General features: G+C 65.5%; 53 protein-coding genes and 1 pseudogene (1 of these 54 cut by a window edge). 20 read left to right on the forward strand and 34 right to left on the reverse strand.

Annotation, left to right across the window (positions count from 1 at the left end):
* The 23 genes from glmS to argC all read right to left on the reverse strand — a co-directional run.
* Positions 1-589: the beginning of a glutamine--fructose-6-phosphate transaminase (isomerizing) gene (gene glmS / locus GRB96_RS09420; protein ID WP_161431903.1), read on the reverse strand. Its footprint begins 1,247 nt before the window's first position; 589 of the gene's 1,836 nt are visible here — the first part of the coding sequence; its start codon is at positions 587-589; its stop codon lies beyond the left edge, outside the window.
* A gap of 14 nt (positions 590-603) precedes the next feature.
* Entirely contained in the window at positions 604-1,968 is a 1,365-nt protein-coding gene (gene glmU / locus GRB96_RS09425) for a bifunctional UDP-N-acetylglucosamine diphosphorylase/glucosamine-1-phosphate N-acetyltransferase GlmU (protein ID WP_161431904.1), read from the reverse strand.
* Between the two features lie 3 nt (positions 1,969-1,971).
* Positions 1,972-3,033, reverse strand: coding sequence for an FAD:protein FMN transferase (locus tag GRB96_RS09430; protein WP_161433069.1), 1,062 nt, complete (start codon positions 3,031-3,033; stop codon positions 1,972-1,974).
* 86 nt (positions 3,034-3,119) lie between these two features.
* Entirely contained in the window at positions 3,120-3,917 is a 798-nt protein-coding gene (locus GRB96_RS09435) for an undecaprenyl-diphosphate phosphatase (RefSeq protein WP_161431905.1), read from the reverse strand.
* A gap of 104 nt (positions 3,918-4,021) precedes the next feature.
* Positions 4,022-5,395 carry a magnesium transporter gene (mgtE, locus tag GRB96_RS09440; protein ID WP_161431906.1) on the reverse strand — a complete coding sequence of 458 codons (1,374 nt, stop codon included), beginning with the start codon at positions 5,393-5,395 and terminating at the stop codon, positions 4,022-4,024.
* A gap of 113 nt (positions 5,396-5,508) precedes the next feature.
* On the reverse strand, positions 5,509-5,934 hold the full coding sequence (locus tag GRB96_RS09445; RefSeq protein WP_161431907.1) for a F0F1 ATP synthase subunit epsilon: 426 nt from the start codon (positions 5,932-5,934) through the stop codon (positions 5,509-5,511).
* 25 nt (positions 5,935-5,959) lie between these two features.
* On the reverse strand, positions 5,960-7,336 hold the full coding sequence (atpD, locus tag GRB96_RS09450) for a F0F1 ATP synthase subunit beta (RefSeq protein WP_161431908.1): 1,377 nt from the start codon (positions 7,334-7,336) through the stop codon (positions 5,960-5,962).
* Between the two features lie 66 nt (positions 7,337-7,402).
* A complete protein-coding gene (atpG, locus tag GRB96_RS09455) occupies positions 7,403-8,284 on the reverse strand; it encodes a F0F1 ATP synthase subunit gamma (protein ID WP_161431909.1) in 882 nt (293 codons plus the stop codon).
* Positions 8,285-8,355: 71 nt separating this feature from the next.
* Positions 8,356-9,900 (reverse strand): F0F1 ATP synthase subunit alpha, encoded by a 1,545-nt coding sequence (gene atpA / locus GRB96_RS09460; protein WP_161431910.1) that lies wholly within the window; start codon positions 9,898-9,900, stop codon positions 8,356-8,358.
* 16 nt (positions 9,901-9,916) lie between these two features.
* Positions 9,917-10,453: a F0F1 ATP synthase subunit delta gene (locus GRB96_RS09465; RefSeq protein WP_161431911.1), complete on the reverse strand. Its 537-nt coding sequence runs from the start codon at positions 10,451-10,453 to the stop codon at positions 9,917-9,919.
* 11 nt (positions 10,454-10,464) lie between these two features.
* Positions 10,465-10,935: a F0F1 ATP synthase subunit B gene (locus tag GRB96_RS09470; protein WP_161431912.1), complete on the reverse strand. Its 471-nt coding sequence runs from the start codon at positions 10,933-10,935 to the stop codon at positions 10,465-10,467.
* Between the two features lie 76 nt (positions 10,936-11,011).
* The gene (gene atpE, locus GRB96_RS09475; protein WP_023006402.1) at positions 11,012-11,239 is read right to left on the reverse strand and encodes a F0F1 ATP synthase subunit C; all 228 of its coding nucleotides are present in this window, start codon (positions 11,237-11,239) and stop codon (positions 11,012-11,014) included.
* Positions 11,240-11,316: 77 nt separating this feature from the next.
* Positions 11,317-12,144 (reverse strand): F0F1 ATP synthase subunit A, encoded by an 828-nt coding sequence (gene atpB, locus GRB96_RS09480; protein ID WP_161431913.1) that lies wholly within the window; start codon positions 12,142-12,144, stop codon positions 11,317-11,319.
* Positions 12,145-12,151: 7 nt separating this feature from the next.
* Positions 12,152-12,553, reverse strand: coding sequence for an ATP synthase subunit I (locus GRB96_RS09485; protein WP_240894148.1), 402 nt, complete (start codon positions 12,551-12,553; stop codon positions 12,152-12,154).
* Positions 12,554-12,729: 176 nt separating this feature from the next.
* Positions 12,730-13,650, reverse strand: coding sequence for a ParB/RepB/Spo0J family partition protein (locus GRB96_RS09490; RefSeq protein WP_161431914.1), 921 nt, complete (start codon positions 13,648-13,650; stop codon positions 12,730-12,732).
* 36 nt (positions 13,651-13,686) lie between these two features.
* Positions 13,687-14,457 (reverse strand): ParA family protein, encoded by a 771-nt coding sequence (locus tag GRB96_RS09495; protein WP_161431915.1) that lies wholly within the window; start codon positions 14,455-14,457, stop codon positions 13,687-13,689.
* Between the two features lie 31 nt (positions 14,458-14,488).
* Positions 14,489-15,139 carry a 16S rRNA (guanine(527)-N(7))-methyltransferase RsmG gene (gene rsmG / locus GRB96_RS09500; RefSeq protein ID WP_161431916.1) on the reverse strand — a complete coding sequence of 217 codons (651 nt, stop codon included), beginning with the start codon at positions 15,137-15,139 and terminating at the stop codon, positions 14,489-14,491.
* The gene (gene mnmG, locus GRB96_RS09505) at positions 15,136-17,040 is read right to left on the reverse strand and encodes a tRNA uridine-5-carboxymethylaminomethyl(34) synthesis enzyme MnmG (RefSeq protein ID WP_161431917.1); all 1,905 of its coding nucleotides are present in this window, start codon (positions 17,038-17,040) and stop codon (positions 15,136-15,138) included. Before mnmG ends, rsmG begins: the two co-directional genes overlap by 4 nt.
* A gap of 543 nt (positions 17,041-17,583) precedes the next feature.
* Positions 17,584-18,351 (reverse strand): amino acid ABC transporter ATP-binding protein, encoded by a 768-nt coding sequence (locus GRB96_RS09510; RefSeq protein ID WP_161431918.1) that lies wholly within the window; start codon positions 18,349-18,351, stop codon positions 17,584-17,586.
* Between the two features lie 34 nt (positions 18,352-18,385).
* Positions 18,386-19,057: an amino acid ABC transporter permease gene (locus GRB96_RS09515; RefSeq protein WP_161431919.1), complete on the reverse strand. Its 672-nt coding sequence runs from the start codon at positions 19,055-19,057 to the stop codon at positions 18,386-18,388.
* 109 nt (positions 19,058-19,166) lie between these two features.
* Entirely contained in the window at positions 19,167-19,955 is a 789-nt protein-coding gene (locus GRB96_RS09520) for a transporter substrate-binding domain-containing protein (RefSeq protein ID WP_161431920.1), read from the reverse strand.
* 116 nt (positions 19,956-20,071) lie between these two features.
* Positions 20,072-20,425 (reverse strand): iron-sulfur cluster insertion protein ErpA, encoded by a 354-nt coding sequence (erpA, locus tag GRB96_RS09525; RefSeq protein WP_161431921.1) that lies wholly within the window; start codon positions 20,423-20,425, stop codon positions 20,072-20,074.
* Positions 20,426-20,514: 89 nt separating this feature from the next.
* Positions 20,515-21,549 carry an N-acetyl-gamma-glutamyl-phosphate reductase gene (argC, locus tag GRB96_RS09530; protein WP_161431922.1) on the reverse strand — a complete coding sequence of 345 codons (1,035 nt, stop codon included), beginning with the start codon at positions 21,547-21,549 and terminating at the stop codon, positions 20,515-20,517.
* A gap of 138 nt (positions 21,550-21,687) precedes the next feature.
* Here argC and GRB96_RS09535 point away from each other — a divergent pair, with 138 nt between their 5' ends.
* The 9 genes from GRB96_RS09535 (at position 21,688) to GRB96_RS09575 (ending at position 31,188) form a co-directional block, all read left to right on the forward strand.
* Positions 21,688-23,589, forward strand: a complete 1,902-nt coding sequence (locus GRB96_RS09535) for a chloride channel protein (RefSeq protein WP_205743627.1) — start codon at positions 21,688-21,690, stop codon at positions 23,587-23,589.
* A 38-nt stretch (positions 23,590-23,627) separates the two neighbouring features.
* A complete protein-coding gene (gene hemJ / locus GRB96_RS09540; RefSeq protein ID WP_161431923.1) occupies positions 23,628-24,059 on the forward strand; it encodes a protoporphyrinogen oxidase HemJ in 432 nt (143 codons plus the stop codon).
* Entirely contained in the window at positions 24,059-24,895 is an 837-nt protein-coding gene (thiD, locus tag GRB96_RS09545) for a bifunctional hydroxymethylpyrimidine kinase/phosphomethylpyrimidine kinase (protein ID WP_161431924.1), read from the forward strand. The genes hemJ and thiD overlap by 1 nt, the downstream gene beginning before the upstream one ends.
* Positions 24,896-25,050: 155 nt before the next feature.
* Complete coding sequence (hemL, locus tag GRB96_RS09550; RefSeq protein WP_161431925.1) at positions 25,051-26,343, forward strand: glutamate-1-semialdehyde 2,1-aminomutase; 1,293 nt, start codon at positions 25,051-25,053, stop codon at positions 26,341-26,343.
* 48 nt (positions 26,344-26,391) lie between these two features.
* Positions 26,392-27,651, forward strand: coding sequence for a P-loop nucleotide/nucleoside kinase family protein (locus GRB96_RS09555; protein WP_161431926.1), 1,260 nt, complete (start codon positions 26,392-26,394; stop codon positions 27,649-27,651).
* A 10-nt stretch (positions 27,652-27,661) separates the two neighbouring features.
* The gene (gene rdgB / locus GRB96_RS09560; RefSeq protein WP_161431927.1) at positions 27,662-28,276 is read left to right on the forward strand and encodes an RdgB/HAM1 family non-canonical purine NTP pyrophosphatase; all 615 of its coding nucleotides are present in this window, start codon (positions 27,662-27,664) and stop codon (positions 28,274-28,276) included.
* Positions 28,276-29,457: a radical SAM family heme chaperone HemW gene (gene hemW, locus GRB96_RS09565; RefSeq protein WP_161431928.1), complete on the forward strand. Its 1,182-nt coding sequence runs from the start codon at positions 28,276-28,278 to the stop codon at positions 29,455-29,457. The genes rdgB and hemW overlap by 1 nt, the downstream gene beginning before the upstream one ends.
* Before the next feature lie 100 nt (positions 29,458-29,557).
* A complete protein-coding gene (locus GRB96_RS09570) occupies positions 29,558-30,235 on the forward strand; it encodes a YiaD family glycine zipper/OmpA-like lipoprotein (protein WP_161431929.1) in 678 nt (225 codons plus the stop codon).
* 104 nt (positions 30,236-30,339) lie between these two features.
* Positions 30,340-31,188, forward strand: a complete 849-nt coding sequence (locus GRB96_RS09575) for a 23S rRNA (adenine(2030)-N(6))-methyltransferase RlmJ (protein WP_161431930.1) — start codon at positions 30,340-30,342, stop codon at positions 31,186-31,188.
* A gap of 6 nt (positions 31,189-31,194) precedes the next feature.
* Here GRB96_RS09575 and mnmE read toward each other — a convergent pair whose 3' ends face one another.
* The 4 genes from mnmE to rpmH all read right to left on the reverse strand — a co-directional run bounded on the left by mnmE (position 31,195) and on the right by rpmH (position 35,084).
* A complete protein-coding gene (mnmE, locus tag GRB96_RS09580) occupies positions 31,195-32,562 on the reverse strand; it encodes a tRNA uridine-5-carboxymethylaminomethyl(34) synthesis GTPase MnmE (protein WP_161431931.1) in 1,368 nt (455 codons plus the stop codon).
* Positions 32,563-32,665: 103 nt separating this feature from the next.
* A complete protein-coding gene (gene yidC, locus GRB96_RS09585; protein WP_161431932.1) occupies positions 32,666-34,354 on the reverse strand; it encodes a membrane protein insertase YidC in 1,689 nt (562 codons plus the stop codon).
* 204 nt (positions 34,355-34,558) lie between these two features.
* Positions 34,559-34,936, reverse strand: a complete 378-nt coding sequence (gene rnpA, locus GRB96_RS09590; RefSeq protein WP_161431933.1) for a ribonuclease P protein component — start codon at positions 34,934-34,936, stop codon at positions 34,559-34,561.
* 13 nt (positions 34,937-34,949) lie between these two features.
* Positions 34,950-35,084 (reverse strand): 50S ribosomal protein L34, encoded by a 135-nt coding sequence (rpmH, locus tag GRB96_RS09595; RefSeq protein ID WP_008959105.1) that lies wholly within the window; start codon positions 35,082-35,084, stop codon positions 34,950-34,952.
* 569 nt (positions 35,085-35,653) lie between these two features.
* On the opposite strand from rpmH, the gene dnaA reads away from it, so the two are divergent.
* The 4 genes from dnaA to gyrB all read left to right on the forward strand — a co-directional run bounded on the left by dnaA (position 35,654) and on the right by gyrB (position 41,929).
* Entirely contained in the window at positions 35,654-37,123 is a 1,470-nt protein-coding gene (dnaA, locus tag GRB96_RS09600; protein WP_161431934.1) for a chromosomal replication initiator protein DnaA, read from the forward strand.
* A gap of 106 nt (positions 37,124-37,229) precedes the next feature.
* Positions 37,230-38,333 (forward strand): DNA polymerase III subunit beta, encoded by a 1,104-nt coding sequence (dnaN, locus tag GRB96_RS09605; protein WP_161431935.1) that lies wholly within the window; start codon positions 37,230-37,232, stop codon positions 38,331-38,333.
* 48 nt (positions 38,334-38,381) lie between these two features.
* Entirely contained in the window at positions 38,382-39,497 is a 1,116-nt protein-coding gene (recF, locus tag GRB96_RS09610; RefSeq protein ID WP_161431936.1) for a DNA replication/repair protein RecF, read from the forward strand.
* Positions 39,498-39,508: 11 nt separating this feature from the next.
* Positions 39,509-41,929, forward strand: coding sequence for a DNA topoisomerase (ATP-hydrolyzing) subunit B (gene gyrB, locus GRB96_RS09615; protein ID WP_161433072.1), 2,421 nt, complete (start codon positions 39,509-39,511; stop codon positions 41,927-41,929).
* Between the two features lie 246 nt (positions 41,930-42,175).
* Here the strand turns inward: gyrB and GRB96_RS09620 are convergent.
* The 5 genes and pseudogenes from GRB96_RS09620 to lexA form a co-directional block, all read right to left on the reverse strand.
* Positions 42,176-42,628, reverse strand: a pseudogene (locus tag GRB96_RS09620) (ATP-binding cassette domain-containing protein); the annotation flags it as partial.
* Complete coding sequence (locus tag GRB96_RS09625) at positions 42,621-42,827, reverse strand: DUF6494 family protein (protein ID WP_161431938.1); 207 nt, start codon at positions 42,825-42,827, stop codon at positions 42,621-42,623. The gene GRB96_RS09625 and the pseudogene GRB96_RS09620, both read right to left, overlap by 8 nt.
* A gap of 332 nt (positions 42,828-43,159) precedes the next feature.
* Complete coding sequence (acnB, locus tag GRB96_RS09630; RefSeq protein ID WP_161431939.1) at positions 43,160-45,763, reverse strand: bifunctional aconitate hydratase 2/2-methylisocitrate dehydratase; 2,604 nt, start codon at positions 45,761-45,763, stop codon at positions 43,160-43,162.
* Positions 45,764-46,026: 263 nt separating this feature from the next.
* A complete protein-coding gene (gene dinB / locus GRB96_RS09635; RefSeq protein WP_161431940.1) occupies positions 46,027-47,100 on the reverse strand; it encodes a DNA polymerase IV in 1,074 nt (357 codons plus the stop codon).
* The gene (gene lexA, locus GRB96_RS09640) at positions 47,072-47,725 is read right to left on the reverse strand and encodes a transcriptional repressor LexA (RefSeq protein ID WP_161431941.1); all 654 of its coding nucleotides are present in this window, start codon (positions 47,723-47,725) and stop codon (positions 47,072-47,074) included. Before lexA ends, dinB begins: the two co-directional genes overlap by 29 nt.
* 317 nt (positions 47,726-48,042) lie before the next feature.
* Here lexA and GRB96_RS09645 point away from each other — a divergent pair, with 317 nt between their 5' ends.
* From GRB96_RS09645 to GRB96_RS09655, 3 genes are read left to right on the forward strand one after another with little or no spacing between them, the layout of a single operon-like run.
* Positions 48,043-48,702 carry a TetR/AcrR family transcriptional regulator gene (locus GRB96_RS09645; RefSeq protein WP_161431942.1) on the forward strand — a complete coding sequence of 220 codons (660 nt, stop codon included), beginning with the start codon at positions 48,043-48,045 and terminating at the stop codon, positions 48,700-48,702.
* Positions 48,703-48,704: 2 nt separating this feature from the next.
* On the forward strand, positions 48,705-49,763 hold the full coding sequence (gene nagZ, locus GRB96_RS09650) for a beta-N-acetylhexosaminidase (RefSeq protein WP_161431943.1): 1,059 nt from the start codon (positions 48,705-48,707) through the stop codon (positions 49,761-49,763).
* Between the two features lie 44 nt (positions 49,764-49,807).
* On the forward strand, positions 49,808-50,386 hold the full coding sequence (locus GRB96_RS09655; RefSeq protein ID WP_161431944.1) for a hypoxanthine-guanine phosphoribosyltransferase: 579 nt from the start codon (positions 49,808-49,810) through the stop codon (positions 50,384-50,386).
* 232 nt (positions 50,387-50,618) lie between these two features.
* Here GRB96_RS09655 and GRB96_RS09660 read toward each other — a convergent pair whose 3' ends face one another.
* Together GRB96_RS09660 and GRB96_RS09665 are read right to left on the reverse strand one after the other, a co-directional pair.
* Positions 50,619-52,310: an AMP-binding protein gene (locus GRB96_RS09660; protein ID WP_161431945.1), complete on the reverse strand. Its 1,692-nt coding sequence runs from the start codon at positions 52,308-52,310 to the stop codon at positions 50,619-50,621.
* A 79-nt stretch (positions 52,311-52,389) separates the two neighbouring features.
* Positions 52,390-52,842, reverse strand: coding sequence for a MerR family transcriptional regulator (locus tag GRB96_RS09665; RefSeq protein ID WP_161431946.1), 453 nt, complete (start codon positions 52,840-52,842; stop codon positions 52,390-52,392).
* 190 nt (positions 52,843-53,032) lie between these two features.
* On the opposite strand from GRB96_RS09665, the gene GRB96_RS09670 reads away from it, so the two are divergent.
* The 4 genes from GRB96_RS09670 (at position 53,033) to GRB96_RS09685 (ending at position 57,369) form a co-directional block, all read left to right on the forward strand.
* A complete protein-coding gene (locus tag GRB96_RS09670; protein WP_161431947.1) occupies positions 53,033-54,205 on the forward strand; it encodes an acyl-CoA dehydrogenase family protein in 1,173 nt (390 codons plus the stop codon).
* Between the two features lie 17 nt (positions 54,206-54,222).
* Entirely contained in the window at positions 54,223-55,377 is a 1,155-nt protein-coding gene (locus tag GRB96_RS09675; protein ID WP_161431948.1) for an enoyl-CoA hydratase/isomerase family protein, read from the forward strand.
* A 193-nt stretch (positions 55,378-55,570) separates the two neighbouring features.
* Entirely contained in the window at positions 55,571-56,467 is an 897-nt protein-coding gene (gene mmsB / locus GRB96_RS09680) for a 3-hydroxyisobutyrate dehydrogenase (RefSeq protein WP_161431949.1), read from the forward strand.
* 458 nt (positions 56,468-56,925) lie between these two features.
* Positions 56,926-57,369 carry an REP-associated tyrosine transposase gene (locus GRB96_RS09685; protein ID WP_161431950.1) on the forward strand — a complete coding sequence of 148 codons (444 nt, stop codon included), beginning with the start codon at positions 56,926-56,928 and terminating at the stop codon, positions 57,367-57,369.
* Positions 57,370-57,503 lie beyond the last annotated feature (134 nt).

Here is a 57,503-nt window from a genome sequence, read left to right on the forward strand (position 1 = left end):
CCAGCGGGTCGGAGCCCAGGAAGGCCTCGCCGATGCCCACGCCCACCACCAGGGGGCTGCCCTTGCGGGCGCCGATCACGACGTCGGGTTCCTCGGCATGGATCACCCCCAGCGCATAGGCCCCGTCCAGCCGAGCCAGCACCCGCTGCACCGCGGTGAGCAGGTCACCAGCCTGGCGGCTCTCGCGCTCCAGCAGGTGGGCGATCACCTCGGTATCGGTCTCGGAGGTAAACACATAGCCCTCGGCCTCGAGTTCGCGGCGCAGCACCTCATGGTTCTCGATAATGCCGTTGTGCACCACCGCCAGGCGCTCTCCGGATTGGTGGGGGTGCGCGTTCACCTCGCTGGGCCGCCCGTGGGTCGCCCAGCGGGTGTGGGCGATCCCGCTGTGCCCCGGCAGCGGCTCGGCGACCAGGCGCTCCTCGAGGGCTGCCACCTTGCCCATCGCACGACGCCGCTGCAGGCTGCCGTCGGCGGCGAGTACCGCCATGCCGGCGGAGTCATAGCCGCGATACTCCAGGCGCTTGAGACCCTCCAGGAGTATCCCTTCCACGTTGCGCTCGGCAACGGCTCCGACGATTCCACACATCGCTGTCTTTCTCCTCAGTCGTCCTGCTTGCGGGGTCGCGGCCAGTCGGCCTTGCTGACCTGGCGTGCCCGGGTCACCGCCAGGGCGTTGTCGGGCACGTCCTTGGCCACAGTGGAGCCGGCCCCCACCGTGGCTCCCCGGCCGATGCTCACCGGCGCCACCAGGGCACTGTTGGAGCCGATGAAGGCGTCGTCGCCGATCTCGGTACGATGCTTGTTGGCGCCGTCGTAGTTGCAGGTGATGGTGCCGGCACCGACATTGACGCCACGCCCCAGGCGGGCGTCGCCCACGTAGCTCAGGTGGTTGATCTTGCTGCCCTCGCCCACCTCGACGTTCTTGGTCTCGACGAAGTTGCCCACCTTGGCCCCCACCGCCAGGCGCGAACCGGGACGCAGGCGGGCGAAGGGCCCGATGGTAGCGCGCCCGGCGATCACCGCGCCCTCGATGACGCTGTGGGACTCGATCACGCTCTCGGCGCCGATATGGCTGTCGCGAATCACGCAGTGAGGGCCAATACGCACCCCTTCGCCGAGTTCCACATCCCCCTCGAAGACGCAGCCCACGTCGATCTCCACGTCATGGCCGCAGTGCAGGGACCCGCGAACGTCGAGCCGCGACGGGTCGGCCAGCGCCACGCCCTCGGTCATCAGCCGCTCGGCGATGGCCTGCTGATGGGCTCGCTCCAGGCGCGCCATCTGCGCCCGGTTGTTGACGCCCTCCACCTCGACCGGGTCGGCCGGCTGGGCGGTGACCACCCTGACCCCCTCGGCGGCGGCCATGGCGATGATATCGGTGAGATAGTACTCGCCCTGGGCATTGTCGGCGGAGAGCCGCGGCAGCCAGCGGCGCAGCTGGTTGGCGGTCATCGCCATGATGCCGGTATTGCACTCGCGTACCGCCCGCTCGCTCTCGCTGGCGTCCTTGTGCTCGACGATGGCCACCGCCTCTCCCTCGGCGTTGCGCAGGATGCGTCCATAGCCGCCGGGATCGTCGAGGGTCACGGTGAGCAGCCCCAGGTGATCGTCATCGACACCCTCCAGCAGCCGCTCGAGGGTCGCCCGATGGATCAGCGGCACGTCGCCGTAGAGCACCAGCACCCGGCCGTTGCCGAGCCCCTCCAGGGCCTGGGCCACGGCATGGCCGGTACCCTTCTGCTCGGCCTGCAGGGCGAAGTGCACGCGACAGTCGGCCAGCGCCTCACGAACCTTCTCGGCGCCATGGCCCACCACCACGTGGGTACGCTCGGCGTGCAGCCCCGCAGCGGTGTCGATCACATGGCGCACCATGGGCTTGCCGGCCAGGCGGTGCAGTACCTTGGGCAGGGTCGAGCGCATCCGGGTGCCCTGCCCGGCGGCCAGTATCACTACGTCAAGTGTCATCCATCACTCCTGATCCTGTTGTTCCTGTTGCCGCGAGCGACCGCCGGGCGCAGCCTCCAGCTCGAGCTCCTCCACCCGCGCGGCGCCGAACTGCTCGACGAAGGCGGGGGTGACCCGGGTGGTCCAGCCGTCATCCTCGCGTATGATCATCAGCGCACTCAGCTGGCGCTCCCGGGCCAGCGCCATGCCCGCCTCCTCGCCCAGCACCATCAGCGCCGTGGCCCAGGCATCCGCCCAGGCGTTGGAGGCGTGGAAGACGCTCACCGAGGCCAGCCGATGGGTGATCGGCCGCCCGGTGCGGGGGTCCAGGGTGTGGGAGTAGCGCCGCCCGTCCTCCTCGAAGTAGTTGCGATAGTCGCCGGAGGTGGCCACCGATACAGCGTGCAGCGGCAGCACGTGTCGGGCCTCCTGGCGGTCCGCCAGCGGCGCCTCGATGCCGATGCGCCAGGGCTCCGCATCGCCGTCGCGGTAGCCACGGGCGAGCAGGTCACCGCCGAGGTTCACCAGATAGTGCTCGATCCCTTCACTCGCCAGGAAGGCGGCCACCCGGTCGGTAGCGTGCCCCTTGGCCACCCCACCCAGGTCGATGGTCACCTCGCGTGTGCGCCTGGCCTCACGCTGCTGCTCGTCGAGCTCCAGGGCGTCCGTGCCGATCTGCGCCAGCCGCTCGGCCAGCTCGGCGTCGGCGGGGGTCTCCCTGGGGCGCGCCTCGGCGCCGAAGCTCCACAGGTTGACCAGTCCACCGATGGTCATGTCGAAGGCCCCGTCGCTGGCCTCGGCCACCGAGCGACCGATGGCCAGCACCTCGACCAGCGCGTCGGAGAGCGGCTGCCACTCCCCCGTCGGGGCCTGGTTGAACGCCGAGAGCTCGGAGTCATCACGATAGATCGACATGCTCGCATCCACCGCCTCGAGCTCGGCGAGGATGCCCTCCTCCAGGGCGTTGGCCTCGCCCTGGGTCAGGGAGTCGACGATGGTCACCTGGTAGAAACTGCCGAAGATGCTGCCCTCGAGGCGCACCGGCGAATCGAGCGGCCGGTCGCGCTCGGAGCAGGCCGCCAGCATCAGCACCGTGGATAACAGTAACCAGGGCAACAACGGCAAGGGGCGTCGAATCACGCGGTGACTCCTAGGGGATCAGCAGAACAGAGTTACCAGAATAGCCACAGCAGCCAGGCACCGAGAAGCAGCCGATAGATCACGAAGGGCTGCATGCCGACCCGCTTGATGAAGGCCAGGAAGAAGTGGATGCAGAGATAGGCGCTGATGCCCGAGAGCAGCGCCCCCACCGTCAGGGTGAACCAGTCCACCTGGGTCGCGTCGCGGATCAGCCCGAGGACCTCCATCCCGCCGGCCAGCACGATCACCGGGATCGACATCAGGAACGAGAAGCGCGCCGCCCCCTCGCGGCTCATGCCCAGCAGCAGCGCCGCGGTGATGGTGATGCCCGAGCGCGAGGTGCCGGGGATCAGCGCCAGCGCCTGGGCCAGCCCGATCAGCAGGGCATCGCGCAGGGTCAGCTGATACTCGTCGCGGCTGCCGCGATGGCGCAGGTCCGCGTAGGCCAGCAGCAGTCCGAAGGCGATCAGTCCGAAGGCGATGATCAGCGGCGAACGCATGCCCTCGGCGATGGCGTCATGGAAGGCCAGGCCCACCAGGCACACCGGGATCGTCGCCAGCACCACCCACCAGGCCAGGCGGGCATCGGGGTCCACACCGCGCCCCGCCAGGGATCCACCCCAGCTCACCGCCATGCGCACCAGCTCCTGGCGGAAGTAGAGCACCACCGCCGAGAGGCTGCCGATATGCAGCGCCACGTCGAAGGCCAGGCCCTGGTCGCCCCAGTCGGTCAGCGCCGGCACCAGGATGAGGTGGGCGGAACTGGAGATCGGCAGGAATTCGGTGAGTCCCTGGACGATGGAGAGTACGACGACCTGAAGCCAATCCATGGAGATGTCCTGTCAGCAGTGGCCAACGCCCGCAGGCGACATGCCGCGCAGAGGATACACGCCCGCCGCCACGCTGTCCGCCCCGCTTGCCATCGGGAGAGGCCTCATGCGGCGGAGAGAACCGCCGTGGCGATGCCGAAGTAGATCAGCACCCCAGAGGCGTCGATCAGCGTCGTCACCAGCGGCGCCGAGGCGGTGGCCGGATCCCAGCCCAGGCGGTCGAGCAGGAAGGGCAGGCACATGCCCAGCAGGCTGCCGAACAGCACGATGGTGACCATGCTCATGGCCACCACCAGGGCCAGCGCCTCGCCGCCGCGCATGATCCCGATGGGTGCCACCGCCAGGGCCATGGTCAGCCCCAGCGAGCCGGCCACCAGCAGCTCGCGTCCCAGCAACTTGCCCCAGTCCTTGATGCCCACGTCGCCGGTGGCCATGCCGCGTACCATCAGGGTGGCGGCCTGGGCGCCCGCGTTGCCGCCGCTGCCGATCAGCAGCGGCAGGAAGAACACCAGCGCCACCTGGGCGGCGATGGTCTCCTCGAAGTAGGCGATGCCCGCGCCGGAGAAGAGGTTGGCGAACACCAGCAGCACCAGCCAGATGACCCGCTTGCGATACAGGCTCCACAGCGGCACCCGGCTGACCCCGTCCTCCAGGGAGCCGATCGACATCCCCTTGTGGATATCCTCGGTGGCCTCGGACTCGACCACGTCCATGGCATCGTCATGGGTGACGATGCCCACCAACCGCCTGTCGGCATCCACTACCGGCAGCGCCAGCAGGTCGTAGCGGGCGACGATGCGCGCCACCGCCTCCTGGGCCTCGTCGACCGGGACGTGAATCACATCACGGATCATCAGCGCGTCGATGGGTTCTCCGGGGGGCGCCACCATCAGCTGGCGCAGCGACAGGGTGCCCGCCAGCCGTCCCTGGTCGTCGACGATATAGAGCTGGTAGACCGTCTCGGCATCGGGGGCCGTCTGACGCACCCGCATCATCGCCTGTGAGACCGTCATGCCGCTGGGGATGGCCACATAGTCCGCGGTCATGATCGCCCCGGCGGTGCCCTCCTCGTAGCTGGCCAGGCGCTTGAGCTCCTCGCGCTCGCGGCGCGCCATGCGTCGCAGCAACCGCTGGCGGCGCCCCTCATCGAGCAGGTTGAAGAGATCGGCACGCTCGTCGGACCCCATCTCCTCGAGGATAGTCAGCAGGCGCTCGTCGCTGAGCGCCTCGGCAAGCACCAGCTGAGCATCACCGGGCAGATGCCCGAGCACGCTGGCGCGACGCTCCAGTGGCAGGCGTCCCAACAGGGCAAGGGCCCGGGGCGGGTCGGCCTGTTCCTCGAGGATCGCCTCGAGAATCTCGGCGATATCCGCCGAACGCAACTCGGGCAGCAGGGCATCGAGCCGCTCGCCATCCTCCTCGTCGAGGGCCTGGCAGAGTGCAAGCCGGTGCATGTTCAGGCTCTCGCTGAGTGACATGGCATCCTCCACGGCGCCCCAGGGCCAGGCCACCGGGATGACAGAGACAAGAACGCCCCCGTACACGTCGTTGCCGACGCGCAGGGGGCGCGAGACTCACGCAGGGGCGATAATCAGCCCTTGCCGGCCTTCTTGCGCAGTTGCTGGATCGTGCGCAGCTGGGCCACGGCCTCGGCCAGCTCGGCCGATGCACGGGTGTAATCCAGCTCGGCGGACTTGTCGTTGAGGTTCTTCAGCGCATGCTGACGAGCCTCTTCGGCCGCCGCCTCATCGAGGTCATGGGCACGAGTCGCCGCGTCGGCCAGGATGGTCACCACGTCCGGCTGGACTTCCAGGAAGCCTCCCGAGACGTAGTAGTGCTCCTCCTCGCCATCGTGGATCACACGCACCGGGCCCGGCTTGAGCTCGGTGAGCAGCGGGGCGTGGCCGGGGAGGATCCCCAGCTCGCCCATGCGCCCGGTGGCGATGACCCGCTCGATCTGGCCGGAGAAGATCCCCTCCTCGGCGCTGACGATCTCGCATTTGAAGCTTTTCGTCATGACGACGTCTCCCAGGTAGACGGGATTACTTCATCTGGTTGGCTTTCTCGACGGCCTCGTCGATGGTGCCGACCATGTAGAAGGCCTGCTCCGGCAGCTCGTCGTACTCGCCGTCGAGGATGCCCTGGAAGCCGCGGATGGTGTCCTTGAGGGACACGTACTTGCCGGGCGACCCGGTGAACACCTCGGCCACGAAGAACGGCTGCGACAGGAAGCGCTGGATCTTGCGCGCCCGCGACACGGCCAGCTTGTCCTCGTCGGACAGCTCGTCCATGCCCAGGATCGCGATGATGTCCTTGAGCTCCTTGTAGCGCTGCAGCACGTTCTGCACACCGCGGGCGGTGTTGTAGTGCTCCTCGCCGACGACCAGCGGGTCGAGCTGACGCGAGGTGGAGTCCAGCGGATCGATGGCCGGATAGATACCCAGCTCGGCGATGGAGCGCGCCAGTACCACGGTGGCGTCCAGGTGCGAGAAGGTGGTCGCCGGCGACGGGTCGGTCAGGTCATCCGCGGGCACGTAGACGGCCTGCACGGAGGTGATCGAGCCGGTCTTGGTGGAGGTGATGCGCTCCTGGAGCACACCCATCTCCTCGGCCAGGGTCGGCTGGTAACCCACCGCGGAGGGCATCCGGCCCAGCAGGGCGGAGACCTCGGTACCGGCCAGGGTGTAGCGGTAGATGTTGTCGACGAACAGCAGCACGTCGCGGCCTTCATCGCGGAACTTCTCGGCGATGGTCAGGCCGGTCAGGGCCACACGCAGGCGGTTGCCGGGCGGCTCGTTCATCTGGCCGTAGACCAGCGACACCTTGTCGATGACGTTGGACTCGGTCATCTCGTGGTAGAAGTCGTTACCCTCACGGGTACGCTCACCCACGCCCGCAAACACCGAGTAGCCGCTGTGCTCGGTGGCGATGTTGCGGATCAGCTCCATCATGTTGACGGTCTTGCCCACACCGGCGCCGCCGAACAGGCCGACCTTGCCGCCCTTGGCGAACGGGCAGACCAGGTCGATGACCTTGATGCCGGTCTCGAGCAGCTCGTTGGAGGCCGCCTGGTCGGCGTAGCCCGGTGCCTTGCGGTGGATCGGCATGCGCTCTTCTTCGCCGATCTCGCCCGCCTCGTCGATGGGCTCGCCGAGCACGTTCATGATGCGGCCCAGCGTCGCCTTGCCCACCGGCACGGAGATGGCCGCGCCGGTGTTGGTGACGTCCATGCCACGCTTGAGGCCCTCGGTGGAGCCCATGGCGATGGTGCGCACCACGCCATCACCCAGCTGCTGCTGGGTCTCTAGCACGGTCTCGACATTCGAGACCTTCAGCGCGTCGTAGACCTTGGGAACATTGTCCCGCGGAAACTCTACGTCAATCACCGCGCCGATGATTTGTACGATACGTCCGCTCATCTTGGTTCCTCTCAAATACCTGAAAATGAAACCTGCATGCCGGGAGGGCCATGGCCTCCCTGGCGCTTATACGGCGGCGGCACCACCGACGATCTCGGAGATTTCCTGGGTAATGGCCGCCTGACGGGCCTTGTTGTACACCAGCTCCAGGTCGTCGATCAGATTGCCGGCGTTGTCGGTTGCACTCTTCATGGCGATCATCCGCGCGGCCTGCTCGCAGGCCCCGTTCTCGACCACCGCCTGGTACACCTGCGATTCGACGAATCGCACCAGCAGGCTGTCCAGCAGCGCCTTGGCATCCGGCTCATACAGGTAGTCCCAGCTACCGGGACGCTTGTCTTCTTCGTCGTTCGCTTCCGAGCCCATATCGGGCGACAGGGGCAACAGCTGACGGACCACCGGCTTCTGGGTCATGGTGTTGACGAACTCGTTGTACACCACGCACAGGCGGTCCAGCTTGCCCTCGTCGTAGGCATCCAGCATCACCTTCACGCTGCCGATCAGGTCCTCGACCTCGGGCGCCTCGCCCAGGCCACTCTTCGCGGCGACGAGGTTGCCCCCGTAGCTGCGGAAGAAGGTAGCGGCCTTGCTGCCCAGGGCACAGAAGTCGAGCTCGGCCCCCTGGTCACGCCACGTCCTGGCGTCCTTGACCACGGACTTGAACAGGTTGACGTTCAGGCCGCCACACAGGCCGCGGTCGGTGGAGACCACGATGTAACCGACGCGCTCGACCTCGCGCTCGACCATCCACGGGTGACGGTACTCCGGATTGGCATCGGCGACATGCGCGACCACGTTGCGGATCTGACGCGCATAGGGCTGGCTGGCCTTCATCAGGTCCTGGGCCTTGCGCATCTTCGACGCCGCGACCATTTCCATGGCGCTGGTGATCTTCTGCGTGTTCTTGATGCTCCCGATCTGGGTGCGTATCTCTTTTGCAGCTGCCATAGCGATCTACTCCGTTCGTGGCACTCAGTAAGCTCCAGGGCCCGCCCCGCGGGCGGGGCAGGCCAACGGCATTACCAGCTCTGAGTGGCCTTGAACTTCTCGAGACCCTCTTTCAGTGCATCCTGGATCTCGCTGCTGTAGTCGCCGGTCTGGTTGATCTTGTCGAGCAGCTCGGCGTATTCGGCCTTCATGAAGTCACGCAGGGCACGCTCGAAGTCCAGAATCTTGTTGACCTCGACCTCCTCCAGGTAGCCCTCGTTGGCGGCATACAGGGAGAGGGCCATCTCGGCCACGGACATCGGCGAGTACTGGTTCTGCTTCATCAGCTCGGTGACGCGCTGACCGTGCTCCAGCTGCTTGCGGGTAGCCTCGTCCAGGTCGGAAGCGAACTGGGCGAAGGCCGCCAGCTCGCGGTACTGGGCCAGGGCCAGACGCACGCTGCCGCCGAGCTTCTTGATGATCTTGGTCTGGGCCGAACCACCCACACGGGAGACCGACAGGCCGGCGTTGATCGCCGGACGGATGCCCGAGTTGAACAGGTCGGTCTCGAGGAAGATCTGACCGTCGGTGATCGAGATCACGTTGGTCGGCACGAAGGCCGAGACGTCACCACCCTGGGTCTCGATGATCGGCAGGGCCGTCAGCGACCCGGTCTTGCCCTTCACCTCGCCGTTGGTGAACTTCTCGACGTAGTCGACGTTCACGCGCGCAGCACGCTCGAGCAGGCGGGAGTGGAGGTAGAAGACGTCGCCCGGGAAGGCCTCACGGCCCGGCGGACGGCGCAGCAGCAGGGAGACCTGACGATAGGCCACGGCCTGCTTGGAGAGATCATCGTAGACGATCAGCGCGTCTTCACCGCGGTCGCGGAAGTACTCGCCCATGGTGCAGCCGGAATAGGCCGCCAGGAACTGCATCGGGGCCGGGTCGGCGGCGCCGGCGGCGACCACGATGGTGTGCTCCAGCGCGCCGTGCTCCTCGAGCTTGCGCACCACGTTGGCAATGGTCGACTGCTTCTGACCGATGGCCACGTAGACACAGGTTACCCCGGTGCCTTTCTGGTTGATGATGGCGTCGATGGCGATGGCCGACTTGCCGATCTGACGGTCGCCGATGATCAGCTCACGCTGGCCGCGACCGATCGGCACCATGGCGTCGATGGACTTGAAGCCGGTCTGGATCGGCTCGTCAACGGATTGACGAGTGATGACGCCGGGGGCGACCTTTTCTACCGCATCGGTCAGCTTGGCGTTGATATCGCCCTTGCCATCGATGGGGTTGCCCAGCGCATCGACCACGCGACCGCGCAGCTCGGGGCCCACCGGCACCTCGAGGATACGACCGGTACACTGGGCGGTCATGCCCTCTTCGAGCTGCAGGTAGTCGCCCAGCACCACGGCGCCCACGGAGTCGCGCTCGAGGTTGAGCACCATGCCAAAGATACTGCCCGGGAACTCGATCATTTCACCGAACATCGCGTCCTCGAGGCCGTGAACTTTCACGATGCCGTCGGAAACGCTGACGATGGTGCCCTGGTTGCGGGCTTCGGATGCGACGTCAAGCTTCTCGATACGCTGCTTGATGATGTCGCTGATCTCGGAAGGATTCAGTTGCTGCATGCCATGTCCCTCAGACTCAGGCGGAAAGGGCTTCGGAAAGGCGGTTCAATCGACCACGCACCGACCCGTCGATGACGGTGTCGCCGGCACGCAGGATGACACCACCGAGAAGCTCGGGATCCACCTGAGTGGTAATGGAGATTTCGCGATTCAGGCGCTTCTTGAGCGCGCCGGAGAGCTTGTCCTGCTGTGCCTTGGTGAGCTTGTAGGCCGAGACCACGGTAACGTCGACGCGCTTCTCGTGGTCGGCGAGCAGCGTCTCGAACTGTTCGCGGATCGCTGCCAGCGCCGGCAGACGCCCCTTCTCGCCCAGGGTGGCGAGGAAACGGGCGGCAGCCTCATCGAGGTCGACCTCCGCCAGCTCGACCACCATGGCCACCTTGCGCTCGGTGTCGAGCTTGGGGCTGGAGAGAAGCTTGAGCGCCTCACGGTTGGTTACCACCATGGCCAGCTTGCTCAGCCAGTCGGACCAGGTATCCAGCGTCTGGTGATCGCGTGCGTACTCGAACGCCGCCTTGGCATAGGGCCTGGCAACGGTAGACAGTTCCGCCATGGATCACCTCCTCACAGTTCGGCGGCAAGCTCGTCGAGCAGCTTGCGATGGGCCTTTTCGTCGATGGAGGCTTCCAGGACACGCTCGGCACCGGTGACCGCCAGGCGGGACACCTGGGCACGCAGCTCGTCCTTGGCACGATTGACTTCCTGCTCGATCTCGGCGCGGGCGGAGGCGACGATGCGCTCGCCTTCGACACGGGCCTGCTCGCGAGCCTCCTCGACCATCTGGGAGGAACGCTTGTTGGCCTGCTCGAGAATCTGTGAAGCCTGTTCCTTGCTCTCGCGCAGCGTCTGCTCGGCGCGCTCCTGGGCTAGCTCCAGGTCACGCGAGGCACGGCTGGCCGCATCCAGGCCGTCAGCAATCTTCTTCTGGCGCTCGTGAAGCGCGTTGCTGATCGGCGGCCACACGTACTTTATGCAGAACCAGACAAAGATCGCGAAGGCGATCGTCTGCCCGATCAGCGTCATGTTGATATTCACGGGGCGGTACCTCTGACAGGTTCGTGTTGACCGGAAACAAGCAAACCGAGCGCATGGCGCTCGGTGCTGTCATGTATTAGCCGGCAACGACGAAGATCAGGTACATCGCGATACCAACGCCGATCATCGGCACGGCGTCGAGCAGGCCGGCCATCAGGAAGGTCTTGGTCTGCAGCTGGTCGCCCAGCTCCGGCTGGCGAGCGGTAGACTCGAGCAGCTTGCCGCCCAGGATGGCGAAGCCGATGCCGGTACCCAGAGCGCCCAGGCCGATCATGAGGGAGGCAGCGATATAGACGAGTTCCATGGTAGTGCTCCTGATTGAGAGTAGTTTCGGGTTAAGGGTTTAGGGTTGAGGTTAAGGGTGTTGCAAGGGTATCGACTTCAGTGATGCTCGTGGGCCTGGCTCAGGTAGACCACCGACAGCACCGTGAAGATGAAGGCCTGCAGGGTGATGACCAGGATGTGGAAGATGGCCCAGGGCACGTTCAGGGTCCACATCACCCAGAAGGGCAGCAGGGCGATCAGGATGAAGATCACCTCGCCGGCGAACATGTTGCCGAACAGACGCAGGCCGAGGCTGAGCGGCTTGACCAGCAGCCCGATGATCTCCATCACCAGGTTGAAGGGAATCAGCGACCAGTGGTTGAAGGGGGTCAGCGAGAGCTCCTTGGCGAAGCCGCCCACGCCCTTGACCTTGAGGCTGTAGTAGATGATCAGGCCGAACACGCCGATGGCCATGCCGAGGGTGGCATTGGGATCGGTGGTCGGTACCAGCTTCATGTACTCGATGCCCAGGCGGGCGAACAGCTCGGGGGCATAGTCCACCGGCACCAGCTTGAGCAGGTTCATCAGGAAGATCCAGACGAACAGCGTCAGCGCCAGGGGCGCGATCACCGGGTTACGGCCATGGAAGGCACCGCGCACGGTGAGCTCGACGAACTCGATGATCATCTCGACGACGTTCTGCAGCGGCCCGGGCACACCGGTGGTCGCCATCTTGCCGGCCTTGCGGAACAACCAGATGAACAGCAGCCCCATGGCGATGGACCAGCCCATGGTGTCCAGGTGGATCGCCCAGAAGCCCATCTCGCGAGCTTCCTCGGCACCATGTGCCAACGACCACCCATTCTCGGGGTGGTGGCCGAAAGTCAGGTTCTGGAGGTGGTGCTGTATGTAGTTAGCCGCCGTGTTATCACTGCCTGCTGCCATGCGAAGATCACCTCGGTTGAGGGGTCGACCGCTCGCGCCTGAGCCAGGGTGCCAGCCAGGGCATGAGATGGGTCGCCACGTATGCGCTGAAGAAAGAAATCGGGTTTGAGGGGGGCACGGCCACGAAGACCATTGCCAGCAGTGCCACCGTCAAACCGAACTTGCCTGCTTCCGCACGATAAAGGTTCATCACGAACCGCTGCGCCTGTCGGCCGCCACGTGCCTGACCGCTTCTCCAGACGAAGAATGCCTGGGGAATCAGCCCGACCAGTGCACCCGAGAGGGCGGATTTCCCCGCTTCGACGCCGCCGATCAGGGTCGCCGCCACGATCACGACGCAGACGCCCAGCACTTCCAGTCGCAGCAGGCGCCAGCCCATGGTACGCCGGCGAGTGGCGGGATGTCTCATCGTCTTCTCGCCGCTCCCTTGATCGGGCAAGGCGCAAGGCCAAAACCACCGCGGATTATAGGGAAGCCCCCCCGGCGCTTCAACTGAGGCACCACGCTTTCGACCTGATTTCCGATCACTTTTCGACCAAAGGTGCAGAAATTGTCGACAGCTTGACGCGCATCATGCTGTATCACCTAGCGGATATGTTCCAGAATGCCATCCAGTTCATCGAGGCTGGCGTAGCGGATGGTCACGCGTCCCTTGCCACCGCGGCCATGCTGGATCTTGACCGGTGCACCGAGGACTTCGCCCAGGCGGGTCTCCAGTCGCGCGACATCAGGGCTCGGAGGTGCCGGCTCTGACTTGCGGGGCGCCCCCTCGGCGAGGCGCTTCACCAGCGCCTCGGTCGCACGCACGGTGAGGTCCTGATTGACCACCTCATGAGCGGCCTGGCGCTGCTTGGCGGCGGAAAGCACGAGCAGGGCGCGCGCGTGGCCCATGTCCAGGTCGCCACGCTCCAGCAGGGTCTGCACCTCGGGGTCGAGGGCCAGCAGGCGCAGCAGGTTGGTGACCTGGGTCCGGGACTTGCCCACCGCATCGGCCACCTGCTGCTGGGTCAGCTCGAACTCCTCCAGCAGGCGCTTGAGGGCCATCGCCTCCTCGACGGGGTTGAGGTTCTCGCGCTGGATGTTCTCGATCAGCGCCAGGGCCAGGGCTACCTCGTCGCTGACCTCGCGGATCACCGCAGGAATGACATCGAGCTCGGCCAACTGGGCGGCCCGCCAGCGCCGCTCGCCGGCGATGATCTCGTAGCGGTCCTCGGCCACCGGGCGAACCACGATGGGTTGCATCACCCCCTGGGCACGAATCGAGTCGGCCAGCTCCTCCAGCGCCTCGGGCTGGATGTCGCGGCGCGGCTGGTACTTGCCGCGGCTGAGCTGGCCCAGCGGCAGGCGCTCGAGGCGCTCGGCCGGTTCCGGTTCGCTGGCGGGGTTGCTGGCCGCCGCCTCGCCGTCGGCGAGCTCCACCTCGGGCAGGTCGAGACTCTCGCGGCGGCGGGCATTGCCACCGATCAGGGCATCCAGGCCTCGTCCCAGGGCGCGTTTACGCGTCATCGACATTCCCTCATCACTGATGTTGCACAACAGGGATTACAGCGACAGGCGCCGAATCAGTTCCTTGGCCAGCACCCGATGAGCCTGGCTGCCCCGCGAGAAGCGCGCGTACTTGGTCACCGGCAGGCCGTGACTGGGCGCCTCGGCGACCCGCACGTTGCGCGGGATGGTGGCCTTGAGCAGGGTCTCGCCGAAATAGTCACGCAGCTGTTTGGTGACGTCGCGGGTCAGGCTGTTGCGGGCATCGAACATGGTGCGCAGGATGCCGTACACCTCGATCCGGGGATTCACGCTGTCCTTGATCTGCTCCACGGTGTCGAGCAGCGCCGAGAGCCCCTCCAGGGCGTAGAACTCGCACTGCAGTGGAATCAGCACGCCGTGGGCGGCGGTCAGGCCGTTGACGGTCAGCATGTTGAGCGAGGGCGGGCAGTCGATCAGCACCACGTCGTATTCGTCCGCGACACCGGCCAGAGCATTCTCCAGGCAGCGCTCACGCCCCGCCTCGCGATCCAGCAGGGCCACCTCGGCGGCGGTGAGGTCGCCGTTGCCCGGCAGCAGGGCATAGCCGGCCTCGGGGCAGTCGAGGATCACCCCGGCGGCATCGCGCTCGCCCAGCAGCACCTCCAGCACACTGCCATCCAGTTCATGCTTGTCGATGCCGCTGCCCATGGTCGCATGGCCCTGGGGATCGAGGTCGACCAGCAGCACGCGACGGTCCAGGGCCGCCAGGCTGGCGGCGAGGTTGACCGCGGTGGTGGTCTTGCCGACGCCACCCTTCTGATTGGTCAAGGCGATGATCTTGGTCACGGGCAACTCCGTTGCGGGGAAACGCGGGTTGTCAGGGAGCCGGGGCTTGCGTCCGGCGCTCGAGCACCACCAGCAGGCGGGTACCGACCTCGAAGGGTACCTCGAGGAGATGGCGCGCCACCGGCGTGACTTCCGCCGGCAGCCCGGCAAGCTCCTCGTCCACGGCGGGACCCTTCATGGCCAGCCACTGGCCGCCGGGGACCACCCGCTCGCGGGTCAGCGCGACGAAGTCCCCGAGGCTGGCGAAGGCTCGCGAGATGACCTGGTCGTAGCGCTCCTCGAAGGCCTCGATCCGCGCCTGCACCGGGGTCACGTTGTCGAGGCCCAGCTCCAGCGCCGCCTGGCGCTGGAAGCGAACCTTCTTGCCGTTGCTGTCGAGCAGGGTCACCTCGAGCCCGGGCTTGAGGATCGCCAGCACCAGCCCCGGGAAGCCCGGTCCTGCGCCCACGTCGAGCAGCGTGCGACCGTTCAGATAGGGCAGCACCGCGGCGCTGTCCAGCAGGTGGCGCGAGACCATCTCCTCGGCTGAGCGTATCGCGGTGAGGTTATAGGCGCGGTTCCACTTGTGCAACAACCCGACCAGGGCGAGCAGTCGACGGCGCTGCTCGGGGTCCACGGCGATGCCAAGCTGCGCGAGTCCCTGGTCGAGGCGCGTGGCCACGGGGTCTGCGATGGCCGTCATGCGCTGGCTACCTGATGGTCGTCGAGGAGTCGGCGCTTCTTGAGGTGAATCAGCAGGATCGACACCGCCGCCGGGGTCACCCCGGAGATGCGCGAGGCCTGGGCCAGGGTCTCGGGGCGTGCCTCGGCGAGCTTCTGGCGGATCTCGTGGGAGAGCCCGTCGACCCGGGTGTAGTCGAGATCGACGGGCAGCGGCGTGGCCTCATGCCGCTTCAGCTTGGCGATCTCGTCACGCTGGCGATCGATATAGCCCTGATACTTGGCCTGGATCTGCACCTGCTCGGCCACCGACTCGTCGTCCACAGGATCGCCCGGGATACCCGGCAGCCCCGCCACGTCGGCATAGCCCAGCTCCGGACGCTTGAGCAGGTCCATCAGGCTGTACTCCCGCGCCGGCGCCTTGCCGGTCTTCTCGGCGATGCAGGCGGCCGCCTGGCTGTCGGGCTGCACCCAGCTGGCCCTGAGTCGAGCGCTCTCGCGCTCGATGGCCTCACGCTTCTCGCTGAAGGCCGCCCAGCGGGCGTCGTCGACCAGCCCCAGCTCGCGGCCAGCCTCGGTGAGGCGCAGGTCGGCGTTGTCCTCACGCAGTAGCAGGCGGTACTCGGCCCGCGAGGTGAACATGCGGTAGGGCTCCTTCGTCCCCAGGGTGATCAGGTCGTCCACCAGCACGCCGAGATAGGCCTCGTCGCGACCCGGGCACCAGGAGTCGAGCCCCTGTGCCCGGCGGGCGGCGTTGAGACCCGCCAGCAGCCCCTGGGCGCCTGCCTCCTCGTAACCGGTGGTGCCGTTGATCTGACCGGCGAAGAAGAGGTTGGCGATGAACTTCGTCTCCAGCGAGTGCCGCAGGTCCCGCGGATCGAAGAAGTCATACTCGATGGCGTAGCCGGGACGGGTGATATGGGCATTCTCCAGTCCGCGCATGGAGCGCACTACCTGCAACTGCACATCGAAGGGCAGCGAGGTAGAGATGCCGTTGGGATAGAGCTCGTGGGTGTCGAGCCCCTCGGGCTCGATGAAGACCTGGTGGCTCGTCTTGTCGGCGAAGCGGTGCACCTTGTCCTCGATGGAGGGGCAGTAGCGCGGCCCCACCCCCTCGATCATCCCGGAGTACATCGGCGAGCGGTCGAGATTGGCGTGGATGATCTCGTGGGTACGCTCGTTGGTGTGGGCGATGTGACAGCTCACCTGGCGGGGATGCTGAGCGCGATTGCCCATGAACGACATCACCGGGGTGGGGGTATCTCCCGGCTGCTCCTCCAGCTGCGAGAAGTCCAGGCTCCTGGCATCGAGGCGAGGCGGAGTACCGGTCTTGAGGCGATCGACACGGAACGGCAGGGCGCGCAGGCGTTCGGCCAGGCGGTTCGAGGGCGGGTCGCCGGCGCGCCCGCCGCGGGTGCTGTCGAGCCCGATATGGATCACCCCACCGAGGAAGGTTCCGGTACACAGCACCACGGTCTCGCCTAGGAAGTGGATGCCGGTCTCGGTAACCACGCCCCGTACCTCGTCGTTGTCGACGATCAGGTCGCCGGCGGCCTGCTGGAACAGCGTCAGGTTGGGCTGGTTCTCCAGCAGGCCGCGGATCGCGGCCTTGTAGCGAACCCGGTCGGCCTGGGCGCGGGTGGCCCTAACCGCGGGCCCCTTGCGGGCATTGAGAACACGGAACTGGATCCCGCCGAGATCGGTGGCCAGGCCCATGGCACCACCCAGGGCATCGATCTCCTTCACGAGGTGGCTCTTGCCGATGCCGCCGATGGCCGGATTGCAGGACATCTGGCCGAGGGTCTCGATGTTGTGGGTCAGAAGCAGGGTACGTGAGCCCATGCGAGCGGCGGCCAGGGCGGCTTCGGTTCCCGCATGGCCGCCGCCGATGACGATGACGTCGAAGCGGTCGGGGTAATCCAAGGTGCACCTCGTTGGCGCCGCGGCGCCTGTCTTTCTGTCAGAGGGTGAAATCAGCCCGGCAGTATAAACCTCCTGTGGGTAATCGTCAGGGTTTTCCACACGTGTTTCCAACCAGGCTCGTTCCCTCCTGACCTATCAATTAATATCAGTATATAAATAAAGAAGTTCTGTTGTGGTTGTAACTACTGGTGTGGACAAAAACCGTGGATAAGTCATTTCCTGCCATTTTCTTCAGTAGCTTACGTTGTTGACCAAGCACAGGAGAAAGGGACGACAGCCTGCGGACTAGCGGTCGCGAACCTGTGGATGGAATGCCACCTTGTCCACAGTGCCGGCGCTGCACCGCTTGTCCACCGATGGGTACCAGGCTTGTGCCCGCGGCTGTGAACAACTGGGGTATTTATCCACGAGCCCCTCCAGCATGGGCCCCGTAGCCAGAATCCGGGGTATCGAAAAAAATTCTGTCCACAGACGAAAAAAGGGCCCTGCCGCAACGCGACAGGGCCCTTTTTCATCCTGATGGAGTCGATCCTGGTGGTTGAGCTAGTGCTTGAGTACGCGAGAGAGGAAGCTTCGGGTGCGTTCATCATTCGGGCTATCGAAGATCGTCTCCGGCGGGGCCTCCTCGGCGATCTCGCCCTGATGGACATAGATGACGCGATCGGCCACTTCGCGGGCGAAGCCCATCTCGTGGGTGACAATGATCATGGTCATGCCTTCCCGGGCCAGCTCGCGCATGGCGTCGAGCACTTCGCCGATCATCTCCGGATCCAGCGCGGAGGTAGGCTCGTCGAACAGCATCAGCCGCGGCTCCATGGCCAGGGCGCGGGCCAGGGCGACGCGCTGCTGCTGGCCACCGGAGAGCTGGGCCGGGTACTTGTCGGCCTGGTCGGAAATGCCGACGCGCTCCAGCAGGCGTTCGGCGGTCTCCATTGCATCCTCCTGGCTCCAGCCACGTACCTTCATGGGGGCCAGGGTGACGTTGTCGCGCACGCTCAGGTGGGGGAAGAGGTTGAACTGCTGGAACACCATGCCCACCTCGGTGCGGATCTTCTGCAGGGCGCGGCCGCTCTTGCCGTGGGGGGTGAGTTCATTGCCGTCCACCTCGATGTGCCCGGACTGGAACTCCTCCAGGCCGTTGATGCAGCGGATCAGGGTCGACTTGCCCGAGCCGCTGGCGCCGATGACCACCACCACCTCGCCGGGCATCACCTCGAGGTCGATATCCTTGAGTACGTGCAGCTTGCCGAAGTGCTTGTTGACCTTCTCCATGCGGACGATGGCCGTGGTCGGGTTCTCTTTCTGTGTCATGTGCTTGGCCTCCCTCGCTCTTTTTTTAACCCCATCACTGGCCGACCAGGCCACGCCGCTCGAGCTGGCGCAGCAGGATCGACAGGGTCCAGGTGATGGCCAGGTAGAGCAGTGCCACCATCAGGTAGACTTCCATGGCGGTGAAGGTGGTGGCGATATAGATCTGCCCCTGGCGTACCAGCTCGCCCACACCGATCACCGAGAACAGCGAGGTGTCCTTGATACTGATGATGGCCTGGTTGCCCAGTGGCGGGATCATGCGGCGCAGGGCCTGGGGCCAGATCACGTAGCGGAAGGCCTGGGTACGAGACAGGCCCAGGGAGAGCGAGGCCTCGCGCTGGCCGCGTTCGATGGACTGCACACCGCCGCGGACCACCTCGGAGATATAGGCGCCCGAGTTGACGGCGATGGCGGCGATCCCTGCGGTCAGTGCGTTGATCGGCTCGCCGAGGATCTGTGGCAGGCCGTAGAAGATGAACAGCACCTGCACCAGGATGGGGGTGCCGCGAAATACCTCGATATAGAAGATGGCGGGCAGGCGCAGCCAGAAGAGCGGGCTGATGCGCATGAGGCCGAAGATGATGCCGATCACGAAGCCGATGGCGAGGCCACCGAAGGAGATCAGCAGCGTCCAGGGAATCCCCGGCAACAGGTGGGGTATCGAGCTGAAGGCGGCCGCCCAGTCGAATTGGAAGGTCACGTCCACGAGGAGGTCTCCGGGAGCGTTGAACGACGCGGGGCCGGGTGGTCACACCGCCCGGCCCCGCGGACTCTCGCGTCGCCCTCAGGGCGACGATATCGGGAGGGGAGTCGCCTCAGTCGTCACTGGGCGCCTCGCCGAACCACTTGGCGTAGATCTCATCATAGGTGCCGTCCTCCTTCATCTCGGCCAGCGCCTGGTTGACCGGCTCTACCCACTCGCTGCCCTGATGGAAGACGATGCCGTACTGCTGGCCCTCATAGAGCGGCCCGACCACCTTGGTGCGGCCTTCGCCGCGGGTCTGGGCGAAGTAGCCGACGTTGGGGGCATCGTAGAAGGCGGCGTCGACGTTGCGGCCGAGCAGCGCCATGTACATGTCGGAGGTGCCCGGGTAGGGAGTGATCTCGGCGCTGTCGCCCAGGTTCTCCTGGAGGAAGTCGTAGCTGGTGGAGCCGATCTTGGTGGCCACGCTCAGACCTTCGAGGTCCTCGAGGGTCTCCACCTCGTCGTTATCGGCACGCACCATGATGCGCAGGCCGGAGTCGTAGTAGGGATCGGAGAAGTCGACGATCTCCGCGCGCTCTTCAGTGATGGTGACACCGGCGATGGCGATCTCCTGGCTGCCGGTCTGGATGGCCGGGATGATGCCGTTGAACTCCATGGTGGTCAGGTTGACCTCGAAGCCGGCGCGCTCGGCTACCTCATGGATGATGTCCATGTCGAAGCCGACCATCTCGCCGGTCTCGGTGTCGAGCATCTCGAAGGGCACGAAGCTGGGGTCGGTGACCACGTTGACGGTGGTGTCCTGGGCCAGGGCGGAGCCGGCCAGGCCGGTGCCCAGCGCCAGGGCACTGGCCAACAGGGTGTGCTTCAGGAAGGGTGTTGCCGCAGTAGATTGTTTCATGAGATTCCCCGTTCTTGGGACTTTTCTGATGGGACTCGCCATTTCAACCTTGGCGAGATTCCCGCAGAGCGTCAAGTCGGGGGATCTCACGCTTCCCCGCGGCCGGGGAGGCGCCGCTATACCATGAAGGAGGCGCCACAGCCGCAGGTGGTGGTGGCGTTGGGGTTCTGGATCAGGAAGCGGGCGCCGGCCAGCCCCTCCTCGTAGTCAACGGTGGAACCCACCAGATACTGGTAGGAGAGCGGGTCGATCACCAGCGCCACGTCGCCGAACGGGATGACGGTGTCATCATCGGCCGCCTCGTCGGCAAAATCGAAACCGTACTGGAAGCCCGAGCAGCCGCCGCCGGTGACATAGACCCGCAGCTTCAGCTCGCTGTTACCCTCCTCTTCGATCAGCGCACGCAGCCGGGCCCTTGCGCTGTCGGACAGCATCAGGGGCGTAGGGACGAAGGATTCGGCTTCGCTCATGGAGGACTCCAGGGGAAGGAAGTGTGACCGGTCATTATCCGCAATCCCCAGCAAAAGGGTCAACTTTTACCGGGGAGGCGGAACACGGTTCAGGGCATCAGCGCGGGGGCGGCGAGCCCGGCGTTCTCGTCGAAGCCGAACATCAGGTTGAGGTTGTGGATCGCCTGGCCCGAAGCCCCCTTGACCAGGTTATCGATCACCGAGAGCACCACCACGGTATCGCCGTCGCCGGGCCGATGCACGGCGAGCCGGCAGAGGTTGGCGCCCTTGACGCTGCGGGTCTCGGGGTGACTGCCCGGGGGCATGACGTCGACGAAGGGCTCGCCGGCGAAGCGTGTCTCGAACAGCGCCTGAAGGTCGCCGGGCTCACTGGTGAGCCGGCCATAGAGGGTGGCGTGGATGCCGCGGATCATCGGCGTCAGGTGAGGCACGAAGGTCAGACCGACGGAACGGCTGGCGGCATCGCCCAGGCCCTGGCGAATCTCCGGCAGGTGGCGGTGGCCGCTCGCGCCGTAGGCCTTCATGGACTCGCTGGCCTCGGCCAGCAGCGAGGGCACCTTGACGCCGCGGCCGGCACCGGTGACCCCGGACTTGCAGTCGGCGATGACATGGTCCGCGTCGATCAGGCCGGCCTCGAGCAGCGGCAGCAGGCCGAGCTGCACCGCGGTAGGGTAGCAGCCCGGGACGGCGATCAGGCGGGCGCTGCGGATACGTTCGCGGTTGACCTCCGGCAGGCCATAGACCGCCTCGTCGAGCAGCTCGGGAGCCCCGTGGGGCTGGCCGTACCATTCGGCCCACTCCGCGGCGTCACGCAGCCGGAAGTCGGCGGAGAGGTCGATGACCCGGGTGCCGCGCTCGAGCAGTTCGCCGGCTAGGGCGTGGGCCACGCCATGGGGGGTGGCGAAGAATACCGCATCGCAGGCACCCAGGCGGTCGGCGTCGGGCTCGCTGAAGGTCAGGCCATCGTAGTGCCCGCGCAGGTTGGGATAGAGTTCGGCGACACCCAGGCCGGCCTCAGAACGCGAGGTGATGGCCTCTACCTCCACCTCCGGGTGCTGGGCCAGCAGCCTGAGCAGTTCGACGCCGGTGTAACCGGTGCCGCCGACGATTCCGACCTTGATCACGTGAGACTCCTTGATTGACGAAAAAGGGCCGACGCCCTGAAAGCGGCGGGCTGTCATCGCCCTGCGGGAATATGATACACAGGTGAAGGACCGGAAGGGTCGTCACTCAGTCGTAAAGGAAACCGCGACGTGCCGCGTTTGCCTCGCCTCGATGCCGGTCAAGGACTGGAGCGCTTTCGACAACAGCTTGCCAATGTGGATGCCCTGCCGCAACTCTGCGTGCTGGGCGTCGTGGCAGGGGTGCTGACCGGTGTGCTGATGGTGGGGTTTCGCAGCCTGCTGGAGCTGGGCGGGCTGTGGCTGTTTCCTACCGGTAGCCCCGAGGCATTCGAAGCCATGCCACCGGCGCTGCGCAGCCTGTTGCCGCTGGCCGCGGTGCTGCTGATCGGTCTGTGGATGTGGTTTACCCCCCAGGTCGGCCGCCAGGTCGGCGTCGTACATGTGATCGATCGCCTGGCCTATCATCAGGGGCGCTTCCCGCTGCGCAACTGGCTGACCCAGTGGGTGGTGGGTCTGATCTCGGTGCTGGGGGGGCTCTCGGCTGGCCGCGAGGGGCCGGCCATTCATCTGGGGGCCGCCGCCTCCAGCGGCCTGGGCCAGCGCCTGCGCCTGCCCCATAACAGCCTTCGGGTACTGGTCGCCTGCGGTACCGCGGCGGGCATCGCCGCCTCTTTCAACACGCCGATCGCCGGCGTCATCTTCGCCATGGAAGTGGTGATGATGGAGTACACCATCATCGGCTTCATGCCGGTCATCCTGGCCTCCACCATGGGCGCGGTGGTAGCCCAGCTGGTCTATGGTCCCGACCCGGCGATCGGCGTGCCCGACCTGCACCTCAACTCCCTGCTCGATCTACCGTGGATCATCGTCAGCGCCCTGGTGATTGGCCTGCTGGCCGGCCTGTTCGTGCGGGTCTCGCGGCTGGGGCCGCGCCTGGAGCGACTGCCCATGGCGCTGCGCTTCCTGATGGCGGGAGGGGTGGTTGGCGCCGTGGCCTGGTGGTATCCCCAGGTACAGGGCATGGGTTATGACACCCTGCAGGCAACCCTCAGCGGTTCGGTGGCGATGGATGTGCTGCTCGCCGTGGCCATCGGCAAGCTGCTGCTCACCGCCGGCACCGTGGCCTGCGGGATTCCGGTAAGCATCATCGGCCCGGTACTGGTAATCGGCGGTGCGGCCGGTGCGCTGTGCGGCATGACCGGCCAGTGGCTGTTGCCCATCGAGGCTTCGGATCCGGCGCTCTACGCCATGCTGGGCATGGCGGCGATGATGGGCGCGGTGCTGCAGGCGCCCCTGGCGGCGCTGATGGCGCTGCTCGAGCTGACCCACAACCCGAATATCATCCTGCCCGGCATGCTGGCGGTGGTGGTCTCCTGCCTGACCGCGCGTCAGCTGTGCCGCTGCGGCGGTTTCTTCATCAGCGTCACGCGCCAGGGACTGCATCCCCTGCAGCAGCCGCTGATGCAGGCGCTCTCCCGGGTCTCGGTGCCGGCGGTGATGGAGCGCCGGCTGGTGCGCACCCAGCGCATGGTCTCCCGGGAGCGTGCCCGAACGCTGCTGGAATCGGAGCCGGTGTGGATACTGATCGAGCGTTCCAGCGACGACAAGCCGGTGCTGGCGCTCAAGGCCGCCGACCTGGCCCGCTGGCTCACCGAGCAGGCGGCGGCAGAAGAGAAGAGTGCCGCCGAGGAAGCCGAGGCGGAAGAGCCTGCCGAGAAGGTGGAGCTCGCCAAGGAGATGCCGGAGGGCGACGGCGAAGAGAAGGCGGCGAAGAAACGCAAGAAGGGCAAGGAGAAGGCCAGGGAGAAGGCCAGGGAGAAGGAGGAGCCACCAGAGGTGGATCTGCTGGAGATTCCCGGCGTGCGCCTGGAGCTTGCCCCCATCGGGCTGCAGGCCACCCTCTCCGAGGCCTTCAACAAGCTCAATGACTCGATGCTCGATGCCCTCTACGTGGAGCACGGCCATCGGCCGAAGCAGAAGCGGATTTCCGGTATCATCACCCGCGGCGCCATCGAGCGCTTCTACCGCGTCGAGAACTGACGCCTCCTCCCTTTCTCCACCATCCGCAAGGAGCTCCCATGTACCTGTGGTTCAAGGCCCTGCACCTGATCGCTATGGTCACCTGGTTCGCCGCCCTCTTCTACCTGCCGCGGCTCTACGTCTATCACGCCATGGCGCGCGACCGCGGCGAGCAGCAGGCGATCGACCACTTCCTGGTTATGGAGCGCAAGCTCTATCGCGGCATCATGACCCCCTCCATGATCGCCGTGCTGCTGTTCGGCGGCATCATGCTGGTGCTCAATCCCGGCTGGCTGGCCCAGGGCTGGATCCATGCCAAGCTGCTGCTGGTGGCGCTGCTGGTGGGCTACCACCATGTCTGCCTGATCTACCTGAAGCAGTTCGCCGAGGCGCGCTGCAAGCGTGGCCACGTGTTCTTCCGCTGGTTCAATGAGCTGCCGGTGATTGCCCTGTTGATCATCATCTTCCTCGCCGTGCTCAAGCCGTTCTGATGGCAGCCATCACGCCCCACCTGCCGGTCGTGCTGGTGCTCGCCGGCCACGACCCTACCGGCGGCGCCGGCCTGGTGGCCGACGCCGAGGCGGTTGCCGCCGGCGGCGGCTGGGCGCTGACCGTGCCTACCGCCCTGACCGTGCAGTCCTGCCGCGATGTCTCGCGGGTGATCCCCGCCGACCCCGAGGTCATGCGCGCCAGCGTTGCCGCCCTCGACGAGTTCGCGGTGGCGGCGATCAAGATCGGCCTGGTGGCCGACCTGGCGACCCTGGATGCGATCACCGATATCCTCCGGCGCTTTCCCGGGGTGCCGGTGGTGGCCGACCCGGTGCTGTCTGCCGGCGGCGGCAGGGAGTTATCCACAACCGAGCTCGTCGATGCCTACCGTGAGCGGCTGCTGCCGCGTGTGGATATCCTCACCCCCAACCGGGGGGAGCTGGCGCGGCTCTCCCCAAGCCTGCTGCAGGATACCGAGCGGGCCGTGGCGCTGATGCGCCTGGGCTGTCAGGCGGTGCTGGTGACCGGCACCGATGACCCGGCGCCGGGGGTACCGGCGGAGCGCGTGGCGCATACGCTGCATGCCACGGACCAGAGTCGTCAGTGGAGCTGGCCGCGGCTTGCGGGGCGTTATCACGGCTCAGGCTGCACCATGGCGGCCTTCCTGGCGTCGCGTCTGGCCGTCGGCGAGTCACTGGTGATGGCCTGCGAGCAGGCACAGGCATTCACCTGGGAGGCATTGGCCCACGGCTGGCGGCCCGGCGAGGGCCAGGCGCTGCCTCGTCGCCTCTGGCGACTGCCGACGGTGGCGAGCGTCGCATCACCCGCTTCTCCCTGAGGGGGGTCTGGCCTTTGGCGGCCGGAGCATCGAGAATGGGGGCAATGTTCAGGCATGCCGCCGCGGCGCTCAGATCGGCGGAAATTGCCGCCACTTCACTTCCTGTGAATAGCTTATCCAGAGAATTATCCACAGCCTCGAGGACACGACACGACATGACGACCTCCGCCCAGCTCTTCGCCCAGGCCTGCCGGCATATCCCCGGTGGGGTCAACTCCCCGGTACGCGCCTTCAAGGGGCTGCAGCGTCCGCCGATATTCATGGAACGCGCCCAGGGCGCCTACCTGTTCGATGTGGAAGGCCAGCGCTACGTGGACTACGTGGGCTCCTGGGGGCCGATGATTACCGGTCATGCCGATCCGGACGTGCTGGGGGCGGTGCGTGGGCGCCTCGACAACGGCCTCTCCTTCGGCACCCCCACCGCCATCGAGACCACCATGGCGGACCTCATCTGCGAGATGATCCCCTCCATCGAGATGGTGCGCATGGTCAACTCCGGCACCGAGGCCACCATGTCGGCGATCCGCCTGGCGCGTGGCGTCACCGGCCGCGACAAGATCGTCAAGTTCGAGGGCAACTACCATGGCCACTCCGACTCGCTGCTGGTCAAGGCGGGCTCCGGGGCGCTGACCCACGGCGAGCCGAGCTCTCCCGGCGTGCCGGCGTCCCTGGCCGAGCACACCATCACCCTGTCCTACAACGATATCGATGCCGTGGAGCAGTGCTTCGAGGAGATCGGTGACCAGGTGGCCTGCATCATCGTCGAGCCGGTGGCCGGCAACATGAACTGCATCCCGCCCCAGCCCGGCTTCCTGGAGAGCCTGCGTCGGGTCTGCAATGCCCACGACAGCGTGCTGATCTTCGACGAGGTGATGACCGGCTTCCGGGTGGCCATGGGCGGTGCCCAGGCCCACTACGGCGTGCGCCCCGACCTCACCTGCCTGGGCAAGATCGTCGGCGGCGGCATGCCGGTGGGTGCCTTCGGCGGCAGCGAGACGATCATGTCCAATATCTCGCCGCTGGGCCCCATCTATCAGGCGGGCACCCTCTCCGGCAACCCGCTGGCCATGGCGGCAGGCATCGCCTTGCTGACCAAGCTGCGCGAGCCGGGTTTCCATGATGCCCTGGCCCAGCGCGTCGAGACCCTCTGCCACGGTCTCCAGGAGCGCGCCGATGCGGCCGGCGTGGAGATGATCACCCAGCGTGCCGGTGGCATGTTCGGCCTCTTCTTCACCGGCCAGAGCCGGGTCGACAACTTCGCCCAGGCCACCGCCTGTGACGCCGACGCCTTCCGTCGCTTCTTCTCTGCGATGCTCGACGAGGGGGTCTACCTGGCGCCTTCGGCCTACGAGGCGGGCTTCATGTCCAGCGCCCACACGCCGGAGGATATCCAGTTCACCCTGGATGCCGCCGAGAAGGCCTTCGCGGCCATGCAACGTCAAGACTGAGCAGCGTCAGGACTGACGCCTCATCGAATCACCACCGGGAGAACTGCCATGCGTCATACCCTGGATGCCGACAAGGCCGGTAGTGGCGAAAGTCTGGAGCTGGAGGCGCTCATCGATGCCCTGGTGGCCTATCACCGTGGGGCGGCTTCCCATGATGCCGAAGCCCAGGCCGCCGGACATCCATTGACGCTGGCCATGGGGGCCGAACTGGCGGCCATCCGCGAGGCCCTGCTGGATGAGGAGGAGCGCGAACGACTCGATCAGCTGGGCGACTGGCTGGAGCAGGACCTGGTGCGCCTGACACCCATCCTCGAGGCCCGCGCCGCACGCCGGGTGCCGAGCTGGGCGCTGCGTCACCCCACCAGCCGGCTGTGCCACGCCGGTCGACCGCTGCTGGTGAATGCCATCGGGCGCGACCTGGAGGTGCCGGGTGCCGATCTCGCCGACGATCCGGCCAGCGACCTGGCGGCGCTGCTGGTCGGCCTGGAGGGACGCGAGACCCCGGAGCTGACGCGGCTGGCGCTGGATCGCTATCTGCGCCACTCGGGCGACTACGAGCTCTCCCGACTGCTGTCGCTGTTCGGCACCTGCCATGCGCTGACCGCCGCCAGGCGCGCCCTGCGTCGCCGTCCCGCCCGGGGGCACGATCCGGAACACCCCGCCCTGCAGGCCGAGAGCATGGCCGAGTGTCGTCGCTACCTGGCACTGGCCGAACGCATCGCCGAATTCCGTTTCCCGCCGCTGGTCATCGCCGTGGGCGTCTCGGGCAGCGGCAAGAGTCGCTTTACCCGGGGGCTGGTCACCGGGCTGGGGGCGATCCGGGTCAGCTCCGAGGCGGAACGCCAGCGTCTCGCCCAGGCCGATGACGACTCGATCCATCCACAGGGCGATGATGGTTCCGCGGCTGTGGATATCTTCGGCGAGGCGGCCACGGAGGCGACCTATCGGCGCCTCGCCGCCTGTGCCGGCTATCTGCTGGATGCCGGCATCCCCGCCTGCGTGGATGCTACCTGCCTGACCCGTGCCCAGCGTGACCAGCTGCGTCAGCAGGCCGAGGCCCGCGGCCTGCCCTGCCTGCTGGTCAGCTTCGAGGCCGACGACGCCACCCTGCGCCGGCGTATCGAGAAGCGTGCCTCACGCCAGGGCGTGGCCGTCGAGGAGAGCCTGGCGGTGCTGGCGCAGCAGCAGCAACGTTTCGAGCCGTTCGCCGACGAGGAGCGCCTGCACCTGGTCCATCTCGACACCACCGCGGACAATGCCGCCGAGTCCCTGCTGAGCCTTATCGAGGAGCATGTGAAGCTTGCCTGAGAGGAATCCCATGACCCCCATTGCTAGCCTGGTGCTGGCCAGTGGCAATCCCGGCAAGCTGCGCGAGTTCGCCCAGCTGCTGGCGCCGCTGGGCATGCAGGTGCGCCCCCAGTCGGACTTCGCCGTACCCGAGGTGGAGGAGACTGGCCTGACCTTCGTCGAGAACGCCCTGCTCAAGGCGCGCGAGGCCAGCCGCGTCAGTGGCCTGCCGGCCCTGGCCGATGATTCCGGCCTGGAGGTCGATGCCCTCCACGGGGCCCCCGGCATCTATTCCGCCCGCTATGCCGGCGAGCCGAAGAGCGACGAGCGTAACAACGCGCGCCTGCTCGAGGCGCTGGCCGAGGTGCCCGAGGGAGCTCGCAGCGCGCGCTACTGGTGCGTGCTGGTGCATCTGCGTCATCCCGAGGATCCGGTGCCGAGGATCGTTCAGTGCAGCTGGGAGGGCGAGATCCTGGCCCATCCGCGCGGCGAGGGAGGCTTCGGCTACGACCCGTTGTTCTGGCTGCCCGACCAGGGCATGAGCGTGGCCGAGCTGCCGGCGGCGGAGAAGAACCGGCTGAGCCATCGCGGCCGGGCCCTGCAGGCCCTGGTCGAGCAGTTCCGCCAGGACCAAGGGAGCCACTGATGGCGCTGCCCCCACTGGCGCTCCCCCCGCTGGCCCTCTATGTGCACGTGCCCTGGTGCGTGCGCAAGTGCCCCTACTGCGACTTCAACTCCCACGCTGTCGGCCGCTCCGCCGGCCTGCCCGAGGAGGCGTATCTCGCCGCCCTGCTCGCTGACCTCGATGCCGACCTGCCGCTGGCCGCGGAGCGGGAGCTGGTCAGCCTGTTTATCGGGGGCGGCACGCCGAGCCTGCTCTCCGGCGACTTCTACCGGCGCCTGCTGGCAGGCGTGGCCGAGCGCCTGCCCCTGGCCCACGATATCGAGATCACCCTCGAGGCCAATCCCGGTACCCTGGAGCGCGGTCGTTTCGCCGGCTACCGCGAGGCGGGCATCAATCGCCTGTCGCTGGGCGTGCAGAGCTTCCAGGCGCCACAGCTCGCGGCACTGGGGCGTATCCACAGCGGTGATGATGCCGAGGCGGCCTTTTCCGAAGCGCGCCAGGCGGGCTTCGACAACCTCAACGTCGACCTCATGCATGGGCTTCCCGGGCAGACACCGGAACTGGCGTTGAAGGACCTGCAGCATGCCCTGGCGCTGGAGCCGGAACACCTCTCCTGGTACCAGCTCACCCTGGAGCCCAATACAGAGTTCTACCGCTACCCGCCGGCCCTGCCCGAGGAGGAGGCGTTGTGGGAGATCCAGGATCAAGGCCATGAGTGCCTCGAGGCGGCGGGATTCCAGCGCTACGAGATCTCGGCCTATGCCCGGGAGGGGCGCCGCTCACGCCACAACCTCAACTACTGGCGGTTCGGCGACTACCTGGGCATCGGTGCCGGCGCCCACGGCAAACTGAGCGCCCCGGGCGAGGATGGCCGCTTGCGCATCGAGCGACGCTGGAAGAGCCGCCAGCCCGAGGCCTATCTGCGGCGTCGTCACGATCCGCGAGGGTTCGTGGCCGATGTGCATCCCGTCGACGCGGCCGACCTGCCGCTGGAATTCGCCATGAACGCGTTGCGGCTGCCCGAGGGCGTGCCACTGGCGCTATGGAGCGAGACTACCGGCCTGCCGAAAGCGGTGCTGGTCGAGCGTCTCGCCAGCGCACGCAAAAAAGGACTTCTGGTGGAAGATGGCCAAAGGGTTCAAGCTTCCCCCCGAGGTCTACTATTCTTGAACGAACTGCTGGCGTCCATCGACGAGTCCTGATGGTGCCTGTGCTACGCTCATCGCAATCGTTGCCATTGACGGCCCCAGGGATGAACGAACGGGCCAATGACCAATGACCCAAACCAAGGAGAACACCACGATGACCAAGCCACTTCGTTTCATGGCCCCGCTGGCCGCTGCCGTGCTGCTGGCCGGCTGTGCCACCACTGACCCCTACAGCGGCCAGACCGACCGCAACCAGACCGGCACCGGTGCCGCCATCGGTGCCGTGGTCGGCGCTGCCGCCGGCGCACTGAGCGGCGACGGCAGCACCAGTCGGCGCGACCGTGCGCTGGTGGGTGCCGCCGTGGGTGCCGCCGCGGGTGCCGGTGTTGGCGCCTACATGGACCGCCAGGAGGAGCAGCTTCGCCAGAGCACCCAGGGCACCGGCATCGGCGTCGACCGGCGTGGTGACGATATCGTGCTCAACATGCCCAGTGAGGTCACCTTCGGCTTCGACTCCAGCGAGCTGACCTCCAACGCGCGCAATGCCCTCAACGAGGTGGCCAGGGTACTGACCCAGTACGACGATACCCGCGTCAATATCGGGGGCCATACCGACAGCACCGGTGATGCCGCCTACAACCAGCGGCTCTCCGAGCGCCGCGCCCAGGCGGTGGGCAACTACCTGGCCCAGGCCGGTGTCGCCGGCAGTCGCCTGAACATGACCGGCTATGGCGAGAACCAGCCGGTGGCCAGCAACAACACCGAGCAAGGGCGTGCCCAGAACCGTCGCGTCGAGATTACCCTGACGCCGATCGAGAGCCGCTTCGAGTAAGCGCTAGCTCGAACCCCAGCGGTAACCCATCGGGCTCGCCACTCCTGTGGCGGGCCCTTTCTCTGACCTTTTCTCTCTCGTTGCCGATACGCGGGTCCGCACCCATGCTCTCCTACCAGCACGCCTACCATGCCGGTAATTTTGCCGACGTTCACAAGCATCTGACCCTGCACGGGGTCATCAACCACCTGTTACGTAAAGAATCTCCAGTTACGTTCATAGATACCCATGCCGGTCGCGGCCTCTATCCCCTGGCCGCGGAGGAGACATCCCGGCTGCATGAGTATCGACAGGGCGTCCTGCCCCTGTGGGAGGAGCGCGAGTCACTCATGGATGAGGCGCTGCTGGGCGACTGGCTGGCGGCACTGGTCGAGGCGCAGCCGGAGCCCCGCCGCCTGAGCCACTATCCGGGCTCGCCCTGGTGGATGGGGCGGCGACTGCGCTCCGGTGACCGCCAGCTGCTCTTCGAGCTGCATCCCGGGGAGCATGCCCATCTGGCGGGCCAGCCGCTGGAGGGGGATATCCGCACGATTCATGGCGACGGACTGAAGGGACTCGTCGACCGGCTGCCGGTGAAGACGCCGCGCCTGTGTGTGCTGATCGATCCGAGCTACGAGCGCAAGCAGGAGTATGTCGAGGTGGCCCAGGCGCTGCTGGCGACACTGCACAAGGCGCGGCATGCCGTGGTGCTGGTGTGGTACCCGCTGCTGCCGGCAGGCCGGCACCACGAGCTGCTCGATGCCGTGAAGGCCGGTGGCGTACGCAAGGTATGGCGCAGCGAATTTCGCCTGCAGGCGCCGGGCCACGAGGCGCGCGGGATGTTCGGCAGTGGCATGCTGGTGGTAAACCCGCCGTGGGGACTCGACCAGCGTCTCTCCGCGGCCATGGGGCGGGTAGCCCCGCTGCTGAGCGGTGCGGCGAGCTATCGCGGCGACTGGTGGGTCGGCGAGTAGGCCTGCCTACTTGCCAATGCAGAAGCTGCCGAAGATCTCGCCGAGGAGATCATCGGCACTGAACTCCCCGGTGATCTCACCCAGTGCCTGCTGGGCGTCGCGCAGGTCCTCCGCGAGCAGCTCACCGGCCCCGAAGCCCGAGAGCTGAGCCTCGCCGTTGAGCAGTGCCCGCTCGGCGCGATCCAGGGCGTCGAGGTGGCGGCGGCGGGCCGAGAAGCGACCCTCCGCCGTGCCGGTGAAGCCCATTACCGCCTTGAGGTGGGCCTTCAGGTTATCCACACCCTGTGTGGTCTTCGCGGATAGCCTCACGATGGGAGTGGTTGTGGACAAGTCGAGCCCCGGAGTCTCCTGGCTGGCATCGATCTTGTTGCGTACCAGGGTCAGCCGGGCCGGGTCGGGAAGCCGGGCCACGAACTCCGGCCAGATCGCCATGGGATCGGTGGCGTCGGTGGTGGCGGCATCGACCAGCAGCAGCACCCGGTCGGCCTTCTCGATCTCCGCCCAGGCCCGGGCCACGCCGATCTGTTCCACGGCATCGGGGGTGTCACGCAGACCGGCGGTGTCGATGATATGCAGCGGCATGCCATCGATATGGATGTGCTCGCGCAGCACGTCGCGGGTGGTGCCGGCGATATCGGTGACGATGGCGGTCTCCTGCTCGGTCAGGGCGTTGAGCAGGCTCGACTTGCCGGCGTTGGGCCGGCCGGCGATCACCACGCTCATCCCCTCGCGCATCAGCGCGCCCTGGCCGGCGGCGGCACGCACCGCGGCAAGCTCCTCCTTCACCCCGGCGAGCATCTCCGCGACCCGGCCATCCCCCAGGAAGTCGATCTCCTCCTCGGGGAAGTCGATGGCCGCCTCCACATAGATGCGCAGCTCGATCAGTCGCTCCACCAGGCCCTCGACCCGGCGCGAGAAGTCCCCCTGCAGGGAGCGCAGGGCGTTCTCGGCGGCCGCCCGCGAGCTGGCATCGATCAGGTCGGCGATCGCCTCGGCCTGGGCGAGGTCCAGCTTGTCGTTGAGGAAGGCGCGCTCGGAGAACTCGCCGGGGCGCGCCGGGCGAGCTCCCAGCTCGAGGCAGCGGCCGAGCAGCAGGTCCATGATCACCGGGCCGCCGTGGCCCTGCAATTCGAGGACATCCTCGCCGGTGAAGGAGTGCGGCCCGGGGAAGAACAGCGCGATCCCCTCGTCGAGCACCGTCTCCTCGCCCCGGAAGGGCCCGTAGTGGGCGAGGCGAGGCGAGGGGCAGTGGCCCACCACCGCCTCGGCGATCGTCGCGCAGAGCGGGCCAGAGACGCGGATGATGCCGACCCCGCCGCGTCCCGGCGGGGTGGCCAGCGCGGCGATGGTGTCCTGATCGTGAAGCGGGACCATGGGGTTCTCCTCGGCGTGATGCCAGCATTGTCGTTTCGGCTCCCCAAAAACGCCAGACCCCCGCTCGGGGCGGGGGTCTGGTGAGCGGCTCGGGCGAGCGGTTCTACTTGGTCTTCATGCCCTTGCCGACGCTGGGGTCGTTCTCGATCTTGCGGGTGATCACGTACTGCTGGGCGATGGAGATGATGTTGTTCACCACCCAGTAGATCACCAGACCGGCCGGGAACCACAGGAAGAAGAAGGTGAAGACGATGGGCAGCATGCGCATGATCTTCGCCTGCATGGGATCCGGCGGGGTGGGGTTGAGCATCTGCTGCACGAACATGGAGGCACCCATCAGGATCGGCAGGATGAACAGCGGATCCTTCACCGAGAGATCCTGGATCCAGAACATGAAGGGCGCATGGCGCAGCTCCACGGACTCCAGCAGCATCCAGTAGAGGGCGATGAACACCGGCATCTGTACCAGGATCGGCAGGCAGCCACCCAGAGGATTGATCTTCTCCTTCTGGTAGAACTTCATCATCTCCTGGGACATCTTCTGGCGATCGTCGCCGTACTGCTCCTTGAGGCGCTGCATCTCCGGACCCAGCTTGCGCATGCGGGCCATGGACTTGTAGGCCTTGGCGGAGAGCGGCCACAGGGCCGCCTTGACCAGGATGGTCAGCAGCACGATGGACCAGCCCCAGTTGCCGACCACGTCCTGGATCTTGTCGAGCAGCCAGAACAGCGGGTTGGCGATGAACCACAGCCAGCCGAAGTCGACGGTGAGCTTGAGGTTGGGGGCCACGGCTTCCATGTAGTCCTGCACCTTGGGGCCCACATAGAGGGTGGCACCCAGGCGAGACTCGCCCTCGGCGGCCACCTGGGTCACCGGGCCGGCGAAGGCGGCCACATTACGCCCGCTGGAGTCGGTGGTGGCGTAGTAGAGGTTCTGCTGGTTCTGGGGCGGGGCCCAGGCACTGACGAAGTAGTGCTGGATGATCGCGACCCAGCCGCCCTCGGCCTCGCGGTTCTCGAAGTTGCCTTCCTGGATCTCCTCGAAGTCGACCTTCAGGTAGCGATCCTCGGGGGTGGAGTAGGCCGCACCCAGATAGGAGCGCATGCCCATCTTGGGACCGCTGGAGGGATCGCTGCTGTTGTCGCGGGCCAGCTGGCCGATGAACCGCGCGGAGACCGGGGACTCGGTGTTGTTGGCCAGGAAGTACTCGACGTCCACCGCATAGCTGTTGCGCTCGAAGGAGAAGCGCTTGGTGACCTCGATGCCGTTGACCTCGCCACTCAGGTCGACTTCGAGGCGCTTGTCACCCTCGGCCAGGCGATATTCGGTCTTCTCGGGGGAGTAGGCGATGCGTCCCGACTGGCCATCCAGCTGCAGTCCGGAGCGCGCCACATAGCTGCGCGTCTCGCTGTCGGAAAGCATCACGTAGGAGCGGTCCGAGTCGAGGGTCAGCTTGTGCTGGGGCAGTGCCGCATAGACGATATCACCGCCCTGGGGATCGATGCGCAGGTCCAGCACGTCGGTCATCACGGCAACCAGGTCGCGGCTGGCTGTGGCCTCGTTCTCGTCGGGCATGGCCTCCGCCATGCTATCGCCACTGTTTGCCGCGGGAACCGACAGACCATCCTCGGCGCCTTCGGACCGGGAGTCGCTGTCCCCGGACTGACTGCTGGTAAAGGAGGGAGCCTGTGGCTCGACGGCCGTCTGGCCATAGTCCTGATTCCACTGCACGACGATCAGATAGGCGAGCACCGCCAGTGGAATCAGCAATAGGAGTCGTTTTACGTCCATGAGGGTTCTGCCCAGTGGGTAGTGAACATGCCAGGGGCGGAAGGCGTTTCAGCCGCCCGAGATAGACAAAAGCCTGCCACTGGCAGGCTGTATTCCGAACACGGACTCTCGAGGGTAGCCCCGGCAGCGTCAAGCCTTGCCTTGTGAGGGGGTGCGCTCATGCTTCGGCGGGCTCCGGTCGGATGAAGACGGCTCGACGCTTGATTAGGGATCTCTCGCGGGCGTCTTCAATGCCTCGCGTACCAGCCTTCGCCACATCCCGAACAGCTGCCGATGCAGGGTCTCGTTATCCAGTTCGCCTACGCCGCGCCGCGAGAGTATCACGATGTCGACGGCGGGGAGGCGATGCTGCTGGAAGCGGATCGATTCACGCACCAGTCGCTTGACGCGGTTGCGGTCTACGGCACGGCGCATGCTCTTCTTGCTGATGACAAGGCCGATGCGGGGATGGCCCAGATCGTTGGGCGAGGCGAGTGCCATCAGCCCCTTGCCATGCACCTTGAAGGTCGCGTTCTCGAAGACCTGGCGATAGTCCCCGGCCGTCAGCAGGCGCAGACGGCGGGGAAACGACTGACGGGGCACGCAGGATCCGTGATCAGGCGCTCAGGCGCTTGCGACCCTTGGCGCGACGACGCGCCAGGACGGCACGTCCGTTCTTGGTGGCCATACGGGCACGGAAACCGTGCGCACGCTTACGCTTCAGGACGCTGGGTTGAAAGGTGCGTTTCATAACTCGTTATTCCCACGTGGTTTTCTGGACGATTCGTCGTTTGCGAGGCGCCTGGATTCCCGCGGGGAACCCGGACGTATTCGGTTCAAGACCGGAAATTGTAGTGATTTCCCCCGGGCGGTGCAATTTTTCTGTGCGCCGATCCGACCGATTGTGCGGCAGCCGTGGCCAGCGAACATCCTTCTGGGCATGGCGATCAGGTTACCGATGTCGCTCGCCAGTCATCCAGGGCTTCCATAACAACAGTGTTTATAACCTGTAATACCTTGTTATTAATACTGGGGAGGCATTCTGGGGATAAGTTATATTAGTCCTTTCAATACAGTATGATGAAGCTATGCTGTTGCTGTGGATAGGCCTGGGATGAGCGGTGTGCGATGCTGGGGTATCCTGTGGAAGAAAAGCGAGCTCCTCCACAGCCTCTCGTTGCGCACAGTTCGGTCCCGCAGTAGTCACCATGCCAGGGACCCGTTTTTCCACAGGCTGTATAGGGGTGGTCGGGGGTGTGGATAACCGTGCGGTGGGGCGATACAATGCCCGGCCGTTTTTCGACAAGGTGGTGAGATCGCGTGTCGCTGGCTCTCTGGCAACAGTGTCTGGATACCCTGCAGGACGAATTGAGCTCTCAGCAGTTCAACACCTGGATTCGCCCGCTCCAGGCCGAGGAGGGCGAAGGGGGAGAGCTGTGCCTGCTGGCCCCCAACCGCTTCGTCCGTGACTGGGTCAGCGACAAGTTCGCCAAGCGGATCACCGAGCTGCTGCGTGAGCTGTCGCCGGCACGGCCGCCCAAGGTGGTGCTGAGTGTTGGTAGTCGCCGTGCCGCCCCTCGCCCCCAGCCGCGAGAGCTTGGCACACCGGTGTCGGCGACCCCGCGGCGGCCGGCGGCCCCGGCGGTGCATACTCCCCCCCGCGGCGCTGCGGCCGACGAGGTCGAGATCGAGGACAGCCGCGAGGAGACGGCGGCTGTCCGGCGCCCCGGTGGTGAGCGCCAGGTCCAGGTGGAGGGCAGCCTCAAGCACACCAGCGGTCTCAATCCCAACTTCACCTTCGAGACCTTCGTCGAGGGCAAGTCGAACCAGCTGGCTCGGGCCGCTTCCCGCCAGGTGTCGGAGAACCCCGGCGGTGCCTATAACCCGCTGTTCCTGTATGGCGGGGTGGGCCTGGGCAAGACCCACCTGATGCATGCCGTGGGCAATGCCCTGGCCGGTCGCCGCGAGAATGCGCGGGTGGTCTACCTGCACTCCGAGCGTTTCGTGGCCGACATGGTCAAGGCGCTGCAGCTCAACGCCATCAACGACTTCAAGCGTTTCTATCGCAGCGTCGACGCCCTGCTGATCGACGATATCCAGTTCTTCGCCGGCAAGGAGCGCTCCCAGGAGGAGTTCTTCCACACCTTCAATGCCCTGCTCGAGGGCGGTCAGCAGATGATCCTGACCTCCGACCGCTATCCCAAGGAGATCAGCGGCGTGGAGGAGCGCCTCAAGTCGCGCTTCGGTTGGGGCCTGACGGTGGCGATCGAGCCACCGGAGCTCGAGACACGGGTCGCTATCCTGATGAAGAAGGCCGACCAGGCCAAGGTCGACCTGCCCCACGATGCTGCCTTCTTCATCGCTCAGAAGATCCGCTCCAACGTTCGCGAGCTGGAAGGGGCGCTGAAGAAGGTGATCGCCGACTCCCACTTCATGGGCAAGCCGATCACCCAGGACTTCATCCGCGAATCGCTCAAGGACCTGCTGGCCCTCCAGGACAAGCAGGTGGGGGTCGACAATATCCAGCGCACGGTAGCCGAGTACTACAAGATCAAGCTCGCCGACCTGCTCTCCAAGCGCCGCTCGCGTTCGGTGGCGCGGCCTCGCCAGGTCGCCATGGCCCTGGCCAAGGAGCTGACCAACCACAGCCTGCCGGAGATCGGTGATGCCTTCGGCGGGCGTGACCACACCACGGTGCTGCACGCCTGTCGCAAGGTGAAGCAGCTTCAGGAAGAGAGCTCCGATATCCGCGAGGACTACAAGAACCTGCTGCGGCTGCTGACCAGCTGAGCGCTCCGCCCTCCGAGACACCGCCGGCTTGTGGTTTAATGGTCGCCATGCCGTTCGGCCGGGCCCCCGCCGGCTGCAACCCTTCAGGACAAGACGTGGAGCCGACATGAAATTTTCCATCTCCCGCGAAGCGCTACTGCGACCGCTGACGCTGGTGGCCGGCGTGGTGGAGCGCCGCCAGACCCTGCCGGTGCTTTCCAACGTACTGATACAGGTGGGGCAGGAGGAGGTCGCGCTGACCGGTACCGATCTGGAAGTGGAGCTGATCGGGCGCACAGTGGCCACCCGGGTGGATGAGCCGGGCGGAGTGACCGTGCCGGCTCGCAAGCTGATGGATATCTGCAAGTCGTTGCCCGACCAGGCCGAGATCCAGCTCTCCCTGGAGGAGGGCCGCGCGGTGTTACGCAGCGGGCGTTCGCGCTTCACGCTCTCGACCCTGCCGGTCGCCGAGTTCCCGAGCATCGAGGACAGCCAGGGTAGCACCGAGCTGAGCCTGCCTCGGGGCATGCTCAAGCACCTGATCGACGCCACCTCCTTCGCCATGGCCCAGCAGGACGTGCGCTATTATCTCAACGGCATGCTCCTCGAGATGCGTGACAACCTGATCCGTGCGGTGGCGACCGACGGCCATCGCCTGGCGGTGTGCTCGCGGCCGGCCGAACTGCACGTGGAGTCGCCCCACAAGCTTATCGTGCCGCGCAAGGGCATCCTCGAGCTCGTACGACTGCTCGATGACGGCGAGGACCCGGTCAGCCTGACCCTGGGGGCAAGCCATATCCGTGCGCATACCGGCGATTTCACCTTTACCTCCAAGCTGGTCGACGGCAAGTTCCCCGACTACGAGCGAGTGGTGCCTCGCGGTGGCGACAAGGTCTTTATCGCCGAGCGTGCCGAGTTGCGCCAGGTGCTGTCGCGTACCGCCATTCTCTCCAACGAGAAGTACCGCGGTGTGCGACTCCACCTCGAGGAGGGCAACCTCAAGGTAATGGCCAACAACCCCGAGCAGGAAGAGGCCGAGGAGAACATCGCCATCGAGTACAGCGGAGACTCCCTGGAGATCGGCTTCAATGTCGGTTACCTGGTCGATGTGCTCAATGCCATCGATGAAGATCGCGTGCAGATGACCCTGGCGGATTCCAACAGCAGTGCGCTGATGGAGGAGCCGGGTGGCGGTGATGCCCTCTACGTCGTCATGCCGATGCGCCTGTGACCCACCCATGGCGGCCCGACCGGGCCGCCACCGTCCCCTGTTGACTCCATGCCCCTTGACCATCTCGTCTTCCATGGCCTTCGAAATCTGCAACCCGTTGATTTAAAACCGGGTTTTCAGGTCAACCTGATAGTTGGCGAGAATGGCAGTGGCAAGACCAGTCTGCTGGAAGGCATCCATATCCTCGGCATGGGGCGCTCTTTTCGCACCCGCAACATGCGGCATGTCATAGCCCATGATGGCGATGAGCTGATGGCCCATGGCCGACTGGCCGGGGAGCCACCGGTGCCGTTCGGTGTCCGCCGAAGACGCAGCGAGGATGAGTTGGAGATTCGCCTTTCCGGGGAGCGCGTTGGCCGTCTGTCGCGGTTAGTGGAGACGCTCCCCCTGCAGCTGATCAACCCTGATGCCTTCCGGCTTCTCGAGGGCTCCCCGGCCGCGCGACGTGAATTCATGGACTGGGGAGTGTTTCACGTGAAACACGACTTCCTGGAGGCCTGGCAACGGGCCCGTCGCGCGCTGAAACATCGGAACGCCCTGCTGAGGCATGGTAGAATGGACTCTGATTCTATGACAGCCTGGGAACGAGAGCTGGTGGACTGGAGCGAGCGAATCGATGCCATGCGCGCCGCCTGGTTCACGGCCTTTCTGCCGGTCTTCGAAGAGACCCTCAATGGACTGCTGCCGCTGAAGGATCTTCAGTTGCGCTACTCCCGTGGCTGGGATCGACGGAGAGAGCTGGGTGACCTGCTGCGGCAGGGGCGCGACGTCGATCGCCAGATGGGATTCACCCAGCAGGGCCCACAGCGCGCAGACTTGGCCATTCGCCTCGGCAAGCGCCCCGCCATCGAGGTGCTGTCCCGTGGCCAGCAGAAGCTGGTGGTCAGTGCCCTGAAGCTGGCTCAGGGGCGGCTCCTGGAGGCCAGTACGGGACGCCGCTGCGTCTACTTGATTGACGACCTTCCGGCGGAACTGGACGGCTCGCATCGACGACTGTTCTGCCGCTGGCTGGAAAACATGCGCTGCCAGGTGTTCATCACCACCATCGACCACGATGCCCTGGCGGATCTGTGGCAGGCCGAAACCCCGGTCGAGATGTTTCACGTGAAACGCTCGGCGTCCGGAAGCGGCAAGTTGCTGCCACTGGAACGACAGATTTCATGACGGAGCAGTCAATGAGCGAACAGGCCTACGACTCAACGAGCATCAAGGTACTCAAGGGGCTGGATGCCGTACGCAAGCGTCCCGGCATGTATATCGGGGATACCGATGACGGCACCGGGCTCCACCACATGGTGTTCGAGCTGGTGGATAACTCCATCGACGAGGCGCTGGCCGGATACTGCAGCGAGATACGTGTCATCATCCATCCCGACGAATCGGTGACGGTAAGCGACAACGGCCGCGGGATTCCGACGGATATCCATGAGGAGGAGGGCGTTTCCGCAGCCGAAGTGATCATGACGGTGCTCCACGCCGGCGGCAAGTTCGATGACAACTCCTACAAGGTCTCCGGTGGTCTGCATGGCGTCGGTGTCTCGGTGGTCAACGCACTGTCCGAGGAGCTCCGCCTGACGGTGTGGCGCGCCGGCGATGTCTACGAGCAGCTCTATCGTCATGGTGTACCCCAGGCGCCGCTGTCGGTGGTGGGCAAGACCGAAAAGTCCGGTACCCGAGTACACTTCCGCCCATCGCCAGAGACCTTCGGCAATATCGAGTACCACTTCGATATCCTGGCCAAGCGCCTGCGGGAGCTCTCCTTCCTCAACTCCGGCGTGGCCATCCGGTTAATCGACGAACGCTCCGGCAAGGAGGAGGTGTTCCACTACGAAGGTGGTCTCAAGGCCTTCGTCGACCATCTCAACACCAACAAGACCGTGCTCAACCCGGTTTTCCACTTCAACGCCGAGCGCGAGGATGGTGTCGGTGTTGAAGTGGCGATGCAGTGGAGCGACTCCTTCAACGAGAACATCTTCTGCTACACCAACAACATCCCCCAGCGGGATGGTGGTGCCCACCTGGCCGGCTTCCGCGCGGCGCTGACCCGTACCCTCAACGGCTATATCGAGTCGGAAGGGTTGCTCAAGAAATCGAAGATCAGCACCGCCGGCGATGATGCCCGGGAGGGGCTGACGGCAATCATCTCGGTAAAGGTGCCGGACCCCAAATTCTCCTCCCAGACCAAGGACAAGCTGGTCTCTTCCGAGGTGAAGACGGCGGTCGAGCAGGAGATGGCACGTCTGTTCGGCGAGTACCTGATCGAGAAGCCCAACGAGGCCAAGGCGATCGTCAACAAGATGCTCGACGCCGCACGGGCCCGTGAGGCGGCACGCAAGGCGCGCGACATGACCCGTCGCAAGGGTGCACTGGATATCGCCGGGCTCCCGGGCAAGCTGGCCGATTGCCAGGAAAAGGACCCGAGTCTCTCCGAGCTGTTCCTGGTGGAGGGTGACTCCGCAGGTGGCAGCGCCAAGCAGGGCCGTGATCGTCGCACCCAGGCGATCCTGCCCCTCAAGGGCAAGATCCTCAACGTCGAGAAGGCCCGCTTCGACAAGATGCTCTCCTCGGCGGAGGTCGGCACCCTGATCACAGCCCTGGGCTGCGGCATCGGCCGTGAGGAATTCAACCCCGACAAGTTGCGCTACCACTCGATCATCATCATGACCGATGCCGACGTGGATGGTTCGCATATCCGCACCCTGCTGCTGACCTTCTTCTTCCGTCAGATGTCCCAGCTGATCGAGCGTGGCCATGTGTTCATCGCCCAGCCTCCGCTCTACAAGGTGAAGCGCGGCAAGCAGGAGCTCTATCTCAAGGATGAGCAGGCGATGACCGACTATCTCACCACCACGGCTCTGGATGGTGCTCGCCTCTACGTCAATGCCGATGCCCCGGGCATCGGCGGTGCCCAGCTGGAAGCCCTGGTCAACCAGTATCGTGATGTCATGCGACGCATCGATCGGTTGTCTCGGGTCTATCCCAACGAGGTGCTGCGCAAGATCGTGCATGCCGCGGCGCTCGATGGCGAGGCGAGCCTGCGTGACAAGGTCACCATGCAGAATTGGATCGAGGAGCTGCAGCAGGAGATGGACGCGCTGCTCGCCTACGAAGGCGGACCGCGCTACACCTTCCGCCTCGAGGAGGACAGCGAGCGCGGCTTCTTCCTCCCCGCGGTGACCCTGGCCGCGCATGGCGTGAGTACCGACTATGTCTGGGGTGTCGACTTCTTCACCAGCGCCGATTATCGCGCCATGACCGGCCTGGGGGAGACTCTGGACGGGTTGCTGGAAGAGGGCGCCTACGTGGCTCGTGGTGAGCGCCAGCGCAGCGTGACGAGCTTCTATAACGCCCTCGAGTGGCTGATGAACGAGGCGCAGCGCGGCCTCTCGATCCAGCGCTACAAGGGGCTGGGCGAGATGAATCCCGAGCAGCTCTGGGAGACCACCATGAACCCCGAGACGCGGCGCATGTTGCGCGTCTCCATCGAGGATGCCGTGGGTGCCGACATGATGTTCAACACCCTGATGGGTGACGAAGTGGAGCCGCGGCGCGACTTTATCGAGCGCTTTGCCCTGGTGGCCAACCTCGACGTCTGATGTCGTGTTTCACGTGAAACACTCTTGAGCGCCAAGCGCCAAGCGCCAAGCGCCAAGCGCCAAGTAAAACCCCGCAAAGCGAACAAGCTTGCGGGGTTTTTGCTTCATCGGGAAAGGCAATGACATGGATAAGTTCATGCCGATGCATGCATTCCCAGTTTTAATTTCGGTTCTTCGCAGACTGGCGTGAAAACGAAGTACTCTTAGGCGACGGCGGGATAGAGAAACGGCGGTAAATCCGAGTTGGGCCAGCGCCTTGGCGATCAGCACCCGGCGCTTCATGCCCCCGGAGAGGGTGATCATGCGGTTATTACGCTTCTCGCACAGCGACAGCGAGCGCAGTACCTTCTCGATATGCGCCGGATCGGGTGGCTTGCCGAACAGTCCGCGGCTGAAGCTCACTGTGTCCCACACCTTGATGAAGGCGTCGTTGGTCAGCTCCTGGGGCACCAGGCCGATACGCGCCCGAGCCTCGCGGAACTGGCGCACGTTGTCATAGCCATCGACCAGCACCCGCCCACGGCTGGGGTTGACCAGTCCGCAGATCACGCTGATCAAGGTGGTCTTGCCCGCACCGTTGGGACCGAGCAGGGCGAAGATCTCGCCACGGAGGATCTCCAGGTCGATGTCGCGCAGTGCCTCGAAGCCGCCGGCAAAGCTCTTGCCGAGCTCCTCGACACGGATCACCGCGTCACTCAAGGGTGATGTCCCCGTCGAAGGTCAGTGCCAGGCTGAGGCCGTCTACCTCCACGGTGACCCGTGCCGGAAGACGCTCGTTTCCCTGCAGGTGGCCTGCCTCGAGACCTTCGGCGACCGCCTTCTCGATCTCCTGCTGGGTGGTCACGCCGACGTTCTTGAGCAGCTTGCGAATGCTGTGCTGGAAGGTGTCCTGGTCCATGGTGGGCTCCTTTAGCAAGAGGGGATGAATACCCATCCTACCGCTACTGATCGAGGCTGTCGTGGTGGCATTGACGGTTTCCGTGCCATCTTGTGGGAGCCCAGATCCTGGGCGATGGCGCCGACAGGCGCCTGGCTGTGTTGTGGTGGCCACTTCCATCGCCGATAAATCGAGCTCCCACAATATCGGGCTCCCACAAGCAGGTATAAAAAAAGCGCCCCTTGCGGGGCGCTTCGTTCATCGACTTCGGGGAGAACCCGGGTCACCGCGGACGGTGGCCTACGATGTTGCGAGCATCGGAGTCGAACCTGAGGATATCAGAATACCGCGTATCAGGCTTCCTGGGCGATCGGAATCACGTTGGAAGCGGCGTTCTGATACTCCTCGATCTCGTGGAAGTTCATGTAACGATAGATCTCGCCGGCCATGGCGTCGAACTCGCCCATGTAACGGCGGTATTCGTCGACGGTGGGCAGGCGACCTTCCACGGCGGCCACGGCCGCCAGTTCCGCGGATGCGAGGTAGACGTTGGCACCGTCGCCCAGGCGGTTCGGGAAGTTACGGGTGGAGGTGGAGACCACGGTGCTCTTGGCGGCAACGCGGGCCTGGTTACCCATGCACAGCGAGCAGCCCGGCATCTCCATACGCGCACCGGCGCGGCCGTAGATGCCGTAGTAGCCCTCCTCGGTCAGCTGATGCTGGTCCATCTTGGTCGGCGGGGCCAGCCACAGGCGGGTCTTCAGGCTGCCGGCCGGCTGCTTCTCGAGCAGCTTGCCCGCGGCACGGAAGTGACCGATGTTGGTCATGCACGAGCCGATGAACACCTCATCGATCTTCTCGCCGGCCACCTCGGAGAGCAGGCGGGCGTCGTCCGGGTCGTTCGGGGCGCAGAGTACCGGCTCCTTGAGCTCCTCGAGGTCGATTTCGATGACCTCAGCGTACTCGGCGTCCTTGTCGGCGCGCATCAGGCTCGGGTTGGCCAGCCACTCCTCCATGCCCTGAATGCGGCGCTCGATGGTACGGCGGTCGCCGTAGCCATTGGCGATCATCCACTTGAGCAGGGTGATGTTGGACTTCAGGTACTCGCTCACGCTGTCCTCGGACAGGGTGATGGTACAGCCCGCAGCGGAGCGCTCGGCGGAGGCGTCGGAGAGCTCGAAGGCCTGCTCGACGGTGAGGTCCTCAAGGCCCTCGATCTCCAGCACGCGACCGGAGAAGGCGTTCTTCTTGCCGGACTTCTCGACGGTCAGCAGGCCGTTCTTGATGCCGTAGTAGGGAATAGCGTGGACCAGGTCACGCAGGGTGACGCCAGGCTGACGCTTGCCCTTGAAGCGCACCAGCACCGACTCCGGCATGTCCAGCGGCATCACGCCGGTGGCGGCGGCGAAGGCCACCAGGCCCGAGCCTGCCGGGAAGGAGATGCCCAGCGGGAAACGGGTGTGGGAGTCGCCACCGGTACCCACGGTGTCGGGCAGCAGCATGCGGTTCAGCCAGCTGTGAATGATGCCGTCGCCCGGACGCAGCGAGACGCCGCCGCGGTTCATGATGAAGTCGGGCAGGGTGTGGTGGGTATCCACGTCCACCGGCTTCGGATAGGCGGCAGTGTGGCAGAAAGACTGCATCACCAGGTCGGCCTGGAAGCCGAGGCAGGCGAGGTCCTTGAGCTCGTCACGGGTCATCGGGCCAGTGGTGTCCTGAGAGCCCACGGTGGTCATCTTCGGCTCGCAGTACATGCCCGGGCGCACGCCCTCCATGCCGCAGGCCTTGCCGACCATCTTCTGGGCCAGGGTGTAGCCCTTGCCGGTGTCGGCGGGCTGCTCCGGCAGGCGGAAGACATCGGAAGGGGCCAGGCCCAGAGACTCACGCGCCTTGGTGGTCAGACCACGGCCGATGATCAGCGGGATACGGCCACCGGCGCGCACCTCATCGAGGATCACCTGGGTCTTGAGCTCGAAGGTGGTCAGCACCTCGTCGGTGCCGTGCTTGCAGACCTTGCCCTCGTAGGGGTAGACGTCGATGACGTCGCCCATCTCCATCTTGGAGACGTCCATCTCGACGGGCAGGGCGCCGGAATCTTCCATGGTGTTGAAGAAGATCGGGGCGATCTTGCCGCCGAAGCAGAAACCGCCGGCGCGCTTGTTCGGCACGTTGGGGATGTCGTCGCCGAAGAACCACAGCACCGAGTTGGTGGCGGACTTGCGCGAGGAGCCGGTACCGACCACGTCGCCGACATAGGCGACCGGGAAGCCCTTGGCCTTCACTTCCTCGATCTGCTTGAGCGGGCCCTTGACGCCGGGCTCCTCGGGCTCGATGCCATCACGCTCGTTCTTGAGCATGGCGTTGGCGTGCACCGGGATATCGGGGCGCGACCAGGCATCCGGGGCGGGGGAGAGGTCGTCGGTGTTGGTCTCGCCCGGCACCTTGAACACGGTCAGGGTGATCTTCTCTTCCAGGGCGGGCTTGGAGAGGAACCACTCGGCGTCGGCCCAGGACTGGATGACATCCTTGGCCACGGCGTTGCCCGCCTTGGCACGCTCTTCCACGTCATGGAAGGCATCGAACATCAGCAGGGTGTGCTTGAGCTGCTCGCCCACCTCCTTGGCCAGCTCGGCGTCGTCGAGCAGCTCGACCATGGAGACGATGTTGTAGCCGCCCTGCATGGTGCCCAGCAGCTTGACTGCGTGGATCTTGTCGATCAGCGGCGACTCGGCTTCGCCCTTGGCGATGGCGGTCAGGAAGCCGGCCTTGACGTAGGCAGCCTCATCGACGCCCGGGGGTACGCGATTGGTCAGCAGGTCGAGGATGAACTCCTCCTCACCCGCCGGCGGGTTCTTAAGCAGCTCGACCAGGGCGGCGACCTGCTCGGCGTTCAGCGGCTTAGGCGGCACGCCTTCGGCGGCACGCTCCTCGACATGTTGGCGATAGGCTTCAAGCACGTTAGGGCCCTCATTGCTAGTGGGGCCAGAGTGTCGCGACCCGGCAAGAAAAGCATCGCCGGAACAAGCCTCTGGCGCGTGGAACAGGGGTGTGAACTCCCGTCTCAGGTGGCGGCGATTGTACGCGAGACTGTCGACAATGTTAAGCGAGGCCCATGGCGGCGGGCCTTGCACTTTGGTCGGCGGCATGTGGGTTCGGCTACAGGAAACTCCCCCTTGGGGGCAGGTCCTAAGAGACTTTGGGGTCTGGCCACGCAGGGAGGTTATAGCTCCAGGCTGAGCTGGCGCCGTGCGTCGGCCTCCACCAGTCGGGTGCCGACACCCAGCAGGCGCACCGGCCGGCGGCCGCGCTCCCAGGCCTGTTCCAGCAAGCGCGCATAATTCTCCGCCGTCGGTGCCAGTCCCCGGCTCTCCAGGGTGGTCAGGCTGAAGTCGTCGAAGCGCACCTTGATCACGATGCCGGAGAGCGGCGGGTGGCCGTGGCGGGCCAGGCGCTCCTCCAGCTTCTCGCATAGTGGCACCAGCGCCTCTCGGCAATGGGCCAGGTCAGGCAGGTCGTGGGCGAAGGTGGTCTCCACGCTCACCGACTTGCGCTCACGCTCGACCCTTACCGGCCGGTCGTCGATGCCGCGGGCCAGCTCGAAGAGGCGCTTGCCGAACTTGCCGAACTCCTCGACCAGCCGCTCCAGGGGCAACTCGCGCAACTCGGCGCAGGTACTGATGCCCAGCGCATCCAGTCTTGCCCCGGTCGCGGGGCCCACGCCATGGAGCTTCTTCACCGGCAGGGCAGTGATGAAGTCATCGACACGCTCAGGCGTGATCACCGTCAGGCCATCGGGCTTCTCCCAGTCGCTGGCGATCTTGGCCAGGAACTTGCTGGGTGCCGCACCCACGGAGACGGTGATGCCGGTGCGTCTGAGGCTTTCCTGCTTGATCCATTGCGCCATCCAGGTGGCGCTGCCCGAGAAGCGCTCCACGCCGGTGACATCGAGGAAGGCCTCGTCCAGCGAGAGTGGCTCGACCAGGGGGGTGAGCTCGTGGAAGATCGTCTGGATCTGGCGGGAGACCTCGCGGTACTTGTCGAAGTCACCGCGCAGCAGGGTGAGGTGAGGACAGAGGCGCAGGGCGCGCGCCGTGGGCATCGCCGAATGGATGCCGAAGGCACGTGCCGGATAGTTGCAGGTAGCGATCACACCGCGCCGCTCGACACTCCCGCCGATGGCCAAAGGGATGTCGCGCAGCGCCGGGTTGTCGCGCATCTCCACTGCCGCATAGAAACAGTCGCAGTCGGCGTGGAGGATCTTGCGCTCAGGAGAGGGACTGACCGTTACCGCCACGAATCACGCCCACGCCGATACCCTCGATTTCCAGCGGATCCTGTCGCAGATCCAGCTCGATGGGAGCGAACTCCGGGTTCTCTGCCAGCAGGGTCACATGATGGCCCTTGCGTTCGAAGCGCTTGACCGTGACTTCTTCCTCCAGGCGTGCCACCACGATCTGCCCGTTGCGTACCCGATCGGTCCGGTGCACGGCGAGCAGGTCACCCTCGAGGATGCCCACGTCCTTCATGGAGAGGCCGCGAACGCGCAGCAGATAGTCGGCCCGGGGCGTGAAGTATTCGGGGGGTAACGGGCAGTAGCGATCGATATGCTCGGCGGCCAGGATCGGGCTGCCGGCGGCGACCTCGCCGATGATCGGCAGGCCCTGGGAGGAAGGCTCCTCGCTGCCGGTATCGGTCTCGGCCTCCTGGGCGGGCAGGCGGATGCCCCGCGAGGTGCCGGCGATCATGCGGATGGCACCCTTGCGCTCCAGGGCACGCAGGTGCTCCTCGGCGGCGTTGGGCGAGCGGAAGCCCAGGGCGCGGGCGATCTCGGCGCGTGTCGGCGGGTAGCCGAGCTCCTGCATGGTCTTGACGATGAAGTCGTAGACGTTCTGCTGGCGTTGTGTCAGGGGGCGAGCCATGGGTCCTCCAGTGCGGATGGCGTACTCGTATTGATCAAGTATACAGCATGTTGTTCCATCCAGTAATCGGCATTCGGGTACGGTATTGGGGAAGGCTCCCGGTGGCTCCCCGCTCTTGGGGGTCAGACCCCGGCCAGGCCACCAGGCTCATCATCGTGCACTTTAACTACGTCAATGACACCGCCGGGGTCTGACCCCAAAGGGCTTGCCGAAGCTTGTTTCAAACGCTGCGTGGGTCCAGCGTTGAGCAGTAACGTGCGTCTGACGTAGAATTGCGCCACGTTTGAAACAATTGTTTATAACCAGGCGCTCCATCCATGGCACAGAACGATACCGTCACCCGGATCCTCGATACCGCCGAGGTGCTGTTCGCCGAACGCGGCTTCGCCGAGACCTCGCTGCGCACCATCACCAGCAAGGCCAAGGTCAACCTGGCGGCGGTGAACTATCACTTCGGCTCCAAGAAGTCGCTGATCCAGGCGGTCTTTGCACGCTATCTCGACCCCTTCACCGAGCGCTTCCACGGCGCCCTGGATGATCTCGAGCGCCGCTATCAGGGCCAGGCCATCCCCCTGGAGGAGTTGCTCGAGACCATGGCGCGCAGCGTGCTGGAGGTGCCGGCAGAGCGCAACAGCCTCAAGGTCTTCATGCGCCTGCTGGGCCTCGCCTACAGTCAGGCCCAGGGCCACCTGCGCCGCTATATCCAGCAGGATTACGGCAGCGTCTTCACCCGCTTCACCGAGCTGATTCGCCAGGCCACGCCCGAGTTGCCCGATGCCGAGCGCTTCTGGCGCCTGCACTTCATGCTGGGCACCGTGATCTTCACCCTCTCGGGCCTGGATGCCCTGCGCGATATTGCCGAGAAGGATTACGACGAGCACGTCACCGTGCGCGATCTAGTGCGCCGCCTGCGCCCGGTGGTGGTGTCCGCCATGCAGGCGCCGCTGCCGGCCCCGCCCACCGCTCGGGAGGCCTGATCATGCCTGGAGCCAGCTCTCAGCCTCAGTCACATGCCCAGCCGCTGGGCCCGGTGATGCTCGACCTTGAGGGAACGCGCCTGACACCCGACGAACACCAGCTGCTGTGTCGGCCCGAGGTCGGCGGGGTCATCCTGTTCGCCCGCAATGTCGAGTCCGCCACCCAGGTTCGCGAACTATGTGAAGCGATCCGTGCCGTGCGCCCCAACCTGCTGATCGGTATCGACCAGGAAGGCGGGCGCGTGCAGCGCATCCGCCAGGGCGTGACCCGACTGCCCCCCATGCGTCGGCTGGGTCGCGACGTCGCCAGCCACCCCGAGGTCACCCGACGCCTTTGCCAGGATACCGGCTGGCTGCTTGGCATGGAGATGGCCGCCTGTGGTATCGATATCACCTTCGCCCCGGTGCTTGATGTCGATGGTGGCACCTCCACGGTGATCGGCGATCGCAGCTTCTCGAGCTACCCCGAGACCGTGGCGGCGCTGGCCGGCGCCTTCGTCGATGGCCTGCACGAGGCCGGCATGGTGGCGGTAGGCAAGCACTTCCCCGGCCACGGCAGCGTGGCGGCCGACTCCCACCTCGAGCTGCCCGTGGACGATCGGCCGCTCGAGGCCCTGCGCGCCCACGACCTGGTGCCCTTCGAGCGCCTGGTCCCGCGGCTCGACGCGGTGATGCCGGCCCACGTGGTCTACTCCGCCTTCGACCCGCGCCCGGCAGGCTTCTCGCCCGCCTGGCTGGGCATGTTGCGCGAGAGCCTGGGCTTCAAGGGGGTGATCTTCTCCGACGACCTGAGCATGGCCGGTGCCGCGGCGGCGGGCTCTCCCGCCGATCGTGCCCATGCTGCGCTCGCCGCCGGCTGCGACATGCTGCTGGTGTGCAATGACCGCGCCGCCGCACTGGAGGTGCTCGACGCCTGTCGTCAGCACCAGCCCGCACCGCGCCTCTCGAAGCTGCGCTTCGCCCGGGCCCGCCCCCAACTGGAGAGCCTCCCGGCGCTCTCCCGCTGGCGCCGCCTCCACGCCCACCTCGAGGCCCTGGGGTCAGACCCCCAAGTGTCCTGAGGGGTCTGACCCATCATTCGATTCAACCACGAGATTTGTTGCCGATGTCCAGACTCGACCCCGAGATCCATCAGTCGTTGACCGATATGCGCGAGCTGATGGCCAGCGCCGATTGCCTTATCAGCCAGGAGGAGGTCGAGCGCGCCCTCGACCGCATGGCCGAGGAGATCACCCGTGACCTGGGTGACAAGCTGCCGGTGTTCTACTGCGTGATGAACGGCGGGCTGATCACCACCGGTCACCTGCTGACCCGCCTCGGTTTCCCGCTGGAGGTGGACTACATTCATGCCACCCGCTATCGCGGCAAGACACGCGGCGGCGAGCTGTTCTGGCGTGTCTCGCCGGAGGTCCCCATGGCCGGGCGCCATGTGGTGATCGTCGACGATATCCTCGACGAGGGAGCGACCCTGGCTGCGATCCTCGACTACTGCCGTGAGGCGGGAGCCGCCAGCATCACCACCGCGGTGCTGGTCGACAAGCAGCACGACCGCAAGGCGGTGCCCGGCCTCAAGGCCGACTACTGCAGCCTGGAGGTCGCCGACCGCTATGTGTTCGGCTTCGGCATGGATATCAAGGGCTACTGGCGCAATGCCCCGGGGATCTTTGCGCCCAAGGGGATGTGACCCGGGCTGCGTCCGGAGCTGGAAGCTATAAGAAAACCCCACGGGCCGAGAGACACGTGGGGGTTTTTCTGGGTTGGAATGGTCGAGCCAGCTGTGGGAGCCCGGATTCCGGGCGATGGCGCCGACAGGCGCCTGGCTGTGTTGTGGTGGCCTCTTCCATCGCCGATAAATCGGGCTCCCACAGCAATCGGGCTCCCACAAATCCAGCCCCCACAAAGAGGTTCCTACCAGCTTACGCCAGTCCCAGCTCGTGGGTCGCTTCCTCGCGCATCTTGAACTTCTGGATCTTGCCGGTGACGGTCATCGGGAACTCGTCAACGAACTTCACGTAGCGCGGGACCTTGTAGTGGGCGATCTGGCCCTTGCAGAACGCCTTGAGGCCTTCCTCGTCGAGCTCCTGGCCGTCGGCGAGCTTGACCCAGGCCATCACTTCCTCGCCGTACTTCTCGTCGGGCACGCCGATCACCTGGACGTCGGAGATGGCCGGGTGGGTGTAGAGGAAGTCCTCAATCTCGCGCGGGTAGATGTTCTCGCCGCCGCGGATGATCATGTCCTTGATGCGCCCGACGATGGCCACGTAGCCCTCGTCATCCATGGTCGCCAGGTCACCGGTGTGCATCCAGCCGGCCTCGTCGATGGACTTGTCGGTGGCCTCGGGGTTGTTCCAGTAACCGAGCATCACGCTGTAGCCGCGGGTGCACAGCTCGCCGGTCTCGCCGCGGGGCACCACGGCGCCGGTCTCCGGGCTCACCAGCTTCACCTCCAGATGCGGATGGATAGTACCGACTGTGGTGACGCGCTTCTCCAGCGGGGCGTCGGTCTGGGTCTGGAAGCTTACCGGGCTGGTCTCGGTCATGCCGTAGCAGATGGTGACGTCCTGCATGTTCATGCGGTCGATCACCTTGCGCATCACCTCGATGGGGCAGATGGAGCCTGCCATGATGCCGGTACGCAGGTTCGAAAGGTCGAAGTTCTCGAACTCCGGGTGCTCCAGCTCGGCAATGAACATGGTGGGCACGCCGTAGAGGGCGGTGGCCTTCTCCTCGGAGACCGCGCGCAGGGTCTGTTCGGGGTCGAAGCCGTCGCCCGGGTAGATCATGGTGGCGCCGTGGGTCACGCAGCCCAGGTTGCCCATCACCATGCCGAAGCAGTGGTAGAGCGGCACCGGGATGACCATGCGGTCTTCCTCGGTGAGCGCCATGGTGCGCGCCACGAAGAAGCCGTTGTTGAGGATATTGTGGTGCGAAAGGGTGGCCCCCTTGGGTGCACCGGTGGTGCCGGAGGTGTACTGGATATTGATCGGGTCGTCGAACTGCAGGGTGGCCTGCACCTCGGCCAGGTGCTCGGCGGAGACTTCGTCGGCATGGGCCAGCATCGACTGCCAGCTGAACATGCCGGTCAGCGTGCGGTCGGCATCCAGGCAGATCACCCGCTTGAGCTCAGGCAGCTTGGCGCTCTTGAAGGTGCCAGGTCCACCGTCGCGCAGCTCCGGGGCCAGCTCGGCCAGGGTCGCCACATAGTCTGAGGTCTTGAACATGCCCTGCAGGATCAGCGTCGCGGCACCGGACTGCTTGAGCGCGTACTCCAGCTCATGGGTGCGGTAGCTGGGGTTGATGTTGACCAGGATGGCGCCGATCTTCGCCGTGGCGAACTGGGTGATGGTCCACTCGGCGCAGTTGGGCGACCAGATACCGACCCGCTCACCCTTCTTCACGCCCAGAGCGAGCAGGGCACGGGCGGCCTCGTCCACCGCCGCCTGCAGCTCCTTCCAGGTATAGCGCAGACCCTGGTGGCGGCTCAGCAGGGCGTCGCGGTCCGGGAAGCGGGCCACGGTGTCGTCGAAGCAGTCACCAATGGTCTGACCCTTGAGGGGGGTGTCGCTGATGCCGCTGACGTAGCTGATCGGATTGTGTTGGCGTGTCATGAGCGTGTCTCGCGATTGTTGTGGCCTGGAATTGTTGGGCGTTGGGATACCACGATCATGATCCTGGTGGGTGGCTGGCTCAGTCCTTCTGATCACCGAGGCTTGCCAGCACGTCCCGGGCGCGCCGCTCGACATCGTCGAGCTCGAGCTGCATCAGCCGGATATCCTCCAGCTGGCGCTCCAGGTTGGCGCGCTTGTCGGCCAGGATCTCGAGAAGACGCCGCAGCTGACGCCGATTCCCGTCAGGCATGGCGTCGTACATCATCACCACCTCGCGGATCTCGGCCAGCGAGAAGCCCAGGCGCTTGCCACGCAGGGTCAGCTTCAGGCGCACGCGATCCTTCTCATTGTAGATGCGAGTCTGACCGCGCCGCTCCGGGGCCAGCAGGCCCTCCTGCTCATAGAAGCGGATGGTGCGCGTGGTCACCTCGAACATCTTGGCCAGCTCGCCGATGCTGTAGGTGCGCCGCTGACGGGGCAGGGGGCCATCCTGAGCGATGGCGGGAGCCGGGGTGGAGGGTGGTTGAGTCATGAGCGTCTTCCGTTTTTTTGGCAAGCGGAGCGTTGCTCGCCCGCCTGCTGGCAACACTAGCCGAGGTTTACGTTAACGTAAAGTGCTTGTTCGACCATGGGGTGATATGGGATAAACCAAGCAAGTGCTAGGTTGGTGCCATTACACAGCACCGCGAACTTTTAAAATAAGAGACGACGAGGAACCTTCCATGGACTTCTCCTTGACCGACGATCAGAAGGCGCTGGCCCAGGCCGCCGCTGACTTCGCCCGGGCCGAGCTCAGCGATCACGCCGCCGAGTGGGACGCCAATTCCCACTTTCCCGTCGATGTAATCCGCCGCGCCGGGGAGGCCGGCTTCCTGGGCATCTACACCCCGGAGGAGCACGGCGGGCTGGGACTCTCGCGCCTCGACGCCTCGCTGATCTTTGAACAGCTCGCTCAGGGCTGCGTCGCCACCACCGCCTATCTCACCATCCACAACATGGTGGCCTGGATGATCGCCAACTGGGGCGACGACGCCCTGCGCGAGGCCTGGGTGCCCGCCATGGTAGCCGGTGAGGCGCTCGGCTCCTACTGTCTCACCGAGCCCGGTGCCGGCTCCGACGCCGCCAGCCTGCGCACCAAGGCGGTTCGCGAGGGCGACGAGTATGTCATCTCCGGTAGCAAGATGTTCATCTCCGGTGCTGGGGCCACCGAGGTGCTGGTGGTGATGGCGCGCACCGGTGCGCCGGATAGCGGCGCCGGCGGTGTTTCCGCCATCGTGGTGCCTGCCGATGCCCAGGGTATCGAGTACGGCAAGAACGAGGAGAAGATGGGCTGGAAGAGCCAACCCACTCGTCTGGTCAGCTTCGATGGCGTGCGTGTACCGGTGACCAACCGCCTGGGCGAGGAGGGCGAGGGCTTCAGGTTCGCCATGAAAGGCCTCGACGGCGGCCGCCTCAATATCGCCAGCTGCTCGCTGGGTGCCGCCCAGCAGGCGCTGACGCTCTCTCGCGACTACCTCGCCGAGCGCAAGCAGTTCGGTCGCGAGCTCAACCAATTCCAGGCACTGCAGTTCAATCTCGCCGACATGGCCACCGAGCTCACCGCTGCCCGGCTGATGGTGCGCCAGGCCGCCTGGCGCCTGGACAACAACGACCCCGAGGCCCCCGCCCACTGCGCCATGGCCAAGCGCTTCGCTACCGACATGGGCTTCAGCGTTTGCAACGAGGCCCTGCAGCTGCATGGCGGCTATGGTTATATCCGCGAGTACCCCCTGGAGCGGCTGGTGCGCGACACCCGCGTGCATCAGATCCTCGAGGGAACCAACGAGATCATGCGCCTGATCGTCGCCCGGCGCCTGCTCGCCGACGGTGTGATCGAATCGCTGCAGCTCACTTGATAAACCAGGAGACCAAGATGTCGGATCTTCCCGTGATCTTCGACGAGCTGCCCACCGCCTGCGGTGGACGCATCGGCGTCGCCACCCTCAACGCCCCGCGTTCACTCAACTCGCTGTCGCTGGAGATGGCGCGTCAGCTCGAGGCCAAGCTCGACGCCTGGGCGGTGGACCGTAATATCGTCGCCGTATGGCTCGAGGGCAGCGGCGAGAAGGCCTTCTGCGCCGGTGGTGATGTGGTTGCCCTCTACCGTGCCCTGACCGAGGAGGGCGAGAACCGCGGCTCGGGTCGCGACAGTGAACTTCCCGCCACCTACTTCACCGTGGAGTATCGCCTCGACTACCGCATCCACACCTACCCCAAGCCGGTGATGGTGTGGGCCGACGGTATCGTGATGGGCGGTGGTCTCGGGCTGACCGCCGGTGCCTCTCACCGCATCGTCACCGAGACCACACTGATCGCCATGCCCGAGATCACCATCGGGCTCTACCCGGACATCGGGGCCAGCTGGTTCCTCAATCGCATGCCGCCCGGGGTGGGTGCCTACCTGGGCCTCACCGGCGCGCAGCTTAACGCCCGTGACGCCCTGGATGTGGGCCTGGCCGACCGCTTCGTGCCCCGCGAACGGCGTGCGGCAGTGCTCGAGGCCCTGGGTGAGGCCGACTTCGGCGATCGCAGCGCCCAGGCTCGCCGCGCCGCTGTTCAGAGGGTGCTCGACCGCTTCGAGGCCCGCGACCAGGCCCCGGCGGGTCAGGTGCAGCCGCATCAAGATACCCTTCAGGCGCTGGTCGGCAACGTCGATGTCGAGACCGCCGTGGCGCGGATCCTGGCCGACGACAGCGACGACAAGTGGCTCGCCGCCAACCGCGCGCGCCTCGCCGCCGGCTGTCCGATCAGCGCCCATCTGGTGTGGCGCATGCTCCAGCGCCACGCCCATACCAGTCTCGCCGACGCCTTCCGCGACGAGCTGGTTCTCTCGGTGCAGTGCGGCCGGCTTGGCGACTTCACCGAAGGCGTGCGCGCGTTGCTGATCGACAAGGACAAGAATCCCCAGTGGACCTACAGCGACGTCGCCAGCGTCCCGCAGACCTTCATCGACGCCATGTTCCAGTCCCCCTGGTCCAGCGAAGAGCACCCGCTACGTGATCTTGGCTGGGGCCACCGAGTGGGGTAGGTCGAGATGACTTTCTGATGGCGTTGAGCCCGGTTGTTGTGGGAGCCCGGTTGTTGTGGGAGCCCGATTTATCGGCGATTACAGTGTTGCCGCAGAATCTGTGCTCCCACAATGCTAGTCAAAGAAAGCTCGAGCACTTCATCGCTCGATAATTGAGCCAACTATCGGCTGTAATAATCACAAGGAGCCAACCATGAAAATCGCCTTTATCGGCCTCGGCAACATGGGCGCACCCATGGCCAGCAACCTGGTCAACGCCGGGCACGATGTCACCGTGTTTGACCTGGTCGAGAGCGCCATGCAGGCGCTGGAGAACGAAGGCGCCAACCGCGCCGCCACCGCCGAGGGCGCGGCCAAAGGGGCTGAGGTGGTCATCTCGATGCTGCCCGCCGGCGTCCACGTCAAGGGGCTCTATCTGGGCCGCGACGGTGCCCCCGGCCTGCTTGATGCATTGGAGGCCAAGCCACTGATTATCGACGCCTCCACCATCTCCCCGGAGGATGCCCGCACGGTAGCCGCCGCGGCCAAGAAGAAGGGCCTGACCTGGCTCGACGCTCCGGTCTCCGGCGGCGTGGGCGGGGCCAAGGCCGGCACCCTGACCTTTATCGTCGGTGGCGAGGCGGCCGGTTTCGAGCAGGCCAAGCCGGTGCTCGAGGCCATGGGCAAGAACATCTTCCACGCCGGCGACAGCGGTGCCGGGCAGGTCGCCAAGATCTGCAACAACATGCTGCTTGGCATCCTGATGAGCGGCACCGCCGAAGCCTTGGCGCTGGGCGTCAAGAACGGCATGGACCCCGCCGTGCTTTCCGAGATCATGAAGCAGAGTAGCGGCGGCAACTGGGCGCTCAACGTCTACAACCCCTGGCCCGGCGTGATGGAAGGCTCCGCCGCCAGCCGCGACTACCAGGGTGGCTTCCTCACCGACCTGATGGCCAAGGACCTCGGCCTCGCCTGGGAACTCGCCCTCGGCTCGAAATCCACCGTGCCCATGGGCTCCCAGGCCCGCAATCTCTTCGCCCTGCACAGCGCCCAGGGCAACGGCGCCATCGACTTCTCCAGCATCCAGAAGCTCTACAGGGCAGGGGAGTAGAAGATAAGCGTTACCTGTGGGGCTCGGCCTTTATTGGAAGCCCGACTCTGCGTGAGCCCGGTTGTTGTGGGAGCTGGGTTTGTGGGAGCTGGACTTGTGGGAGCCCGATTTATCGGCGATGGAAGAGGCCACCGGGAGCCCGATATTGTGGGAGCTCGATTTATCGGCGATGGAAGAGGCCACCACAACACAGCCAGGCACCTGTCGGCGCCATCGCCCGGAATCCGGGCTCCCACAAGTGACTCGCCTTCATCGCGGTGCCTCCCAAGGGAGGCCTGCAGCCTCCATCGCCCGGAATCGGGGCTCCCACATCAGCTGCAGGGGCACCTCCTCCGGGAAGGCCCGGGCCTATAGCCCTGTGGGAGCCCGATATTGTGGGAGCCCGATTTATCGGCGATTGGTGGCCTCAACATCTCCTGTCTATCTTGATATCACAGAGTCCGAAGAGCCTCAGTCGCATGTCCCCCCGTTCCCATGCCCTTCGGCGAGGACGCCGTTCGCTGGAGGGTCATTACTATCTTGTAACAGCGGTTACATTGAACCGAGCTCGCTGGTTTGATGTTCCTGAATACGCCCAGGCTGCCTGCCGTGCCTTTAATTCTCAGTCGATTACAGTTGAGGCAGGTACCCTTGCTTTTGTTGTCATGCCTGACCACGTCCACTGGCTGCTGGAGTTGCACGGCAACCTTTCTGAGGCTGTTCGCCGCTATAAGGCCATTGTGAGCCATAGGGTGGGTGCGGGGCTCTGGCAGCGTGGTTTCCATGATCACTGTATTCGTAAGGAGGATAACGTGATCAAGGCCGCTCGCTATATCGTGGCCAACCCACTTCGCGTGGGAATAGTCGACGATATCCTGCAATACCCTTACTGGGATGCCGTCTGGTTGAGTTCAGACTCTTGAAGGATGCGGCCATGGGGGGTACCGCCATCGCCGATAAATCGGGCTCCCACAAAAGCCGAGAGCTGGCTTACCTTGGGAGGCACAGCTATCGCCGATAAATCGGGCTCCCACAGCAATCGGGCTCCCACATCAGC

The organism is Halomonas alimentaria (assembly GCF_009902005.1).
In the GTDB taxonomy this organism is placed as follows: Bacteria; Pseudomonadota; Gammaproteobacteria; order Pseudomonadales; family Halomonadaceae; genus Halomonas; species Halomonas alimentaria.

Coding starts and splice junctions, on each gene's coding strand:
- glmU (WP_161431904.1), bottom strand. CDS start 1,968: ATGACACTTGACGTAGTGATACTGGCCGCCGGGCAGGGCACCCGGATG.
- GRB96_RS09430 (WP_161433069.1), bottom strand. CDS start 3,033: ATGCTGGCGGCCTGCTCCGAGCGCGACCGGCCGCTCGATTCGCCGGTG.
- GRB96_RS09435 (WP_161431905.1), bottom strand. CDS start 3,917: ATGGATTGGCTTCAGGTCGTCGTACTCTCCATCGTCCAGGGACTCACC.
- mgtE (WP_161431906.1), bottom strand. CDS start 5,395: ATGTCACTCAGCGAGAGCCTGAACATGCACCGGCTTGCACTCTGCCAG.
- GRB96_RS09445 (WP_161431907.1), bottom strand. CDS start 5,934: ATGACGAAAAGCTTCAAATGCGAGATCGTCAGCGCCGAGGAGGGGATC.
- atpD (WP_161431908.1), bottom strand. CDS start 7,336: ATGAGCGGACGTATCGTACAAATCATCGGCGCGGTGATTGACGTAGAG.
- atpG (WP_161431909.1), bottom strand. CDS start 8,284: ATGGCAGCTGCAAAAGAGATACGCACCCAGATCGGGAGCATCAAGAAC.
- atpA (WP_161431910.1), bottom strand. CDS start 9,900: ATGCAGCAACTGAATCCTTCCGAGATCAGCGACATCATCAAGCAGCGT.
- GRB96_RS09465 (WP_161431911.1), bottom strand. CDS start 10,453: ATGGCGGAACTGTCTACCGTTGCCAGGCCCTATGCCAAGGCGGCGTTC.
- atpE (WP_023006402.1), bottom strand. CDS start 11,239: ATGGAACTCGTCTATATCGCTGCCTCCCTCATGATCGGCCTGGGCGCT.
- atpB (WP_161431913.1), bottom strand. CDS start 12,144: ATGGCAGCAGGCAGTGATAACACGGCGGCTAACTACATACAGCACCAC.
- GRB96_RS09485 (WP_240894148.1), bottom strand. CDS start 12,553: ATGAGACATCCCGCCACTCGCCGGCGTACCATGGGCTGGCGCCTGCTG.
- GRB96_RS09490 (WP_161431914.1), bottom strand. CDS start 13,650: ATGACGCGTAAACGCGCCCTGGGACGAGGCCTGGATGCCCTGATCGGT.
- rsmG (WP_161431916.1), bottom strand. CDS start 15,139: ATGACGGCCATCGCAGACCCCGTGGCCACGCGCCTCGACCAGGGACTC.
- GRB96_RS09510 (WP_161431918.1), bottom strand. CDS start 18,351: ATGACACAGAAAGAGAACCCGACCACGGCCATCGTCCGCATGGAGAAG.
- GRB96_RS09520 (WP_161431920.1), bottom strand. CDS start 19,955: ATGAAACAATCTACTGCGGCAACACCCTTCCTGAAGCACACCCTGTTG.
- erpA (WP_161431921.1), bottom strand. CDS start 20,425: ATGAGCGAAGCCGAATCCTTCGTCCCTACGCCCCTGATGCTGTCCGAC.
- hemJ (WP_161431923.1), top strand. CDS start 23,628: ATGTACCTGTGGTTCAAGGCCCTGCACCTGATCGCTATGGTCACCTGG.
- thiD (WP_161431924.1), top strand. CDS start 24,059: ATGGCAGCCATCACGCCCCACCTGCCGGTCGTGCTGGTGCTCGCCGGC.
- hemL (WP_161431925.1), top strand. CDS start 25,051: ATGACGACCTCCGCCCAGCTCTTCGCCCAGGCCTGCCGGCATATCCCC.
- GRB96_RS09555 (WP_161431926.1), top strand. CDS start 26,392: ATGCGTCATACCCTGGATGCCGACAAGGCCGGTAGTGGCGAAAGTCTG.
- rdgB (WP_161431927.1), top strand. CDS start 27,662: ATGACCCCCATTGCTAGCCTGGTGCTGGCCAGTGGCAATCCCGGCAAG.
- hemW (WP_161431928.1), top strand. CDS start 28,276: ATGGCGCTGCCCCCACTGGCGCTCCCCCCGCTGGCCCTCTATGTGCAC.
- GRB96_RS09570 (WP_161431929.1), top strand. CDS start 29,558: ATGACCAAGCCACTTCGTTTCATGGCCCCGCTGGCCGCTGCCGTGCTG.
- GRB96_RS09575 (WP_161431930.1), top strand. CDS start 30,340: ATGCTCTCCTACCAGCACGCCTACCATGCCGGTAATTTTGCCGACGTT.
- mnmE (WP_161431931.1), bottom strand. CDS start 32,562: ATGGTCCCGCTTCACGATCAGGACACCATCGCCGCGCTGGCCACCCCG.
- yidC (WP_161431932.1), bottom strand. CDS start 34,354: ATGGACGTAAAACGACTCCTATTGCTGATTCCACTGGCGGTGCTCGCC.
- rpmH (WP_008959105.1), bottom strand. CDS start 35,084: ATGAAACGCACCTTTCAACCCAGCGTCCTGAAGCGTAAGCGTGCGCAC.
- dnaN (WP_161431935.1), top strand. CDS start 37,230: ATGAAATTTTCCATCTCCCGCGAAGCGCTACTGCGACCGCTGACGCTG.
- recF (WP_161431936.1), top strand. CDS start 38,382: ATGCCCCTTGACCATCTCGTCTTCCATGGCCTTCGAAATCTGCAACCC.
- gyrB (WP_161433072.1), top strand. CDS start 39,509: ATGAGCGAACAGGCCTACGACTCAACGAGCATCAAGGTACTCAAGGGG.
- GRB96_RS09625 (WP_161431938.1), bottom strand. CDS start 42,827: ATGGACCAGGACACCTTCCAGCACAGCATTCGCAAGCTGCTCAAGAAC.
- lexA (WP_161431941.1), bottom strand. CDS start 47,725: ATGGCTCGCCCCCTGACACAACGCCAGCAGAACGTCTACGACTTCATC.
- GRB96_RS09645 (WP_161431942.1), top strand. CDS start 48,043: ATGGCACAGAACGATACCGTCACCCGGATCCTCGATACCGCCGAGGTG.
- nagZ (WP_161431943.1), top strand. CDS start 48,705: ATGCCTGGAGCCAGCTCTCAGCCTCAGTCACATGCCCAGCCGCTGGGC.
- GRB96_RS09655 (WP_161431944.1), top strand. CDS start 49,808: ATGTCCAGACTCGACCCCGAGATCCATCAGTCGTTGACCGATATGCGC.
- GRB96_RS09660 (WP_161431945.1), bottom strand. CDS start 52,310: ATGACACGCCAACACAATCCGATCAGCTACGTCAGCGGCATCAGCGAC.
- GRB96_RS09665 (WP_161431946.1), bottom strand. CDS start 52,842: ATGACTCAACCACCCTCCACCCCGGCTCCCGCCATCGCTCAGGATGGC.
- GRB96_RS09670 (WP_161431947.1), top strand. CDS start 53,033: ATGGACTTCTCCTTGACCGACGATCAGAAGGCGCTGGCCCAGGCCGCC.
- GRB96_RS09675 (WP_161431948.1), top strand. CDS start 54,223: ATGTCGGATCTTCCCGTGATCTTCGACGAGCTGCCCACCGCCTGCGGT.
- mmsB (WP_161431949.1), top strand. CDS start 55,571: ATGAAAATCGCCTTTATCGGCCTCGGCAACATGGGCGCACCCATGGCC.
- GRB96_RS09685 (WP_161431950.1), top strand. CDS start 56,926: ATGTCCCCCCGTTCCCATGCCCTTCGGCGAGGACGCCGTTCGCTGGAG.